Origin of the sequence: Propionicimonas sp. (genome assembly GCF_034927565.1) — a bacterium.
Classification (GTDB): Bacteria; Actinomycetota; Actinomycetes; order Propionibacteriales; family Propionibacteriaceae; genus Propionicimonas.
Window position 1 is genome coordinate 1 of the sequence record NZ_JAYFPT010000005.1, and the last position, 57671, is coordinate 57671.

The following is a 57671-nucleotide window of genomic DNA, read 5'->3' on the forward strand; positions in this document are numbered from 1 at the left end:
GTGGTGGGTGGGCACCTGTCACACCTGCCCACCCACCACGACGAGGGAGAGTTCGTGACCCGCGCTGCGGCTGAGGCCCCGGGGTCACGGCTCGAGCCGGCGGCCCCGGCCCGACGACGCTGGAAGCTGTCCTGGAGCGGCACCGGGCTGGCGCTGCTGCTGGTCGCCGGGGTGGCCGTGAACCAGTATCCGGCGGTGGCCAGCTGGGTCGCGCAGTACCACCAGTCGCAGCTGATCAGCGATGTTGCCAGCGCCGAGGTCCATCAGTCCGCCCAGCACCTGGAGACCGAGCTCGACCGGGCCAGGGCCTACAACGAACAGTTGGTGGGCGGAGCGCTGGTCGCGGCAAACGATCGGCTGCCGACCTCGGACGCCGGCCCGGTGGGCGGTTACGACTACAACGCGCTGCTCGACGCCACACCCGACAAGGTGATGGGCAGACTGCGGATCCCCGCGATCGACGTCGACTTGCCGATCTACCACGGCACCGATGACGTCACCCTGACCAAGGGGGTCGGCCACCTGGAGGGTACGTCCCTGCCGGTCGGCGGGACCTCCCAGCACACCGTCCTCACCGCCCACCGTGGCCTGCCTCAGGCCACCCTCTTCGACGACCTGGACAAGGTGGTGGTCGGGGACACCTTCACCATCGAGCTGTTCGGCGAGGTGCTCACCTACCGGGTGGTCACGACCCAGGTCGTCCAACCCGACCAGAACCAGGCACTCAACCCGGTCTACGGCCGGGACCTGGCCACCCTGGTCACCTGCACTCCGCTGGGCATCAACTCCCACCGCATCCTGGTCACCGGGGAGCGGGTCCTGCCCACGCCCGTCCAGGACCTGCAGGCAGCCGGCCAACCGCCCGATATCCCGGGCTTTCCCTGGTGGACGGTCGTCATCGCCGGCGCGCTGACAGCGGCGGCGCTGATCGTGCGGCGCACCGGCTATCCGCCCGCGCGTCGTCCGAACCGGGCGCTGCGAGGCGACACCGGGGCGACCAGCTGAGACCGAATCGCGCCACCGGGCCGCGAGCAGCCCGACCGGCAGATCGCCGGAAGGTCAGTGCGCGTCGCTGGAGGGTACTGTCGGTTCGCCGGGTTAGGGTGGGTACCCGCTGACTTCCCCCAGCGCCCACAACTCGTCGTCTTGTCTGGAGGCGTGGAACTGTCGTGTCGGCCGGTTTCGCTCATCTGCACTGCCACTCCGAGTACTCGATGCTGGACGGCGCCGCGCGCCTGAAGGACCTGGTCTCCAGCTGCGAGCAGATGGACATGCCGGCGCTGGCAATCACCGACCACGGCAACCTGTTCGGCGCCTACGAGTTCTACAAGACCGCGAAGAACTCCGCGGTGAAGCCGATCATCGGGCTGGAGGCCTACCTCACCCCGAAGACCCACCGCAGCGAACGCAAACGGGTCCAGTTCGGCGACGGCACCGGTGACGACGTGGCCTCCAAGGGCGCCTACACCCACATGACGATGTGGGCGGCCGACAACGACGGCATGCACAACCTCTTCCGGCTGAGCTCGCGCAGCTCGCTGGAGGGCTTCTTCTACAAGCCGCGGGCCGACCGCGAACTGCTCAGCCAGTATGCGAGGGGCCTGATCGCGACCACCGGCTGCCCGTCCGGCGAGGTGCAGACCTACCTGCGGCTGGGGCAGTACGACCAGGCGGTGGAGTCGGCTGCGGAGTTCCGCGACATCTTCGGTGCCGGCAACTTCTACGTCGAACTGATGGACCACGGCCTCGAGATCGAGACCCGGGTGCGCGACGACCTGCTGCGGCTGTCCAAGCAGTTGAACCTGCCGCTGGTGGCCAGCAACGACCTGCACTACGTCCACGCCAGCGACGCCGAGGACCACGACACCCTGCTGTGCGTCTCGGCCGGTGCCAACAAGGACACTCCCGGCCGGTTCAAGTTCGACGGCAACGGCTACTACCTGAAGTCTCCCGACGAGATGCGTCAGCTGTTCTCGAACCTGCCCGAGGCCTGCGACAACACCCTCGAGATCGCCGAGCGGTGCACGATCAGCTTCGACGAGGGCGTCGGCACCTATATGCCGCGCTTCCCGGTGCCGCAGGGCGAGACCGAGTCGTCCTGGTTCGTCAAGGAGGTCTCCCGCGGGCTGAACGACCGGTTCCGCGGCAGTGTCCCCGACTACGCCGTCCGGCAGGCCGAGTACGAGCAGAAAGTCATCATCGACAAGGGCTACGCCGGCTACTTCCTGGTGGTGGCCGACTTCATCAACTGGGCCAAGCGCAATGGCATCCGGGTCGGCCCGGGCCGTGGCTCCGGCGCCGGTTCAATGTGCGCCTACGCGATGCGGATCACCGACCTCGACCCGGTGCCGCACGGCCTGATCTTCGAGCGCTTCCTCAATCCCGAGCGTCCGTCGATGCCCGACTTCGACGTGGACTTCGACGAGCGCCGGCGCGGCGAGGTGATCCGCTACGTCACCGAGAAGTACGGCGACGACCGGGTCTGCCAGATCGTCACCTACGGCACCATCAAGGCCAAGCAGGCGATCAAGGACGCCGGGCGGGTGCTGGGCATGCCGTTCAGCCTGGGCGAGCGGCTGACCAAGGCCTACACCCCGCCGGTGCAGGGCAAGGACGTCTCGCTGGCCGACGTGTTCAACCCCGAGCACGAGCGCTACGCCGAGGGCGGGGAGTTCCGCGAGCTCTACCAGGCCGAGCCCGAGGTCAAGCTCGTTGTCGACACCGCCCGTGGCATCGAGGGCCTGAAGCGGCAGTGGGGCGTCCACGCGGCTGGCGTGATCATGTCGAGCGCGCCGTTGATGGACGTCATCCCGGTGATGAAGCGGGAGCAGGACGGCCAGATCATCACCCAATTCGACTACCCGAGCTGCGAGAGCCTCGGCCTGGTCAAGATGGACTTCCTCGGCCTGCGGAACCTGACCATCCTGGACGACGCGGTCCGCAACGTGAAGATCAACCGGGACATCGACCTGGACCTGGACGAGTTGCGTCGCGACATGTCCGACCGGCCGACCTACGAGCTGCTGGCCTCCGGCGACACCCTCGGCGTCTTCCAGCTGGACGGCGGCGGGCTGCGCTCGCTGCTGAAGCTGATGCGCCCGGACAACTTCGAGGACATCTCGGCGACCATCGCGCTCTACCGCCCCGGACCGATGGGCGCCGACTCGCACACCAACTACGCGCTGCGCAAGACCGGCCGGCAGGAAGTCGAGCCGATCCACCCCGAACTCGCCGAGCCGCTGGCCGACATCCTCGACACCACCTACGGCCTGATCGTCTACCAGGAGCAGATCCAGCAGATCGCACAGCGGGTGGCCGGCTACAGCCTGGGCCAGGCGGACCTGCTGCGCCGGGCGATGGGCAAGAAGAAGAAGGAGATCCTCGACAAGGAGTTCAAGCCGTTCAGCGAGGGGATGAAGGCCAATGGCTACTCCGACGGCGCGATCAACACACTGTGGGAGATCATGGTCCCGTTCGCCGCCTACGCCTTCAACAAGGCGCACTCGGCGGCCTACGGCGTGGTCTCCTACTGGACTGCCTACCTGAAGGCGAACTATCCGGCCGAGTTCATGGCCGCCCTGCTGGAGTCGGTCAAGAGCGACAAGGACAAGACCGCGCTCTACCTGGGCGAGTGCCGCCGGATGGGCATCCGCGTGCTGCCGCCGGACGTGAACGAGTCCGAGGGGATGTTCACCCCGGTGGGTGAGGACGTCCGCTACGGCCTGGCCGCGATCCGCAATGTCGGCGACAACGTGGTGAAGGGCATCGCCGAGGCCCGGCAGGCCAAGGGCGCGTTCACCGACTTCAACGACTTCCTCGACAAGGTGCCGCTGGTGGTCTGCAACAAGCGGGTGATCGAGTCGCTGGTCAAGGCCGGCGCCTTCGACTCCCTGGGCCACACCCGCCGCGGGCTGATGGAGTGCTTCGAGCAGAAGGTCGACGAGGTGATCGACCTCAAACGAAACCAGGCCAACGGCCAGGACGACCTTTTCGCCGGGCTGTTCGCCGACGAGCCGACCGGGGCGGCAATGTCGGCAAGCCCGGTACCCCTGCTGCCGGAGTGGGACAAGCGGGTGAGGCTCGGCTTCGAGCGGGAGATGCTCGGCCTGTATGTCTCCGATCACCCGCTCAACGGCCTGGAGCACATCCTGGAAGCCAACCGCGACCTGTCGATCGGAGCGCTGCGCGCCGAGGACGGTCCGCGTGAGGGCGTGGTGGTGATCGCCGGCATGATCACCCAGGTGGTCCGCAAACAGACCAAGGCAGGCGATCTGTGGGCGATCGTGAGCGTGGAGGACATGGAGTCCTCGATCGAGGTCCTGCTCTTCCCGAAGGTCTACCAACTGGTGGCGACCTCGCTGGCCAGCGACACCGTCGTCCGGATCAAGGGACGGCTGCGGAGCCGGGACGACGGCGTCGAACTGCAGGGCAACGAACTGGGCTTCCCCGACATCAACGATGGCCCCTCTGGGCCGTTGCTGATCTCGCTGCCGGCCGTCCGCTGCACCCCGGCGGTCGTGGAGCAGCTGCGCGGCGTCCTGCGGGCGCATCCTGGCGGTACCGAGGTGCGGGTGAGGTTGATCAGCCAGTCCAACGGTTCGAAGACCTGGCGGCTGGACGACACGCTGCGGGTGGCGCCGTCGCGTCCGCTGATGGCCGACCTCAAGGCGCTGCTGGGGCCGTCGTGCGTGAACGTGTAGCGTTCGGTTCGTGAGCACCACCCTGACCGAGGACGAGTTCGGCGAACTCCAGGAGCCGCGGACGCCGGTCTCCGAGGTGCTGCCGTGGATCGGCATGCTCGCGATGCTCGCGGTGGTGGCGGGCGCGCTGGCTGCGGTCTTCTGGTCGCGGGTGGTGGTGCTGCCCAGCTACACCATCCTGCGCAACGGCCGGGCCGTGGTCACCGAACGGGCGCTGACCGAGTTTGTCGCCGCGGACGCCTGGTTCGTGATCTGCGGGGCGGTGGTGGGAATCGGGCTCGGCATCGTGGCCTGGAAATGGTTCAAACCGCTGGGCTGGCCAGCGGCACTCCTGGCCGCCGGCGCCGGGCTGTTGTCCGGCCTGGTCTGCTGGAAGCTCGGTGAAGTGCTCGGCCCGGGCGACTTCAGCGAACGGATCGCGCAAGCCAGTCCCGGCGACCTGGTACCGATCAGCCTCACCCTGCGGAGTTGGTCGGCTCCGGCGGTGTGGGCCTTCGCGGCGGTCACGCCGGTGCTGCTGGCGGCCTCGCTGGGCCCCGACGACGCCGGTGAACCGGTGCGCCGGGGCAGCGCCCGGCCGGAGGAGGAGCAGCCGGAGAACGTCGATGAGCGCGGCGTGATGTCCACTGTCGGCGAGGAGGACCTGGCACGGTGAGCCGGGCGGAGCCCACCGCCGAGGTGGAACGCAAGTTCGTCCCGGTCGGGGAGCAGCCGCTGCCCGACCTGACCGGGCTGGCACAGCTTGGCCGGACGACAGCGTTCGACCTGGTCGCGACCTACTACGACACGATCGACTTCGACCTCACCGTGGCCCACCAGGTGGTGCGCCGGCGGCTGGGCGGTGACGACGAGGGCTGGCACGTGAAGCTGGCGGGTACCGACTCCGAGCACCGTCGCGAGTACCACGCCCCGCTCGGCCTCACCCGGCCACCGGCGGCGCTGCGCGAGTTGGTGGCCGGCACGCTGGGCGAACAGGCACTCCTGCCCGTCGCCGAACTGCGCACCCACCGGGTGCAGAGCGAGTTGCGCGACAGCGCGGGCGGGCTGCTCGCCTACCTGTGCGACGACCGGGTGCTGGCGACCGCCGGTGAACACCGCCAGGCCTGGCGGGAGGCCGAGGTCGAACTGGCTGGCGGCAGCTTCGATTTCCTGGAGGCGGTGACCACAGCGTTCGAGAGCGCCGGCGTCCCGTGGTCGGCCGAGGCCGCCAAGATCGGGCAGGCGCTCGGTCCAGCGCTGGCCGACCACGAACGTCAGGCTCAGGGCGTTGCCGGTGCGGGACGGGTGGTGCTGGCGTACCTGGCCGTCCAGATCGGGGTGTTGCAGGAGCGCGAGGCAGCTGTGCTGGCCGACCTCCCCGACGCCGTGCACCGGAGCCGGGTGGCCACCCGGCGGCTACGCAGCAGCCTGCGGACCTTCGCGCCACTGTTCACCGGCGATGCCGCCGCCCGGCTACGTGCCGAGTTGGGCTGGCACGCCGCCGAGCTGGGTGCGCCGCGCGACGCAGAGGTGCTCCGCGACGGACTGCTGGCCACGATGGACGAACTGGGGCTGGATCCCCAGGCCCCCGAACGGCAGCTGCTGACCGAGCGGCTGGGCGAGGAACACGCCCTGGCCCACGCCGAACTCGCCCGCACCATGGCATCGGCTCGCTACGACGCCCTTCACGAAGCAATGATGGCCTTCCTGGCCGCGCCGCCGTTCGCAGCGGTCGCCGCCGAACCCGCGGTCGCCGAACTGCACGGCCTGCTCGACCGGGCGCGCGGCCGGGTCGCCAGGCTGCATGCCGACGCGCTGGCCGCACCCGACGACCTGACCCGCTGGCACGAGGTACGCAAGGCCGCCAAGGCGGTGCGCTACGGCGCCGAAGCGCTGGTCGGAGTGCTGGGTGAGCGTGCACAGGCCCATGCCGCGCTCTGGGAGGCGGTCACCGACGCCCTGGGGCAGGTGCAGGACAGCGTGGTGGCCCGCGCGACCGTGACCCGCCTGGCTGCCGAACCGGCCGTCCAGGGCGGGGAAGCGGGTGCCTTCACGTCCCTGCTCGCCCACCACGCCGAACGCGGACGGCTGCACCTGGCCCGTGGTCGCCAAGCGCTGGAAGAGGCGCTGGCGGCATCGCTGTGATCGCCCCGCTAGCCAGCGATGTCGGCGAAGCTGGCCCGGGTGAGCCGGGCGAGCTCGGCGGGGGAGAGTTCGACCTGGAGGCCTCGGCGTCCGGCCGAGACGAAGACGGTGTCGAACAGCTGGGCGGTCTCCTCGATGATCGTCGGCAGCGCCGTCTTCTGGCCCAGCGGTGAGATACCGCCGACGATGTAGCCCGAACTGCGGGCCGCCACACCCGGATCGGCCAACTGGACCTTCTTCACGCCGAGCGCGGCGGCCATCGCCTTCAGGTCGAGGTGGGCGGCCACCGGGACCACGGCGACGGCGAGCTCGGGTCGTGGCCCGGTTGAGGAGTCGACCACCAGGGTCTTGAAGATCCGCAGCGGGTCGACGCCGAGGGCGGCGGCTGCTTCCTCGCCGAAGTGACGGTTGCCCGGGTCGTGGGCATAGGGGTGCACGGTGTAGGCGACCCCGGCGGCGTCGAGCGCAGCGGTGGCGGGAGTGGCGGACATCAGGAGGCCACCGTCCTCACACGACCAGGCTGACCAACCAGGTCAGGATCGGGGCGACCAGCAACGCGGGCAGCATGTCACCGATCCGGATCTGCTTGATGTCGGCCAGCCGGAAGCCCAGGCCCAGCAGGATCACGCCGCCGGCGACGGTCAGCGCATCGATCTGCCCGGCCGACATGAACTCGCCCAGACCGAAGCCGACGAGGGTGAGCGTGCCCTGGATGAGCGCCAGCGGAATCGCGGACGCCAGCACCCCCACGCCCATGCTGGAGGCGAAGGCGACCGACGCGAAGCCGTCCATCGTGCCCTTCACGATCAACTGCTCGGCTCCCTTGCCAAGACCGTCCGAGATCGACCCCAGGATGGTCAGTGGGCCCACGCAGAAGATCAGGGTGGTGGACACCATCGCCTCGATGAAGGTAGAGCGTTCGGAGTTCTTCGCGATCTTGCCACGCAGCCAGTCGGCGGCACCGTCGAGCCTATCCTCCAGCCGGATGCCCGCTCCGATCAGGCCGCCGAGCAGCAGGGAACCCAGCACCACCAGTACCCGCGAGCCGGCGCCGACCTCCGCGGCGAAGGCATCGGACATGCCTTGTGCGATCGACAGTCCGCCGATCACCAACGAGACCAGACCCAGACTCTGGGTGACCACCATCCGGGTGCGTTCCGGGAGCCGATGCCCGATCGCCAGCCCGAGCAGGGAACCGAGCACCACGGTGACGACGTTGAAGACCGTGCCGGCGCCGATGAACATGCGGCACAGTCAACCACGCCGGCCGGGTCGGCTTCGACGCGTGGACAGCCGTCGGGCGGCGGTCGCCTAGAATCCCCCTGTGCTGAGAACCCTCGATCTGCGCGGCCACGCCGTGGACTCCTCCGTCAGCCTGCCCCGAGCAGCATTCGACGTTGAGGCGGCCACCGAACGGGTGCGTCCGATCGTCCAGGCGGTCGCCGAGCGGGGCGAGGCCGCGCTGGCCGAGTTCTCCGAGCGTTTCGACAAGGTGGTACCGGCCAGCTTCCGGGTGCCGGCCGAGGAACTGGCCACGGCGGAGGCCGCGCTCGAACCCGGGCTGCGGGCCGCCCTGGTGGAGGCGATCCGGCGGCGTCAGATCGTCGCCGGCAACGAACTGGACGCCACCGAGGTGCGGGTCGAGATCGAGCCCGGTGCGGTGGTCTACCAGCGCTCGGTGCCGGTGCGCCGGGTCGGCCTCTACGTGCCGGGCGGCCTGGCGCCGCTGGCCTCCAGCGTGCTGATGAACGTGGTACCTGCCCAGGTGGCCGGGGTCTCTTCGATCGCGGTCAGTTCACCACCGCAGGCCGAGTTCGGCGGTCTGCCGCATCCGACCATTCTCGCGGTCTGCTCCTTGCTGGGCGTGGCCGAGGTCTACGCGGTCGGCGGGGCCCAGGCGATCGCCATGTTCGCTCACGGGGTGCCGGGGCTCTGCGAACCGGTCGACCTGGTCACCGGGCCGGGCAACATCTACGTCGTGGCCGCCAAGCGGCTGCTGCGCGGCCGGGTCGGCATCGACTCCGAGGCCGGGCCCACCGAGATCGCCGTTCTGGCCGATGCCGGGGCGAACCCGCAGTTCGTCGCAGCTGACCTGATCTCCCAGGCCGAGCACGACCCGCTGGCGGCCTCGGTGCTGGTCACCGACTCGCCCGAACTCGCCGCCGCGGTCCAGACGGCCGTCGCGGTGCAGGTCGAGGCCACGCGGCACGCCGAACGGGTGCGGACGGCGCTGTCCGGCGAGCAGTCAGCGATCGTGCTGGTCGACGATCTCGACGCCGGTCTGGCAGTCGTGAACGCCTATGCCGCCGAACACCTGGAGATCCAGACCGCGAACGCAGCGGCGGTGGCGGCCCGGGTGCGCAATGCCGGCGCGGTCTTCGTCGGTCCCTGGTCGCCGGTCTCCCTGGGCGACTACGCCGCCGGCAGCACCCACGTGCTACCCACCGCCGGAGCCGCCCGACACTCGTCCGGGCTGAACGTGAAGACCTTCCTGCGCGCCGTCCACGTGATCGACTACAGCCGCGAGGCACTGCTCGAACTGGCCGGACGGGTGGAGACCTTCGCCGGTGCGGAGGATCTGCCGGCGCACGGCGCGGCGATCACCGTCCGGCGAGGAGCAGACGCATGAGGCCCGACCCGTCCCTGGCCGACCTGCCGCTGCGTCCGGAACTGGTGGGGGAGGAGCCCTACGGAGCTCCGCAACTGCCGGACGTGGTGCTGCTCAACACCAACGAGAACCCCTACCCGCCCAGCGAGGCGATCATCGCCGACATGGCCAGGGCTGTCGCGCAGGCGGCCGCAGGAGTGAACCGCTACCCGGACCGCGAGGCGGTGGTGCTGCGCACCGCGCTGGCGGCCTACCTCGGCCACGGCCTGGACGCCTCCCGGGTCTGGGCAGCGAACGGCTCGAACGAGGTGATGACCCATGTCCTGGGCGCCTTCGCCGGGCCCGGACGCACCGTCCTCACCTTCTCGCCCACCTATTCGATGTACCCCGAGTACGCCCGCAACACCCACTCCGGCTACGTCGTGGTGCCCCGCCGTCCGGACTACGCGATCGATCCGGCCGAGGCGCTGGCGGCGATCGCCGAGCACCAGCCGTCGGTGGTGATCATCACCACCCCCAACAACCCCACCGGCACCACCACTGCGCTGGAGGTCACCCGTGAGATCGTCGCCGGCACCGACGCGATCGTCGTGGTGGACGAGGCCTATCAGGAGTTCTCGCGCACCCCGGAGCAGACCGCGCTCACTCTGCTGGGCGAGTTCGGCAACCTGGTCGTGGCCCGGACGATGAGCAAGGCCTTCGCCCTGGCCGGCGGACGGGTGGGCTACCTTGCCGCGGCCCCGGCGATCGTCGACGCCTGCCGGATCGTGCGGCTGCCCTATCACCTGTCGGCGCAGACCCAGGCGCTGGCCCTGGTGGCGCTGGCGCACGCGCCCGAGATGCTCGCCCAGGTCGATCTGCTGCGGCAGGTGCGCAACGACCTGCTGCGCCGACTGCCTGAACTCGGGGTCGAGGTCGTGGCCTCGGATGCCAACTTCTGTTTGTTCGGCCGGTTCGCCGACCGGCATGATGTCTGGCAGCGGATCCTGGCCCGCGGCGTGCTGGTGCGCGAGGTCGGCCCGCCCGGCTGGCTACGGGTGTCGGTGGGCACACCGGAGCAGACCGAACAGTTCTACGACGCCCTGGCAGGGGCCCTGGAGGGGATCCGATGACCCGAGCAGCAGTCCGGGAACGGGCCACGAGTGAGTCGACGGTGCGGGTTGCGCTCGACCTGGACGGCACCGGGCGCTCGCAGATCAGCACCGGCGTGGGGTTCTACGACCACATGCTCACCGCCCTGGCCAAGCACTCCCTGATCGACCTGGACATCACCACCACCGGTGACCTGCACATCGACGGCCACCACAGCGTGGAGGACACCGCGATCGTGCTGGGCCAGGCCTTCGCCGAGGCCCTGGGCGACAAGGCAGGCATTCGCCGCTACGCCGACGCCACCGTGCCGCTGGACGAGGCCCTTGCGCACTGCGTGGTCGACCTGGCCGGTCGGCCCTACGTGGTGCACTGCGGCGAACCCGAGGGACAGCAGTACGTTGCCATCGGCGGCTCCGGGGTGCCCTATATGGGCTCAATGACCCGGCACGTGCTGGAGTCCTTCGCGCTGAACGCCGGTATCTGCCTGCACATGCGGGTGCTCGCCGGCCGGGACCCGCACCACCTGGTCGAGGCCCAGTTCAAGGCGCTGGCCCGGGCGCTGCGCGACGCGCTGGTGATCGACCCGCGGATCGTGGGCGAGATCCCGTCCACCAAGGGCGCCCTGTGACGCTGGTCGCCGTCCTCGACTACGGTTCCGGCAATGTCCACTCGGCCACCCGGGCGGTTGCCGCGGCGGGCGCGGAGGTCGTGCTGACCGCCGACCCAGAGCTCTGCCGTCGGGCCGACGGGCTGGTGGTGCCCGGTGTGGGCGCCTTCGCGGCCTGCATGGACGCTCTGGTGGCGATCGACGGGCCGGCGATCATCGGTGCGCGGCTGGACGCCGGTCGGCCGGTGCTGGGGATCTGCGTCGGTCACCAGGTGCTCTTCGACCGCGGGATCGAGCACGGCCGGAGGGCCGACGGGCTCGGACTGCTGCCCGGGGTGGTGGAGAAGCTGGACGCGCTGCCGCTGCCCCACATGGGCTGGAACACGGTCACCCCGCCGTCCGGCAGCCGGCTGTTCGCCGGCATCGCCAAGGAGCGGTTCTACTTCGTGCACTCCTACGGGGTGCACTCCCTGGCCGGTCCGCTGCCGGGGGCGGCACTGACCTGGGCCGAGCACGGCGGCGACAGGTTCATCGCGGCGGTGGAGGACGGGCCGCTGTGGAGCACCCAGTTCCACCCCGAGAAGTCCGGGACGGCCGGCGCCCGGCTGCTGCGCAACTGGATCGACACGCTCACCGAAGGAGACCGATGAACCGCCTGGAACTCTTGCCCGCCGTCGACGTGCAGGGCGGCCAGGCGGTGCAACTGGTACAGGGCATCGCCGGCACCGAGAAAACCTTCGGCGACCCGGCCGCCGCCGCCCGGCGCTGGCAGCAGGCCGGCGCGGAGTGGATCCATCTGGTCGACCTCGACGCCGCCTTCGGACGAGGCTCGAACGCCGACCTGCTGGCCGGGATCATCGCTGGACTGGAGGTGAAGGTCGAACTGTCCGGTGGGATCCGGGACGACGCCTCCCTGGAGCGGGCGCTGTCGACCGGCTGCCGCCGGGTGAATATCGGGACGGCCGCGCTGGAGAACCCGGACTGGTGCGACCGGATCATCGGAGAATTCACAGACCGGATCGCGATCGGTCTGGACGTCCGGGGCACCCGCCTGGCGGCCCGCGGCTGGACCCGCGAGGGTGGCGAACTGTTCGAGACCCTGGAACGGCTGGACCGGGCTGGCTGCCAGCGCTACGTGGTCACCGACGTCACCAGCGACGGGATGTTGTCCGGGCCGAACCTGCAGCTGCTCGCCGAGGTGTGCGCGCGAACTGACGCGGCCGTGGTGGCCAGCGGGGGCATCTCCACCCTCGACGACCTGCGGGCGCTGCGGCAACTGGTGGGCTCGGGGGTCGAGGGCGCGATCATCGGAACGGCGCTGTACGTCGGCAACTTCACCCTCACCGAAGCCCTCGCCGTGGCTTCGGGGGAGCAGTGAACGACCGCCCGGCGCCCGCGCCGTCAGCCCGATCGGGGACGGCAGCGACGCCCCGGCGCCGGGGTGGCCGGCTGGTCGCGGTGCTGCTGGCGACCGCCGTACTCCTGCCCTCGCCGGCGGCGCCGGCGATCGACGCGGCCGAGGTTGCCGCCGCGGAACCGCTGGTGACCCTCGCTCCGGCAACGGGCGTCGACCCCACGGCTGCCGCGTCGCCGAAGGCTGCGCCAGCGGCGTCCCCGAAGACGACGATCACCGCCGATCTGCCCGCCTCGATCACGATCAGCCGGTACGGCACCCGCACCAAGGCGAAGCTGAAGGTCACGGCGACGGGCAAGAAGCTGCGTTACACCTGGCAGGTGAGCAAGCCCGGCAGCCGGCACTGGAAGAAGGTCAAGAAGGGCACGTCGGCCACCCTCACCGTCACCACGAAATGGCGCGCCGGGACGAAGTTCCGGGTGGTGGTGACCGGGACGAAGGGCAAGGCCGTCTCCCGGACCACCACGCTGAAGGTGCTGCAGCCGAGCCTGACCCCCGCCGCCGACGCGCAGGCGAAGTTCGGCCTGACCGGGCTGCGCCAGGGCGTCGACCTGTCCGCCTATCAGGCAGGGGCCAGCATCCCGACCATCGCCGCCTGGGCCGGCAACGGGGGCGTCATGCTGTTGCGCACCGCCAGCGGCGCCCGTCCGGTGCGTACCGACTACGTCAGCCTGTGCACCGGTGCCAAGGGAAACACCGGCCGGGTGCCGGTGGTCGAGGACTGCGCCTACCGCGGCTTCGCGAAGGCCGCCAGGGCGAAACGGCTGCGGATCGGTCACTACTGGTTCAACGGCTGGATCGACAGCACCGACCCGACTGCCAACCAGGTGTTCGCCAACGGCTACACGGTCGTCGACTCGGCCCGCGACTTCGTGGCCTGGCTGATCGCCGACGGCGGCTACACCAAGACCAGCACCGATCCGCTGGTGCTGGACATCGAGAACGGCCGGGCCTGGACCAGCAAGTCCGGCGGCAAGAAGTACACCGCCAGCCTGCGGGCCTGGAACCCGCAGGAGGCCACGGCCTTCCTCCAGACGGTGCGGCAGTTGCTGACCGGCCAGGGGTACCAGGCGAACCTGTACGTCTATATGAGCGCCAACGCCGCCTCACGGCGGGCCGCGGACGGCAGCTACGTGTGGGCGCCGCTGGCCGGTTCCGTCCGGCTCTGGGTGGCGTCCTGGGGAACCGACAACGGCCGGGTGCCGGACAAACTGCCGGCCACCGGGCCCTGGCAGACCTGGTCGATCTGGCAGTACAGCTCGAACCTGCGGATCCCCGGCAGCCGGGCCGGGGCCCTGGACGCCGACCTGGTCCGTCCCCACGCCTGGACACCGCTCGAACTGCCCCAGCCCTCGACCGGCCCCGGCGGCTGGCTGACCACCGAGGTGGGGCTGGGTCGGGGGATCGGCTGAGCCGGCCGCAACCAGGTCAGCGGTGGTTGCCGACCACACCCTGCCGGCAGCAGGGGTTGCCGGTCACGGCACCCGGGCGGTCCACTCCGGATTGCCGAACTTGGTGCGCACCAACTCGGCGGCCTGACCGAGTTCGTCGGCGGTGAGTTCGCCATCGACCACCTGGTAGCGGGAGCGGAAGACGTCCAGGAAGGTCGCCATGACCTGTTCCCGGGGCAGGTGGGTCTGGGAACGCACCGGGTCGACCCGCTTGTTGGCCGACTTCGTCCCCTTGTCGGAGAGCTTTTCCCGGCCGATCCGCAGCACCTGCATCATCTTGTCGGCGTCGATGTCGTAGGCCATGGTGACGTGGTGCAGCACCGAGCCGCCGACGAACCGCTTCTGCGCGGCGCCGGCGATCTTGCCAGCCGGGGAGGCGATGTCGTTCAGCCCGGCGTAGGTCGCCTGCACCCCGACGGCAGCCAGGGCGTCGATCACCCACTGGTCGAGGAAGGCGTAGGACGCCTCGTAGCTCATCCCGTCCACCAGCGAGGCGGGCACCACCAGTGAGAAGGTGATGCAGTTGCCGGCCTCCATGAACATCGCACCGCCGCCGGAGACCCGGCGGATCACCGAGACCCCGTACCGTTCGGCGGCCTCGGCGTCCACCTCGTTGCGCAGCGACTGGAAGGAGCCGATCACGACCGCCGGGTCCTGCCACTCCCAGAACCGGAAGGTCGGCCCACGGCGGCCCTCGGCCAGTTCACGGCCCAGCACCTCGTCCAGGGCGGCGTGCATCGCCGGCGGCAGCGGGCCGGGATCGAGATAGGTGAACGCGTGGTCGCCCCAGCCGGAGGACAGACCGAGCGCCCGGCGCACCGCGGTGCCGACCGCGCGGGAGTCGAAGCCGACCATGGCAACGTTGGGTGGCAGGGCGGTGTCGATGGTGCGGGCCAGATCGGCGACACCGGACGCCACCGGCAGTCCGACCAGGGCGGCATCGATCAGGTCCAGCGCCTCGTCCGGATCGAGGAAGAAGTCGCCGCTCACGCTCACCCGGGCAAGCCGCTCGTCGGCCACCTCGAGATCGACCGCCACCAGCTTCCCGCCGGGCACCTTGTACTCGCCATGCAGTTGTCCAGAAGTCACGTGGCGAGACTACGCGATCGGCCGGTTCGGCTCCGACGGCGCCACTGCCGTAAAGTAGGGGCCGACTTTTCCACCACGACCGGAACGGACGTCAATGAGCGGGCACTCCAAGTGGGCCACCACCAAGCACAAGAAGGCAGCCATCGATGCCAAGCGCGGCAAGCTGTTCGCCAAGCTGATCAAGAACATCGAAGTGGCAGCCCGGGTTGGCGGCGGTGACCCCGGCGGGAACCCCACCCTCTACGACGCCATCCAGAAGGCGAAGAAGAACTCGGTCCCCAACGACAACATCGATCGCGCGGTCAAGCGCGGCAGCGGCGTCGGCGGGGACGCGGTCGACTACCTGGAGATCACCTACGAGGCCTACGGCCCGGCCGGGGTGGCGATCCTGATCGAGTGCCTCACTGACAACCGCAACCGTTCCGCCTCGGATGTGAAGGTGGCGGTCACCCGCACCGGCGGCACGATGGCCGATGTCGGTTCGGTCTCGCGGATCTTCGACCGCAAGGGCGTCGTCGAGGTGGCCAGGGCCCAAGGCGGCCGCACCCTGACCGAGGACGATCTGCTCGAAGCCACCCTGGACGCCGATCCGGAGGATGTCCTTGACGAGGGCGAACTCCTCAAGGTGATCAGCGACCCGAGCGCGCTGGTTGAGGTTCGCAAGGCCGTCCAGGCCGCCGGGCTGGACTACGAGTCCGCCGAGGTGCAGTTCCTGCCGCAGTACACCCAGGAGGTGGCCACCAAGGAGGCTGCCGAGAAGCTGTTCAAGCTGCTGGACGCGATCGAGGATCTGGACGACGTGCAGAACGTCTACACCAACGAGGACGTCCCCGAGGACATCCTGGAGCAGTTGGAGGACTGAACTCGTCTCGCCCTCGGGACGACTGCGGAAAGCGGTGCGGTCGGCGTGCCTGCTCGCAGCGGCACTGGTCGCTGCGTAGTATCCGAACAGTTGTTCGGTCGAATGAGGTGGCGATGCGTGTCCTTGGGGTGGATCCCGGTCTGACCCGCTGTGGTGTGGGCGTGATCGAGGGCGAACCCGGACGCCCGCCGCGGCTGGTGGCGGTGGGGGTGGTCACGACTCCGTCCGATCTGGATCATGCCCTCAGGCTGCTGCGGATCGAGGAGGGCCTGAATGCCTGGGTGGGGGAGTACGCCCCCGACACCATCGCGGTGGAACGGGTGTTCGCCGACGCCAACGTCTTGTCGGTGATGGGCACTGCCCAGGCGGCCGGGCTGGCGATGGTGGCCGGCGCCCGCCGCGGGATCAGCGTCCATCTGCACACGCCCACCGAGGTGAAGGCGGCCATCACCGGCTCGGGACGGGCCGACAAGGCCCAGGTGGGCGCGATGATCACCCGCATTCTCAAACTGGACGCGCCACCGAAGCCGGCCGATGCCGCCGATGCGGTGGCGCTGGCGATCTGCCACCTGTGGCGTGGCGCCGGCCAGAGCCGGATCGACGCCGCCCTGGCGAAGGCGAAGCGGGGATCGGCATGATCGCGCAACTGCGGGGCACCGCCGTGGCGGTGGGTGCGACCTGGGTGGTGGTGGAGGTCGCGGGCTTCGGCGTGAAGGTGCTGTGCCCGCCGGCCACCGCCGCAGCCCAGCGGGTCGGCGCACAGAGCACGCTCTCCACTTCGCTGGTGGTGCGGGAGGATTCGCTCACCCTCTATGGCTTCGCCAGTTCCGACGAGCGCGACTGCTTCGAGTTGGTCCAGACCGCCAGCGGGATCGGCCCGAAGATCGCCCTGGCGGTAGTGGCCACGCTCGGTGCCGACGACCTGCGGGCGGCGGTGGCCGGTGGGAACGTCGCGGCGCTGACCCGGGTCCCGGGCATCGGGGCGAAGGGCGCCCAGCGGCTGATCCTCGAACTGAAGGACAAGGTCGGGCAGCTGAGCCTGGCCGGGCAGGCCAGTGGGGTTCCTGGCGGCTGGCGGGAGCAGGTGAAGACCGGGCTGGAGGGGCTGGGCTGGTCCAGCCGGGACGCCGACGCGGCCTGTGACCGGGTGGCCGCGCTGGCCGAGACCGAGACCTCGGTGGCGGTCCTGATGCGGGCCGCGCTGCGAACCCTGGCAAAGTGAGCGCCGTGAGCCTTCCCGAACGCGACACCGACCCGCTCGACCCCTACCCGCAACTCGGCGAGCAGGCTGCCGAGTCGGCGCTGCGGCCGGGCAGCCTGGCCGAGTTCCGGGGCCAGCCGCGGGTCAGCGACCAACTCGGCCTGGTGCTGGACGCCGCCCGTCACCGTGGCACCGTCCCCGAGCACGTCCTGCTGTCCGGGCCGCCGGGCCTGGGCAAGACCACCCTCGCCATGATCATCGCCGCCGAGATGGGGGTGCCGCTGCGGGTCACCTCCGGCCCGGCCATCCAGCACGCCGGCGATCTGGCGGCGATTCTGTCCGGGCTCACCGAGGGCGAGGTGTTCTTCCTCGACGAGATCCACCGGATGTCCCGCCCGGCAGAAGAAATGCTCTACCTGGCGATGGAGGACTTCCGGGTGGACGTGGTGGTGGGCAAGGGCCCCGGCGCCACCGCGATCCCGCTGGAGATCCCGCCGTTCACCCTAGTCGGCGCCACCACCCGGGCCGGGCTGCTGCCGGGCCCGCTGCGCGACCGGTTCGGGTTCACCGCGCAGCTGGACTTCTACGACACCGAGGCGCTGGAGCAGATCCTGCGGCGCTCGGCAGACCTGCTCGGCATCGAACTGGGCGCTGCCGCCGCGCAGGAGATCGCCTCCCGTTCCCGCGGCACGCCCCGGATCGCCAACCGACTGCTGCGCCGGGTGCGCGACTACGCCCAGGTGCGCTCCGACGGGCGGCTGACCCCGCAGGTGGCAGCTGCGGCGCTCGAACTCTACGAGGTCGACCCGCTCGGCCTGGACCGGCTCGACCGAGCGGTGCTGGACGCCCTCTGCAGCCGGTTCGGCGGCGGTCCGGTGGGGATCACCACGTTGGCGATGGCGGTCGCCGAGGAGGTCGAGACCGTTGAGGAGGTGGCCGAACCGTTCCTGGTGCGCCAGGGCTTCCTGGTGCGGACGCCACGCGGCCGGATGGCCACCCCGCGTGCCTGGTCGCACCTCGGCCTCACCCGGCCGGGCAACCTTCCGGACCTGTTCTCGGAGGGGGATTAGCCGCCATCGGGCCGCCGAATGCGGTTTTCGCAGGATGCGGCGCTAGGCTACTGCGGCGGCGGTGTCGACCGCACCGGGCAATGTCGTGATGTGAGGAATCGAAGATGGAAACCATCCTGATGGTCGTCCTGATGGGCGCCGCTGTCTACTTCCTGATGATCCGGCCGCAGCAGAAGCGGTCCAAGGAGCAGAAGGAGAAGATGGCCTCCCTGGCCCCAGGCGCGCGCGTCATGACGGTGTCCGGCATCGTCGGCACGATCAAGCACCTCGGCGAGAAGCAGGCCATCCTGGAACTCTCCCCGGGCGTGGAGATGACCGTTGTCAAGCAGGCGATCTCCACCCAGGCCGTGGAGGACGAGTTCGAGTACGCCGACGAGGGCGACGAACCGGCGGCCGACTCCGACGAACTGGCAGCGCTGGAACCGGCAGCGCTGGAGCCGGACGGCGTCATCGACTCCTCCGGTGAACTCACCTTCGACCCGACCAGGCCGGCCGATCCGGAGCCGATCGCCTCGGTGCTCGACGCCACCCCGGCCGACGGTCTCGACACCGGTCTGGACACGTCGCTGGCCGACGACGAGAGCCCGAAGTCCCAGAACTGACCCTTTCCCAACCGTTCCACCACCCAAGGCAATCGTGGCTACCACCAGCAAGCACCACACCCATCCCGTCCGTACCCTGGTCGTCTTCGGGGTGGTGATCGTCGCCCTCTACACGATCATGGGCTTCTCCGGCGTCTTCACCCCGAAGCTCGGCCTCGACCTGCGTGGCGGCACCACCGTCACCCTGACCGCCTCCAATGTCTCCGGCAGCGGCTCGGTCGACCCTGCCAGCCTGGAGTTGGCCCGGACGATCATCGGCCAGCGGGTGGACGCGATGGGCGTCGGCGAGACCGAGGTGACCACCTCCGGCGATCGCCAGATCATGGTGTCGGTGCCGAACGTCCAGGCCGAGAAGCTGGTGGACATGGTGGGCACCACCGCCCAGCTGAACTTCCGCAAGGTGTTCGACGTGGCGGTGTCAGGCCAGTCTGCGGGCGCGGAGACGCCGGATGACGAAGAGGTGTCGCCAGAGCCGACCGCCTCGCCGTCCGCAACCAACAAGCGGCCGCTGCCACAGCTGCCCACTCCGGTGCCCAGCCCCCGTCCGACGGCACCGGCCGAACCCGCCAAGACCCTCGACGAGTTGCTGACCTACGCCCCGGACGAGCGGGACACCAGCGAGTTCCAGTCCTACTCCTGCGACCAGACCTCGCCGACCCCGGACGTGGCCGACCAGCCGTTGATCACCTGTGACGAGGAAGGTGTCTACAAGTACCTGCTGGGACCGGCGCTGATCAGCGGCGAGCAGGTCGCGAAGGCGTTCCCGTCGGTGCCGCAGAGCTCGGTCTCGTGGGTGGTGGCGCTGGAGTTCAACGAGCAGGGCGCGAAGGACTTCGAGACCGTGACCCAGCACCTGTCGACCCAGACCGAACCGCAGAACCAGTTCGCGATCACGCTGGACTCCAAGGTGAAATCGGCCCCCAGGGTCGAGAACCCGATCGCCGGCGGACGGGCGGAGATCTCCGGGTCGTTCACCCAGGCCTCGGCTCAGGATCTGGCCACCGTGCTGTCCTATGGCGCGCTGCCGCTGTCCTTCAGCGTCGATTCGGTGGACAACGTGTCAGCCAAGCTCGGCGGCGAACAGCTGCGCGGCGGCCTGATCGCCGGTGCCATCGGCCTGGCACTGGTGGTGCTGTACAGCCTGATCTACTACCGCGGCCTGGCGGTCGTGGTGGTGGCCTCGCTGGCGATCGCCGGTGCGATCACCTGGGTGCTGCTGGTGCTGCTCGGCCAGGGCATGGGCTACGCGCTCAACCTTCCCGGCATCGCCGGCGCGATCGTCGCGATCGGGGTGACGGCGGACTCGTTCATCATCTTCTTCGAACGAATACGCGATGAGGTCCGTGAGGGCCGAAGTCTGAAGACCGCCATCGAGACCGGCTGGATCCGGTGCCGCAAGACCATCCTGGTCGCCGACTCGGTGTCGCTGCTGAGCGCCATCGTGCTGTTCTTCCTGGCGATCGGTGCGGTCAAGGGCTTCGCGTTCACCCTCGGCCTGACCACCATGATCGACATCGCGATCGTGTTCTGGTTCACCAAGCCGATGATGACGCTGCTGGGCAGGACCAAGTTCTTCGGCGGCGGGCACCGGTTCTCCGGGTTCGAGGCCGAGCACCTGGGGGTCACCAATCCGCCGTTGCACAACGGCAAGAACCGTCCGGTCGGCGTGGGAGGGGTGGCCTGATGGCGCACAACGGCTTCGCGCACCGGCTCTACACCGGCGAGATCTCCTACGACTTCATCGGCAAGCGGAAGATCTGGTACCTGGCCACCGCCGTGGTGCTCTCGGTCTCGATCCTGGCGATCCTGGTCCGTGGACTGAACTTCGGCATCGAGTTCAGCGGCGGTGCCGACTTCCAGGCGCCGATCCCGGTCGCCTCCGACACCGTTGACAAGGTCACCAACGCCGTCCAGGCGCTCGACCTGCCCGACAACGACGAGCTCACCGTCACCACCATCGGCGACGGCACCGTCCGGGTCCAGACCCGCGCGCTGTCCACCGACGAGGTGGCCCAGGTCAAGCAGGCGATCGCCGATGTCGCCGGTACCAGCATCGACGAGGTGGGTTACAGCCTGATCGGCGCCTCCTGGGGCCAGCAGATCACCCAGCAGGCGATCATCGCGCTAGCGGTCTTCCTCGGCCTGGTGATGCTGCTGATCTGGGGCTACTTCCGCGACTTCAAGATGTCTGTCGCCGCGATCCTGGCACTGCTGCACGACCTGGTCGTGACAGTCGGTGTCTATGCCATCGTCGGCTTCTCCATCACCCCGGCCACCATGATCGGCGTGCTGACCATCCTGGGCTACTCGCTGTACGACACGGTGGTGGTGTTCGACAAGATCCGGGAGAACGTGGCCGACCTGGAGCACAGCCGGCACACCTACTCCCAGCAAGCGAACCTGGCCGTCAACCAGGTGCTGATCCGGTCGCTGAACACCACGATCATCGGCGTGCTGCCGGTGGCCGCACTGCTGGTCACCGGTGCGTTCGTGCTGGGCACCGGTCCGCTGAAGGACCTCGGCCTGGCGCTGTTCGTCGGCATGATCGCCGGCGCATACTCGTCGATCTTCATCGCCAGCCCGCTGCTGGCCGACATGCGCGAGGCCGAGCCGGCCATGAAGGAGCACCGGGCACGCCTGGAGCGCCGGGCCGCGCGGAACCGGGACCGCCACGTCGACGAGGTCGCCACCGAACCGGCGACCAGGAGTGTGACCGTCGCGCTGGACGAGACCGAGCCGGTGGCGGACGTGGCCACGCTGGGCCTGGTCTCCGCCGACGCGGTGAAGGACCAACGCGTGCAACCGGTACGACAGTCCCGGAGCAACCGCAAGAAGTAGCCGGCCGAGGTTTCACACACAGACAGGGCGGCCATGAACCCCAACCAGACGCTGATCTCCAGCCTGATCCGCGATGTCGCAGACTTCCCGAAGCCGGGAGTGGTCTTCAAGGACATCACGCCGCTGCTCGCGGACGCCGCCGGCTATCGCGCGGCCATCGACGAACTGGCGGCGAGCGCGCCACCCGGGATCGACGTGGTGGTCGGGATGGAGGCCAGGGGATTCATCTTCGCCGGCCCGGTCGCGCTGGCACTCGGCGCCGGTTTCGTCCCGGTGCGCAAGCCGGGAAAGCTGCCCGGCGATGTCTACACCGAGTCCTTCGCCCTGGAGTACGGCGAGGCAGCGCTCTCGGTGCACACCGACGCCGTCCTGCCCGGTGCCCGCGTCCTGGTGATCGATGACGTCCTGGCCACTGGCGGCACCATTGGTGCGACCGCCCGGCTGATCCAGAAACTCGGCGCGGAATTGGTGCAGGTGTCGGTCCTGATGGAGCTCAGCTTCCTGGGCGGGCGGCAGCACCTGGCGAACCTGGGCATCACCGACACCGCAGCCGTCCTGACGGTCTGATGGCCAGGCACAGGCTGCGATTCGCTCCCGCCGGCATCCCGTGGGCGAGTCAGGCGACGGTTCGGCTGCCCGCCCGGGCGACCAGCCCCACCCGTGCGCTCGGTCAGCGTCTGCTGGTCGCGCTGGGCCTGTTGCTGGTGATCGCCCTGCTGGTCTGGTTCGACCGCGACTCCTACGCCGACAACGTCAACAGTGACGGCGTCTCGTTCATCGACGCGCTGTACTACGCGACGGTGACCATGACCACCACCGGGTACGGCGACATCACGCCGGTCACCGACCACGCACGGCTGCTCAACACGATCATCGTGACCCCGATCCGCATCGCCTTCCTGGTGCTGCTGGTCGGCACCACCGTCGAGGTGCTCGCCAACGAAGGGAGGAGGGGCCTGATGGACTCTCAGTGGCGCAAGACCCTGCGCAACCACACCGTGGTGATCGGCTACGGGACGATGGGCGCCAGCGCGGTCGCGACGCTGCAGCGCAACGGTGTGCCGGCCGAGCGGATCGTCGTGATCGACTCCAGCCCGCAGGCGGTGGCGGCCGCGAACCGGCACGGGCTGGCCGCCTTTGAGGGGGACGCGACCGCGCGTGAACTGCTGCACCGGGCCGAACTCGCCAAGGCCCGTGAGGTGATCATCACCGTCAACCGCGACGACACCACGATCCTGGCCACCCTCAACGTCCGGCAGCTGAACCGCACCGCCCATCTGGTGGCGGCCGTCCGCAATGCGCAGAACGTGGCACTGGTGCGGCAGTCGGGGGCCGACCAGGTGGTCACCTCCTCGGACTCGGTCGGCCGCGTGGTGGGGCTGTCGTCGATGAGCCCTCACCTGGGGACCGTGATCGAGGACCTGCTGACCATCGGCGAGGGCCTGGAGGTCGGCCAGCGCCTGGTGACCCACGAGGAGGACGGCAAGGACGCCTCCGAACTCGAAGGGGAACGGGTGATCGCGGTGATCCGGAACAAGACCCTGCGGCGGTTCTACGAAGGCTCCGCCGGCACCCTGCACACCGGGGACGAGGTGGTGGTTGTCCGCCGGGCCACCCAGAAGCCGCAGCAGCGCCGGCCGGAGTAGCCAGCCGCCCGCCGGGGTGGAGAACCTCGTTGGCGGTGCCAGGCAATACACTGGCGGCTACGGCGAAAGAGAGGATCGGCGTGGCTGAGAGCGTCCATGGGCCCTACGGGGCTTCTGACGGGCTGCCCGGCGGTCCCCAGTCGATCCTGACCCCGCTGCCGGCGTCCGCCGAAGCTCCCCGGATGCGGATGCGGCAGATCCTGTCGCGGCTGGGCGCGCCGAAGACCCAGCAGACCCCCGTCCTGGATCCGCTGCTCCGGGTGGTGCGGGCCCACGACCCGAAGGCCGACACCGCGCTGATCGAGCGCGCCTACCGGATCGCCGAGCACTACCACACCGGCCAGCAGCGCAAGAGCGGCGACGCGTACATCACCCATCCGCTGGCGGTCGCGACCATCCTCGCCGAGCTCGGGATGAACGAGCCCACGATCTGCGCGGCCCTGTTGCACGACACGGTCGAGGACACCTCCTACACGGTCGGCCAGCTCACCGCCGACTTCGGCCCGGAGATCGCCGCCATGGTCGACGGGGTCACCAAGCTGGACAAGATCCAGTACGGCGAGTCGGCCAAGGCCGAGACCATCCGCAAGATGGTGCTGGCGATGAGCAAGGACATCCGGGTGCTGGTGATCAAGCTCGCCGACCGGCTGCACAATATGCGGACGCTGGGGTATCTGCGGCAGGACAAGCAGGCGGCGATCGCCCGCGAGACCCTGGAGATCTTCGCCCCGCTGGCCCACCGGCTGGGCATGAACGCGGTCAAGTGGGAGTTGGAGGATCTGTCCTTCGCCACCTTGGAGCCGAAGATCTACGACGAGATCGTGAAGCTGGTGGCCGCCCGGGCCCCGCTGCGCGAGGAGTACCTGCGGATGGTCACCGAGCAGGTGCGGACGGATCTGACCGAGGCCGGGATCAAGGCGACGGTCTACGGCCGGCCGAAGCACTACTACTCGATCTACCAGAAGATGGTGGTGCGCGGGAAGGACTTCGCCGACATCTACGACCTGGTGGGCCTGCGCATCCTGGTCGACACCCAGCGCGAGTGCTACGCGGCCCTCGGCGTCATGCATGCCCGTTGGAGTCCCCTGCCGGGGCGCTTCAAGGACTACATCGCGATGCCGAAGTTCAACCTCTACCAGTCGCTGCACACCACCGTGCTGGGCCCGGGAGGCAAGCCGGTCGAGTTCCAGATCCGTACCCACGCGATGCACCGGCAGGCGGAGTACGGTGTCGCCGCGCACTGGAAGTACAAGGAGGGCAAGGTCTCCGGCTCCGAGCTCGACTGGGTGCAGCAGATCAGCCAGTGGCAGCGCGAGACCGAGGATCCGGCCGAGTTCCTCGACACCCTGCGCTACGAGATCGCGACCGACGAGGTGTTCGTCTTCACCCCCAAGGGTGATGTGATGCACCTGCCCAAGGGCGCCACCCCGATCGACTTCGCCTATGCCGTGCACACCGAGGTGGGGCATCGTTGCATCGGTGCCCGGGTGAACGGCCGGTTGGTACCGCTGGAGTCCGAACTGGCCAGCGGCGACGTGGTGGAGGTACTCACCTCCAAGGCGGTTGGCGCCGGCCCCAGCCGGGACTGGCTGAGCTTCGTCAAGAGCCCGCGGGCGCGCGGCAAGATCCGGCAGTACTTCATGCGGGAGCGGCGGGAGGAGTCGATCGAGACCGGCAAGGACCTGCTGACCAAGCAGGTTCGCCGGGCCGGGCTGCCGATCCAGCGAATGCTGACCGTCGAGCACATGACCTCACTGGCCGAGCATTTCCGGGTGCCGGACGTGAGCTCGCTGTACGCCGGGATCGGCGAGGGGACGATCAGTGCCCAGTCGGTGGTGCAGCGGCTGGTCGCCGGCGAGGGCGTTGCCGAGATCGAGGAGCTGACCACCGAGGAGGTGCCGCTGGTCAGCGGGCGGCGGCGTGCCTCACGGCACAGCGGCAGCGAGGCCGGCGTGGTGGTGCAGGGCGATCCGACGGTCTGGGTGAAGCTGGCCAAGTGCTGTATGCCGGTCCCCGGTGACCCGATCCTCGGCTTCATCACCCGGGAGAACGGGGTCTCCGTCCACCGCGCCGACTGCACCAACGCGGCAGACCTGCGGACCAAGCCCGAACGGCTCGTCGAGGTGTCCTGGGCGCCGACGGCGGACTCCTCGTTCCTGGTAGCGCTCCACGTCGAGGGGCTCGACCGCACCGGCGTACTGTCCGAGGTCACCCGGGTGATCAGCGAGCACCACATCTCGATGCTGTCGGCGAACATGACCACCTCGAAGGACCGTACCTTCCGGTTCCGGCTGACCTTCGAGACCACCGATCCCAAGCACCTCGACCACCTGATCGGGGCGATCCGGAAGGTGCCAGGGGTCTACGACGTCTACCGGCTGAAGAGCTGACCGGCCCAGGCCGGGTCCGGCCGGAGCTTCGTCCGACCGCTCAGCGGTGGAAGTCGGCCAGCGTCTCGCGCGCCTGGTCGAGCCAGACCTGGTAGGTGTTGATCGAGTCGCGCGCCTTGCTGGCGGCAGCCTCGTCGCCACGCGCCTCGGCCTTGGCCACCTTCTGGGTGAGCTTGGCGATCTCGGTCTCCAGCATGGCGACTGTGTCCTCGGCGCGGGCACGCGCCTCCGGGTCGGTGCGCCGCCACTCCTCCTCCTCGGCGGTGCGGACTGCGGTCTCCAGCGCCCGGACCCGGTTGTCCAGGCTGCGGATCTGCTCGCGCGGCACCCGTCCGAGCGCGTTGAACTTCTCCAGGAAGGTACGGAAGGCGGCCTTGGCCTCCGCCAGGTCGCTCACTGGCACGATCGAGGCCTCAGCCTGGGCCAGCAGGGCCTCCTTCGCCTCCAGGTTGGCCTTGTACTCGGCGTCCTGCTCGGACAGCACCGACTGGCGGGCGTTGAAGAAGTCGTCCTGGATGCCGCGGAACTCGGCCCACAGCGCGTCGTCAACCTCGCGCGGTGCCGGCCCGGCCGCCTTCCAGCGTGCCATCAGGTCACGAAACGCTCCGGTAGTGGGGCCCCAGTCGGTCGAGGTCGCCAGCGCACGGGCCTCGGCGATGATCCCCTCCTTGAGCTGGCGGGCCTCGTCGCGGCGGGCTGCCTGTTCGGCGAACTGGGCCTTGCGGCGCCGGGTGTAGGTGGTGCGGGCAGCCGAGAACCGGTGCCACAGCGCGTCGTCGGAGGCGCGGTCGAGCCGGGGGAGCGCCTTCCACTCGTCCAGCAGGGCGCGGAAGCGGTTCACCCCGCCCCGCCAGTCGGTTCCCTGGGCGAGGGTCTCAGCTTCGGCGACCATCTGCTCCTTGGCGGCGCGAGCCGCCTCCTGGGCTTTCGCGCGCTCCGCCTTGCGCAGTTCGGCCTGCTCGTCCAGGACGGGGGAGAGGTCCTCCAGCCGGGCCAGCAGCGCAGCCAGATCGCCGACCGCGTTGGCGTCGGTGACCGCCGTCCGCACCGCCTTGACGCTGTTGCGCGCTTCCTCGGGCGACAGTGCCCCTGACCTCACACGGGCGGCGAGCAGGTTGACCTCGACTTCCAGCGCCTCGTAGCGACGGACGTAGAAGGCCAGCGCCTCGGCCGGGTCGACATCGGGAATCTGACCGACGCTTCGCTCGCCGTCCGCGGTGCGCACATAGACAGTGCCATCGGGATCGACGCGGCCGAAGTCCGCCGGACCTGCGGTGGAGTTCATGGGGGCTATCTTGCCCGATCCGGGCGACAATGGTGCAACCTCGGCCGTGCCGGGGAGCAGATAGGCTGAATCCTGTGTTCCTCGCCTCCTTCGCCAGCGGCCTCTGGCAGGCCAACTGCTACCTGGCGGCGACCGCTGCCGGGAAGGACTGCGTGATCGTCGATGCGGGCATGGAGGCGGCCGACCAGGTGCGCGCCACCGTGACGCAGTACGGACTCACCCCGGCGGCGGTGCTGGCCACCCATGGACATCTCGACCACGTCGCCTCCGCGGCGCTGCTGGCCGACGAGTACGGCGTCCCGCTGTGGCTGCACGAAGCCGACCGGTTCATGCTCACCGACCCGGTGGCCGGCATCGGCGAGGACAGCCGGGCGCTGGTCGAGGAACTCTACCCGGAACCCTTCCACGAGCCGGCCGAGTTGCGACTGCTCACCGACGGTGCGGAACTGGAGGTGGCCGGGTTGAACTTCCGGGCCAGCCACGCGCCCGGGCACAGCCCGGGTTGCACGCTGCTCTCAGTGCCCTACCCGGGCGATGACCAGATCAGCCAGGTGGTGTTCAGCGGGGATGTGCTGTTCGCTGGCGCGATCGGCCGGACCGACCTGCCGGGCGGAGACCCCGAGGTGATGCGCCAGACGCTGCGCGGCCCCGTCCTCGACCTGCCCGACGACACCGCTCTGCTGCCGGGCCACGGCCCGCAGTCAGTGATGGCCCGCGAACGGGCCACGAACCCGTACCTGCAACCCGCCTTTCTGAGGAACTGATGGCCCGTCCCAAACCCCTGTCCGGTTTTCCCGAGTTCCTGCCCGCGGCCCGCATCGTCGAGCAACGCGTGCTGGCGAGCCTGGCCGACACCTTCGAGTTGCACGGTTTCGCGTCCATCGAGACCCGCGCGCTGGAGACCATGGAGCAGCTCACCCGCAAGGGCGAGATCGACAAGGAGGTCTACGTCGTCCGCCGGCTGCACGCCGAGGCCGGCGCGGCCGACGAACTCGGGCTGCACTTCGACCTGACGGTCCCGTTCGCTCGCTACGTGCTGGAGAACGCCGGTCACCTGGCCTTCCCGTTCCGCCGCTACCAGATCCAGAAGGTGTGGCGGGGCGAGCGGCCGCAGGAGGGCCGCTACCGCGAGTTCTGCCAGGCCGATATCGACGTGGTGGGCCAGGACACCCTGGCCGCGCACCACGACGTGGAAGTCGCCCGGGTGATCCTGGAGGCGCTCGAGCGGTTGCATGTCGAGGTCGGGCTGCCGCCGGTGCTGATGCGGGTGAACAACCGCCGGCTGGCTGAGGGTTTCTACCGCGGCCTGGGCATCGAGGATCACTTGGCGGTGCTGCAGCGGGTGGACAAGCTGGACAAGATCGGGGCCGCCGCCGTGCACGAGCTGCTCACCGCTGACCTGGGGTTGAGCAATGCCGCGGCCGATTCCTGCCTGGCACTGGCGACGATCTCGACGGCTGACGAGTCGTTCGTCGCTGGCGTGCGGGCGCTTGGTGTCCGCCACGACCTGCTGGACGAGGGGCTGGAACAGCTCGCCGAGGTGGTCCGGGCCGGACAGGCTGCCGTCCCCGGCCGGATCGTGGCCGACCTGAAGATCGCACGCGGGCTGGACTACTACACCGGCACCGTCTACGAGACCGAACTGTCCGGCTTCGAGCACCTCGGCTCGATCTGTTCGGGTGGGCGCTACGACTCGCTGGCCTCCGACGGCCGCACCACCTACCCCGGCGTCGGGCTGTCGATCGGGGTCACCCGGATCCTGGTGCCGCTGCTGGCCAAGGGGACGCTGACCGCGTCCCGGGTGGTACCCAGTTGCGTCCTGGTGGCGGTGGACGCGGAGGAGACCCGGGCCGAGGCGGACGTGATCGCGACCCGGCTGCGGGCCCGCGGGATCGCCTGCGAGGTGGCGCCCAGGGCGGACAAGTTCGGCAAGCAGATCCGCTATGCCGACCGGCGGGGCATCCCCTTCGTCTGGTTCTCGGGCAACGAGGTGAAGGACATCCGCTCCGGGGAGCAGCTGCCGGCCGACCCGGATGCCTGGCTGCCCCCGGCAGAGGACCTGCGTCCGGTGGTCTGCAGCACCACCGGCCAGGCCTGACTCCCGCCGAGCCCGGCGACCTACCCCGCAGCACCCACACCAGGACCGCAGAATCCGGGTGATCCGGCCCACTCGCGTGGATAGTGCACGCGAGTGGGCTCTGCTACCCGGATTCTGCTCCGGATGGCCTGCGCGGATCCGCCCGGACGGCGGTGCGGCACCGCCGTCCGGGTGAGGTCTAGAATCGTGCGGACGCGCCCGCACCGTCTATGCGGGGCTGAGAAGGGAAGAACATGCTGCGCACGCACGCGGCCGGCACCATGAGTGCCGAGCACGTCGGACAGACCGTCACCCTCGCCGGCTGGGTGGCCAAACGCCGCGACCACGGCGGGGTCGCCTTCATCGACCTGCGGGACGCCTCGGGCATCTGCCAGGTGGTGGTACGCGACGAGTACCTGGTCTCGGCGGGCATCCACGATCTGCGCAACGAGTTCTGCATCCTCCTGACTGGCGTGGTGGACGCCCGGACTCCGGAGAACGTGAACCCGAACATTCCCACCGGCGAGGTCGAGGTCGCGATTCGCACCCTCGAGGTGCTGAACCCGGCCGCGCCGCTGCCCTTCCAGATCGACGAGCGGACCAATGTCGGCGAGGATGCCCGGCTGAAGTACCGCTACCTCGATCTGCGCCGGCCCCGGCAGCACGACGCGCTGGTGCTGCGCTCGAAGGTCACCCAGGTGATCCACCAGGTGATGGCCGAGAACGACTTCTACGACATCGAGACCCCGACGCTGACCCGCTCGACGCCGGAAGGCGCCCGCGACTTCCTGGTGCCGGCCCGACTGCACCCCGGCAAGTGGTACGCCCTGCCGCAGAGCCCGCAGCTGTTCAAGCAGTTGCTGATGGTGGCGGGTATGGAGCGCTACTACCAGATCGCCCGCTGCTACCGCGACGAGGACTTCCGCGCCGACCGGCAGCCGGAGTTCACCCAGCTGGACATCGAGATGAGCTTCGTCGACCAGGACGACGTGATCGCGCTGGCCGAACAGGTGATGGCCGCCTGCTGGAAGCTGATCGGTGTGGAGATGGCGCTGCCGCTGCGCCGGATGACCTGGCACGACGCGATGGACAACTACGGCTCGGACAAGCCCGACCTTCGCTTCGATCTGAAGATCCGCGAGCTGACCTCCTTCTTCGCCGAAACCCCGTTCCGGGTCTTCCAGGCGCCCTATGTCGGCGGCGTGGTGATGCCCGGTGGGGCCTCGCTGCCGCGGCGGCAGTTCGATGCCTGGCAGGAATGGGCCAAGCAGCGCGGCGCCCGCGGGCTGGCCTACATCACGGTGGGGGAGGACGGTGAACTGGGCGGGCCGGTCGCCAAGAACATCTCTGACACCGAACGCGCCGGGATCGCCGCCGCGATGGATGCCCACCCCGGTGACGCGATCTTCTTCGCCGCCGGTGCCCGGGAGACCTCGCAGGAACTGCTGGGCGCCGCCCGGCTGGAGATCGGGCGCCGGGTCGGCCTGATCGACGAGACCGCCTGGTCATTCCTGTGGGTGGTGGACGCCCCGATGTTCAAGTCGTCCGCCGATGCGGTGGCCGCCGGGGACGTGGCAGTCGGCGCGGGCCGCTGGACGGCCGTCCACCACGCCTTCACCTCACCCAAGCCGGAATCCATGGACACCTTCGACACCGACCCCGGCTCGGCGCTCTCCTACGGCTACGACTTCGTCTGCAATGGCAACGAGGTGGGTGGCGGCTCGATCCGTATCCATTCCCGCGACGTGCAGCAGCGGGTGTTCTCCGTGATGGGGCTGAGCGAGCAGGAGGCGCAGGAGAAGTTCGGCTTCCTGCTGGACGCCTTCAACTACGGCGCCCCGCCGCACGGCGGTGTGGCATTCGGCCTGGACCGGCTGGTGATGCTGCTCGGCGGTTTCGACACCATCCGGGACGTGATCGCCTTTCCGAAGTCCGGCGGCGGGTTCGATCCGCTCACCGAGGCTCCGGCCAGCATCACCGCCCAGCAGCGCAAGGAGGCCGGCGTGGACGCCAAGCCGGTCGAGAGAGCCGAGAAGGCTGCGCCCACCGCCTGAGGACGCGCCAACGCCCCGGAGCTACCTCCGGGGCGTTGCTGTTCGGGCACGCTGTGGCCCAGCGTCCGTGGACGGAGCTTCAGTCACAGCGTGCGGGTAGTGGGGTGGGGCTGCGGCCGCCCTGGCGGGGCGGCGTGGTGCGGAGCGTCAGCGCAGGTCGTCGGCGTTCGGGGTGCCGGGGTCGGCGGCCAGCAGGCCGTAGATCCGGCGCCGGGCGTCGGCGATGATGTCGGCCGCGGTGGTCAGCTGCTCGGCGGTACCGGTGCGGGCCAGCTCCTTGGCTGCACCACCCAGCCCACCGAACTCCGCCCACAGCGCTTTCATCGCCTCGGGCGAATGGCCGGCGAAGCGGGCGTTGACCGCCTCCCAGGGCGCCTCGATACCGTCGGCAGCCTGGCCTCCGGCCTCGGTGAGGCGGTAGGCCTTCTGGCCGTCGTTGTCGAAGGCCTCGATCAGGCCCTCGTCCTCCAGTTGGGCCAGCGCGGGGTAGACCGCGCCGGGGCTAGGACGCCACAGGCCCTCGGTGCGCTCGGCAAGCTCCTGCATGATCTGATACCCGTTCAGCGGCCGTTCCTGCAGCAGGGCGAGGATCGACTCGCGGACCTGGCCGCGCCGTCCCCGTCCGCCGCGACCGCGCGGGCCGTGCTCGGGACCGAAACCGCCGGGGCCGAACGGCGGGCGCCCGAACGGATCGGGACCGAAGCCCATCGGACCGCCGGGGCCGAAGCCGCCGCGACCGCGGCCACGATGGTGGTCGTGGTGGCCCTCACCGTGAGGACCGCGATGTTCCATGTCGTCTGGAATGTTGAAGTTCATGATGTCTCCTAAAAGCTATCGACGTTGTGTCAACGATATATCAATAGAGCATCGAAAGCAAGCGGGGTAACGTTCCACCCGTGGAAGAGGATCTGTTCGGCATGGTGAGTGGCGCTCCCGAACCGCTGCGCCAGGGTTCGCTCGGGGCTGCTGACCATGCCCAGCTGCCGCTGGCCGTACGGATGCGCCCGCGCAGCCTGGACGAGATCGTCGGCCAGCAGCACCTGCTCGGGCCGGGGTCGCCGCTGCGCCGGCTGGCCGAGGGCGACACCATGTCGGTGTTCCTGTGGGGACCGCCCGGGGTGGGCAAGACAACCATCGCCGCCGTCGTCTCACACAGCACCGACCGACGCTTCGTCGAACTCTCGGCGGTGACGGCGGGGGTGAAGGAGGTCCGCACCGAACTTGACACCGCCCGGCGCGAACTGGCCCGAGGCCGCAGCACGGTGCTCTTCGTGGACGAGGTGCACCGCTTCAACCCGGCCCAGCAGGACGTCCTGCTGCCGGCGGTCGAGAACCGGCTGGTCACACTGATCGCGGCCACCACCGAGAACCCGTCCTTCTCGGTGATCTCGCCCCTGCTGTCCCGCTCCCTGCTGCTGACCCTGAAGCCCCTGAGCTCCGAAGACATCTCCGAACTGGTCTCCCGCGCGCTGGTCGACGAGCGGGGCCTGGCCGGGGAGTACACCCTCAGCGACGATGCCCGCACCACCCTGCTGCGGCTGTGCGGCGGGGACGCCCGGCGGGCACTCACCTACCTCGAAGAGGCTGCCGCCGGCGCGCGGGCGCACCGCACGTCCGCGATCGACGCCGACATCCTCGAGGCGGCGGTCGACCGGGCCGCCGTCCGCTACGACCGAAACGGCGACCAGCACTACGACGTGATCAGCGCGTTCATCAAGAGCGTGCGCGGTTCGGACGTGCAGGCCGCGCTGCACTACCTGGCCCGGATGATCGAGGCCGGCGAGGATCCCCGGTTCATCGCCCGCCGGCTGATCATCCTGGCCAGCGAGGACATCGGGCTGGCAGCGCCCTCGGTGCTGCAGACCGCCGTCGCCGCTGCCGAGGCCGTCGCGCTGATCGGCATGCCCGAGGCCCGCATCACGCTGGCACACGCCACCATCGCGGCAGCGCTGGCGCCGAAGTCGAATGCCGTGATCACCGCACTGGAAGCTGCCCAGGCCGATGTCCGTGCCGGAAAGATCGGCACCGTCCCACCGCACCTGCGGGACGCGCACTATGCGGGCGCCACGAGCCTGGGCCACGGCAAGGGCTACCGCTACGCTCACGACTACGAGCACGGGGTGGCGGCGCAGCAGTACCTGCCCGACGACCTGGTCGGCGTCCGTTACTACCAGCCCACCGACCACGGCAACGAGGCGGCGATGGTCGAGCGACTCCAACTCCTGGAGAAATTACTGAGCCCCGACCAGAAGAACGACCGGAATGAAGTCGGCCGGTGAGGGCGTTGGCCTCCAGGTGACGACAGTTCTGCGACCCTGGGCGGCGCTGTGGTCGTTGGTGATCGGGTTCTTCATGATCCTGGTCGACACGACCATCGTGTCCGTCGCGAATCCGGCGATCATGCGCGGGCTCAACGCCGACATCAGTGCGGTGCTCTGGGTGACCAGCGCCTACTTGCTGGCTTATGCGGTCCCGCTGCTGGTGACCGGCCGGCTGGGTGACCGCTTCGGCCCCCGCCGGATCTTCCTGGCCGGTCTGGTGGTGTTCACCAGCGCCTCCGCCTGGTGCGGCCTGTCCAGTTCGATCACCATGCTGGTGATCGCTCGTGCGGTCCAGGGCCTGGGCGCAGCCATGATCACCCCCCAGACGATGGCGGTGATCACCCGGATCTTCCCCCGTGAACGTCGGGGTGCGGCGATGAGTGTCTGGGGCGCCACCGCTGCGGTGGCCACCCTGGTCGGGCCGATCCTGGGCGGCTTCCTGGTGGACGCCCTGGGCTGGGAGTGGATCTTCTTTGTCAACGTCCCGGTCGGTGTGGTCGGCTTCGTCCTCGCGCTGCGGCACGTACCGCGGCTGGAAACCCACCCGCACCGCTTCGACATCCTCGGTGTGGTGCTGAGCGCGGTGGGTCTGTTCCTGCTGGTGTTCGGCATCCAGGAAGGGGAGACCTACCACTGGGGCACGATCGCCGGCCCGCTCACCGTGTGGACGTTGATCATCGCCGGAGTGCTGGTCCTGGGCCTGTTCCTGCTGCAGCAGGCCAGGACGAGCAACGAGCCCCTGCTGCCGCTGCGGCTGTTCGCCGTCCGCAATTTCTCGCTGGCCAACGCTGCGATCGCGATGGTCGGTGTCTCGGTGACCAGTTCGTCACTGCCGCTGGTCTTCTACTACCAGCTGGTCCTGGGCTTCTCTCCCACCCGGGCGGCGCTGCAACTGGTGCCGATGGCGGTGATCTCCGGCGGTCTCGCGCCGCTGGTCGGACGGCTGGTCGACCGTGTCCAGCGCGGCGTGCTGGCCACCGTCGGATTGTCGTTGATGGCGATCTCCTTGCTCTGGTACTCGGTGTGGCTCACCCCGGATGCCGACCTGTGGTGGCGGCTGCTGCTGCCGAGCGCCCTGATGGGGGTGGCGAGTGCCTTCACCTGGTCGCCGATCTCCACCACTGCCACCCACGACCTGGCGCCGCGCGATGCCGGTGCGGGTTCCGGGGTCTACAACACCGTCCGGCAGGTCGGCTCGGTGCTGGGCAGCGCCGCGATCGCCGCGACCATCGCCGCGCGGTTGGCGGCCAACCTTCCCGGCGCCGGCAGCAGCGCCAGCAGTATCGGCGCCGGATCGCTGCCACCGTTCCTGCACGCCGGCTTCAGCCTCTCGATGTCCCAGGCCCTGCTGGTGCCGGCAGCCGCGGCGGTGGTCGGTGCTGTGGTGAGCGCCTTCTTCCGTTCGCGTGCGCAGGCGCCCACCGACCGGGACGGTCCGGGCCGGGCGCAGGAAGCCGCCACACCGGCACTGCCCGACCCGGTGCAATAGGCTGCACTCGTTAGTCGTCGCCGAGACCTGCGAGGAAGACCATGTCCGTTGGGGAGGTCGCCGGGCTGATCGCCGCTGTCGCTGCTGTCGCCCTGGTCGTGTTCTGCGCTGTACCACTGTTGAAGCTGGGACGGGTGCTGGAGGAGCTGCGGCTCGCCGTCCGTGACCTGGGGCACAACTCGGTGCCCATCCTGCAGGAGCTGAAGGGGACGGTCGCTGCCACCAATGAGGAACTCGGCAAGCTCAGCCTGGTGACCGAGGACGTCGCGAAGGTCAGCGCCAACGCGACCGTGGTGACGCAGAACGCCGCCCAGCTCACCACCCTGTTCACCTCCACCCTCGGCGGGCCGCTGATCAAGACCGCCGCCTTCACCTACGGGGTGCGGCAGGCGGTGACCGGCAAGCGATCCGGCAACGGCACCAGCAAGCGCAAGGCCAAGCGATGAAGCGGCTGTTCTGGTTCGCGGTCGGTGTCGGCGCGGCTGCCTTCGTCGTGGTGAAGGGCAAGGAGCTCTACCAGCGCTACACCCCCAAGGGCATCGCCGAACAGGTGGAGAAGACCCGTAGCGAGGTGGGCTCGTGGATCGGCGACTTCTTGTCCACCATGGGTGAGGCGATGGACTCCCGCGAGGACGAACTGCGTGAGGCGCTCGGCCTCGAGGAGTGACTCGGGTGCCCGGCAGCAACGGCCGGGGTCGGTGACAGGGTAGATTGGCCTGTCGTGACGTTCCTGAACACCGCCGATGTCCGCCAGCGCTTCCTCGACTTCTTCGCCACCCGCGAGCACGTCATCGTGCCGTCGGCGCCGCTGGTCTACAACGACCCCACGCTGTTGTTCGTCAACGCCGGCATGGTGCCGTTCAAGCCCTACTTCACCGGCGCCGAGCAGGCCCCGTACCGGCGCGCGGTGAGCGTCCAGAAGTGCGTCCGCACCCTCGACATCGAGGAGGTCGGCAAGACCACCCGGCACGGCACCTTCTTCCAGATGCTCGGTAACTTCTCCTTCGGTGACTACTTCAAGGAAGGCGCGATCCGGTTCGCGTGGGACCTGGTCACCGGTTCCCAGGACGACGGCGGTTTCGGCTTCGACCCGGAGAAGATCTGGGTCACCGTCTACCTCGACGACGATGAGGCCAACGCACTGTGGCAGCAGGTGGGAGTGCCGCCGCAGCGGATCCAGCGCCGTGGGCTGAAGGACAACTACTGGCATATGGGCATCCCGGGCCCGGGTGGCCCGTGCTCGGAGATCTACGTCGACCGCGGGCCGGAGTTCGGCTCCGACGGCGGCCCCGAGGCCGACGAGGACCGCTTCCTGGAGATCTGGAACCTGGTCTTCCAGACCGAGGTGCTGTCCGACGTCCGTTCCAAGACCGACTTCGACGTCTCCGGACCGCTGCCCAGCAAGAACATCGACACCGGAGCCGGGCTGGAGCGGATCGCCTACCTGTTGCAGGGCGTCGACAACATGTACGAGATCGACGAGGTCCGCCCCGTCCTGGACAAGGCCTGCGAACTCTCCGGCAGGACCTACGGCGCCGACCATCTCGACGACATCCGGATGCGCGTGGTGGCCGATCACATCCGCTCCTCGCTGATGTTGATGACCGACGGGGTCACCCCTGGCAACGAGGCCCGCGGCTACGTGCTGCGCCGGCTGTTGCGGCGCTCGATCCGCTCGATGCGGCTGCTGGGCGTGCTCGATCCGGTGCTCCCGGAGCTGCTCCCGGTCAGTCGCGACCGGATGTCGGCCTCCTATCCGGAGATTGGCCAGGAGTGGGCGCGCGTGAGCCAGATCGCCTACGCCGAGGAGGAGGCCTTCCGGCGCACCCTGGCCGCGGGCACCCAGATCTTCGACCTGGCCGCCACCGAGGCGAAGAATGCCGGCGCCACCACACTGTCCGGCGACAGCGCGTTCAAGCTGCACGACACCTACGGCTTCCCGATCGATCTCACCCTGGAGATGGCCGAGGAACAGGGACTGGCAGTCGATCGGGAGGGCTTTGCCCGGCTGATGCAGGAGCAGAAGGACCGCGCCAAGGCCGACGCGAAGGCGAAGAAGGGTGGTGCGCTGGCCTCCGAGGCGTATGCCACGTTGCGTGGCCTGGGCGAGGTGCCGTTCCTGGGCTACACCGACCTGACCAGCGATGCGACCGTGCGCGGCATCGTCGCGGACGGCCAGCTGGTGCAGACCGCAGGACCGGGCGAGATCGTCGAGGTGGTCCTCGACCAGACCCCGTTCTACGCCGAGGCCGGTGGCCAGGACGCCGACACCGGCCTGATCACCGGCGACGGCCTCAGCCTGGAGGTGCTGGACGTCCAGCGCCCGGTGGGTGGTCTGGTCGTGCACCAGGTGCGGGTGGACGACGGCGAACTGGCCGCCGGAGCGCGCGTGGTGGCCGCGGTGGACGCGGCGGCGCGCTATCGCGCCTGCCAGGCGCACACCGCCACGCACATCGTGAACGCCGCGCTGCGGCAGTTGCTCGGCCCGTCCACCCACCAGGCCGGCTCCTACAACAAGCCCGGCTACCTGCGGTTCGACTTCAACGCTGCCGCCGGCCTGTCGACCGGCCTCCAGCAGGAGCTGGAGGGGGTCGCCAACGAGGCGATCCGCGCCGACTACGAGGTCACCGACCGGGAACTGCCGCTGGCCGACGCCAAGGCGCTGGGGGCGCAGGCGATGTTCGGCGAGAAGTACGGCGACATCGTCCGGATGGTCGAGTTGGCCGGTCCGTGGTCGCGCGAACTGTGCGGCGGCACCCACGTGGCGCGCACCTCACAGATCGGCCTGCTCAGCCTGCTGGGCGAGTCCTCGGTGGGCTCGGGCATTCGGCGGGTCGAGGCGTTCGTGAACGCCGACGCCTTCGACCACCTGGCCGCCGAACGCGCCCTGGTCGCCACCCTGGCCGACCTGCTCAAGGTGCAGCCCGATCAGCTGACCGACCGGGTCGGCAAGCTGATCAGCCAGGTGAAGGCGGTGGAGAAGGAGCTGGCCGACCTGCGGGGCCAGCAGTTGCTGGAACGCGTGCCGCAACTGGTCGCCGGTGCCGAACAGCTGGGGGAGTACCGGCTGGTTGCCGATCAGCTTCCCGGCATCGCCGCGGACGAGCTGCGCACCCTGGCCACACAGGTGCGTGCCGCCTTCGGCGTCCAGGCCGGTGTGGTGGCGCTGGTCGGCGGGGACGCCAAGCCCGCGCTGATCGTGGCGACCACCTCCGCTGCCCGCGACCTCGGGGCGAGGGCAGGTGCCCTGGTCGGTGTGGCGGCGCCCGCGCTGGGCGGACGTGGCGGCGGTCGTGACGACCTGGCGCAGGGCGGCGGCTCGAACCCCGAGGGTTCTCAGGCTGCACTCGACGCCATCCGCACGGCGCTGCGAGGCTGAGCGGCGTGCGGTCCGGCGTCCGGCTTGCGCTCGACTGGGGCAAGGCCCGGATCGGGGTCGCGGCCTGCGACCGTGACGGCATCCTGGCCTATCCGGTGGAGACCGTCCCGGCCGGGGACCAGGCACTACGCCGGATCGGTGAGCTGGTCGCGGAGTACGAGCCGATCGAACTCGTCCTCGGCCTGCCCCGGACGCTGGCCGGAACGGAGTCCTTCGCCGCCGACGCCCTCCGCCAGACCGCGGCGCTGCTGACCGCCGCGGTGCCCACCGTCCCGGTCCGGCTGGTCGACGAGCGGCTGAGCACCAGAACCGCCTCGGCCCGACTCAGCAGCGCCGGCCGCAACACGCGCCGGCAGCGTTCGGTGATCGATCAGGCGGCGGCCGTGGCAATCTTGGAGGGAGCGCTCGACCACGAGCGCGCCACCGGAACCCCCCCAGGAGAGGTGCTATGAGCCCCCGCCGCGCGATCGAACCCACCGAGTCCGAACGTCCCGGCTTCGTCGCACGCCACAAGGGCGGCATCGCCGTCCTGGTGGCGCTGCTGGTGCTGGTCGGTGCTGCGGGCGGGGTGTTCGTCGCCGGACGCGGTGCCCTGGACGGCTTCTTCGCCGTGCCCGACTACCCCGGACCGGGCGGCGACCAGGTGCAGGTGTCGATCCCGCGTGGTGCGACCCTGACCGAGATGGGCGAGATTCTCGCCGAGGCGGACGTAGTCGCCTCGGCGTCGGCGTTCACCCGGGCGGCAGCCCAGGAGCCGGACGCGCGTTCGATCCAGCCCGGCACCTATCTGCTGCGCACCCAGCTCCCGGCAGCCACTGCCGTGAAGCTGTTGCTGGACGACACCAACCTGACCAGATCCACCTTCACGCTGCGGGAGGGAGCCACCGCCAGCGAGCAGCTCGCCGTCATGGCCGAGAAGACCGGGCTGGACCTGGCCGACTTCGAAGCGGTGGTGGCCGATGTCGACAGTCTCGGCCTGCCGGACTGGGGGGAGGACTCGGTAGAGGGCTTCCTGTTCCCCGACACCTATGCCTGGGGTGAGGACGACGACGCCGCTTCGGTCGTGGCGCTCGCCACCGACGAGTTCTCGAAGGTCGCCGACAGCCTCGACTTCGAAGCCGGCGCCCACAAGCTCGGGGTCACGCCGCTGGAGGCGCTCACCGTCGCCAGCATCGTCGAGAAGGAGGTCTTCCGCGAGCAGGACCGTCCCAAGGTAGCCCGGGTGATCTACAACCGGCTCGACCAGGGGATGAAGCTGCAGCTGGACTCGACAGTGGCCTATCTGGCGGGGGTGAAGGGCACGGTCTGGACCACCGAGGAGCAGCGGGACTCCGACTCGCCGTACAACACCTACAAGCACAAGGGGCTGCCCCCCGGACCGATCTCGTCGCCGTCAAAGGCGTCGCTCGAAGCCGCGCTCAGTCCGGCCAAGGGGGACTGGCTGTTCTTCGTGCCGGTCAACCTCGACACCGGGGAGACGAAGTTCACCTCGTCCTACGCTGAACACCAGAAGGCGGTCGCCGAGTTGCACGCCTGGTGCGCGGCATCCGACGCCAATCGCAAGAAGTGTGCCTGAGCTCGGTTAGGGTACCGGGGTAGACGATGAGGAGGGCTGCTGGGCGATGAGGCGACTCACCGATGGGCTGAGGGATTCCCGGACCGGCCGGATCAGCAGTGGCGAGATCTGGTCCCGGGTGCGCAGTGCCTTCGCTGTGCTGCTGAGCGTGGGCGTGCTCGCCGGTGGCGGCATCTTCGTCTACCAGCAGGGGCACGCGGCCTGGGAGCAGTACCAGGACTCCCAGCAGGACGACTACGAGGGCGCCGGCGAACAGCCGATCGAGGTCGAGATCCCCAGCGGGACCGCGCTGTCGGAGATCTCCGAGATCCTGGTCAGGGCGGAGGTCGTCAAGACCGCGAAGGCCTTCGATCGCGAGGTGAAGGCCAACGCGAACTCGAAGAAGATCCAGTCCGGCCGCTACACCCTCAAGACCCACATGGCGGCCAAGCTCGCGCTGGAGTGGCTGCTGGATCCATCCCACGTGGTGCGGGAGTGGATGACCCTCACCGAGGGACAGTGGCTGAAGACCCAGGTCAAACAGATGGCCAAGGCCACCGAACTGCCCGCGAAGCAGTTCGAGAAGGCCCTGAAGGATCTGGACAAGATCGGTCTGCCGAAGTGGGCCCTCAGCCGGGCGAAGACCGCCGAGGGCTTCCTGTTCCCCGACTCCTACGAGCTGCCGACCAAGCCCAAGGCGATCGCCGTGATCAAACTGACCACCAAGCGGTTCAACAGCGTCGCCAAGCAGGTCGACCTGGAGGGTCGAGCCAAGGCGCTGAGCAAGTCCGAGAAGCTCAAGCTGAGCGCCTACGACCTGGTGGTGGTGGCGAGCATCATCGAACGCGAGGTGTTCCTGCCCGAGGACCGTCCGAAGGTGGCCCGGGTGATTTACAACCGGCTGAAGGCCGGCCAGCCGCTCGGGATGTCCTCCACGGTGGCCTACGCTGTCGGACGTGAGGGCGACCTCGACCTGAGCACCGAGCAGACCAAGGTCAACTCGCCCTACAACACCTACAAGAACAAGGGCCTGCCGCCGGGGCCGATCTCCAGCCCCGGCAAGGCTGCGCTGGAGGCCGCCGCCCACCCCGCCAAGGGCAACTGGCGCTGGTTCGTGACAGTCAACCCGGCCACCGGTGAGACGGTGTTCAGCGACAACGAGTCCGACTGGAGCAAGGCGGTCGACAAGTACAAGGCGTGGTGTGACCAGAGCGACGCCAACTACAAGGTCTGCTACGGGAAGGACCGCTGAGGCGTGCTGCGTTATCTGACGGCCGGGGAATCCCATGGCCGGGCCCTGGTGGCCACCATCGAGGGGATTCCCGCCCATGTGGCGCTGACGTCCGACGTGATTGCCGCCGCCCTGGCCAGGCGCCGGCTGGGCCAGGGACGCGGCGCGCGGATGAAGTTCGAGGCCGACGAGGTGACGGTGCTGGCCGGCGTACGGCACGGCGAGACCCTCGGATCACCGATCGCGATCATGATCGGGAACAGCGAGTGGCCGAAGTGGGAGCAGGTGATGGCGCCCGACCCGGTCGCTGCCGAGGTGCTGGACGGCCTGGCCCGCAACGCCGCGCTCACCCGGCCCCGTCCGGGCCATGCCGACCTGCCAGGGATGCAGAAGTACGACTGGGCCGAGGCCCGGCCGATCCTGGAGCGGGCGTCGGCCCGCGAGACGGCAGCACGGGTGGCGCTGGGCAGGGTGGCTGCGAGCTTCCTGGAACAGGCCCTCGGCATCCGCGTGCTCAGCCACGTGGTGGCGATCGGCCGGGCGCAGAGCACTGCCACAGACCTGCCACGGCCGGAGGATCTCCCGGCGATCGATGCCGATCCGGTACGCTGCCACGACCTGGCCGCCAGCGTGGCCATGCAGACCGAGATCGAGCAGGCCCGCACTGACGGCGACACCCTCGGCGGCGTGGTCGAGGTGCTGGCCTACGGCCTGCCGCCGGGGCTCGGCTCCCACACCCAGGGCGACCGCCGGCTGGACGCCAAACTGGCCGGTGCGCTGATGGGCATCCAGGCGATCAAGGGGGTCGAGGTCGGCGACGGCTTCGACCTGGCCCGTACCCGGGGGTCGCTCGCCCACGACGAACTCGTACCCGGTGACGGCCGGGTGAGCCGGTTGTCGAACCGCTCCGGCGGTACCGAGGGCGGGATGAGCAATGGGGAACTGCTCCGCGTCCGGGCCGCGATGAAGCCGATCGCCACCATTCCGCGCGCCCTGCGGACCATCGATACCCGCACCGGCGAGGCGGCCGCCGCCCACCACCAGCGTTCCGATGTCTGCGCGGTGCCGGCGGCCGGGGTCGTGGCCGAGGCCATGGTGGCGCTCGTGCTGGCCGAGGTGGTGCTGGAGAAGTTCGGCGGCGACTCGCTGGCCGAGACCCGCCGCAATGCCCGCGCCTACCTTGACGGACTGGCCGAGAAGCATCTGTGGTGACCCTCGATCGGCTGGTCCTGGTGGGCGCTCCGGCAGCCGGCAAGACCACTGTCGGCAGGCTGGTGGCCGAGCGCCTGGGAACCGGCTTCGCCGACACCGACGAACAGGTCGCCGCCGACCTCGGGCTGAGCCTGCCGGAGGCCTACGCGTCGCTGTCGGAGGCGGAACTCGCTCGCGCCCAGACGAGGGCGAGCCTGCCGGCGCTGCGCCAGCCCGGGGTGATCAGTCTGGGCAGTGCGGCGGTCGAGGCCGACCAGGTGCGGACGGCGCTGCAGGGTCTTCCGGTCGTCTGGTTGCGGGTGTCAGTGCCGCAGGCCACCCGCCGGCTCGGCATGTCCGCGCTGGGGATGGAGACCCTCACGGTGATGCGCAAACAACTGGACGCGCTGCTGCAGGCACGAGAACACTGGTATGAAAGGGTCGCCGCAGTGCAGGTGGACACGGACCGGTTGAGCGTGGCCGAGGTTGCGGACCGGGTCATCGAGGTGTGGAGGGGGCTGCCATGAACAGCTGGGAACCGATCGACGTGTTCACCGCCCAGCCCTACCAGGTGCTGATCTCTCCCGGCGTGTCGTCGCTGCTGCCACAATTCCTCGACGGGGTCGACCGAGTGGCGGTGATCCATGCCTGTGGGCTGGAACCCCAGGTGGCCAGCCTGGTGGCCGACCTCGGCCAGCAGGTGCTGTCGATCCCGGTCCCGCAGGCGGAGCTGGCCAAGACCCCCGCTGTGCTGCAGCAGTGCTGGGAACTGCTGGCCGAGGCAGGCTTCACCCGGTCCGATGCAATTGTCGGCTTCGGTGGCGGCGCCACCACCGATCTGGCCGGCTTCGTGGCAGCGACCTGGTTGCGCGGGGTGCGCTACATCGCGATGCCGACCACCGTGCTGGCCATGGTGGATGCGGCGGTCGGCGGCAAGACCGGGATCAACCTGAGTGCCGGCAAGAACCTCGTCGGCGCGTTCTATGAGCCGTTCACCGTGCTCGGCGACCTCGACTTCCTCCAGACCCTGCCGCCCGAGGAGCTCAACTCCGGGTTCGCCGAGGTGCTCAAGTGCGGCTTCATCGCCGATCCGCTGATTCTGGACAGCTTCGAAGAGGACCCGGCCGACGCGCTGCAGCCGTCCGAACGGCAGGCCCGGCTGATTCGGCGTGCGGTGGCGGTGAAGGCGTCAGTGGTCTCGGCCGATCTGCGCGAGCAGACCTCCAGCGAGTCCAATGTCGGGCGGGAGGCGCTCAACTACGGCCACACCCTCGGGCACGCCATCGAGCGGCGGGAGCATTTCGGCTGGCGGCACGGCTACGCGGTGAGCGTGGGGATGGTCTACGCCGCGGAGCTGTCCCACCGGCTGGGCATGATCGATGCCGAGCTGGTCGAGCGGCACCGCGACGTGCTGGCCGAGGCCGGTCTCCCGGTGAGCTACCAGGACGGTGCCTGGCCCGACCTGCGGCAGGCGATCAGTCTGGACAAGAAGGCCCGCGGGCACACCGTCCGGTTCGTCGTGCTGGAGTCGCTGGGCAGCCCGTACGTGGTGGCAGGCCCCGACGAACAGGTGATGGAAGAGACCTACCGCTGCGTCGCGCGCGAGCAGTTCGGGTCGGTTTGAGTGGCCGGCAGCCGGCACCGTAGACTGTCCGGCTGCGAGAATCGGACGAAGCGAAGGGCTTGACGCGTGGTTTCCACCAACGATCTGAAGAACGGCATGGTGCTCGATCTGGACGGCCAGTTGTGGTCGGTCATCTGGTTCCAGCACCACAAGCCCGGCAAGGGCAACACGGTGGTGCGCACCAAGCTGAAGCACGTGCTCACCGGCAAGGTCGTCGACCGCACGTTCAACTCCGACACCAAGGTGGACACCGCCCAGGTCGACCGGCGCGAGTTCCAGTACCTCTACAACGACGGCGAGTCCTACGTCTTCATGGACACCTCCACCTACGACCAGATCAATCTTGCCGAGGACGTGGTCGGGGACGGCAAGAACTACCTGCTGGAGAACGCGAACGTCACCATCGCGATCCACGACGGCACACCGCTGTACATCGACCTGCCCGCCTCGGTGGAGTTGGTGGTCACCTACACCGAGCCCGGCCTGCAGGGCGACCGCTCCACCGGTGGCACCAAGCCGGCCACCGTCGAGACCGGCCTGCAGATCCAGGTGCCGCTGTTCATCACCACCGGCGAGACCGTCAAGGTCGACACCCGCGACGGCAGCTACCTGGGTCGCGTCTAGTGCCCACCCCGACCGCCAAGCGCGGTTCGGCGCGCACCAAGGCCCGCAAGCGTGCCCTCGACATCCTCTTCGAGGCCGATCTGCGCGGTGTCGATCCGCTCACCGTGCTGGCCGACCAGGTGGCCCTTGCAGACCCACCCGTGCGGCCCTTCAGCAGCGAGCTGGTGGAGGGTGTGTCGACCAACCGGGTCGCGATCGACCAGCTGATCGCCGGGGCCCTGGCCGACGGCTGGACGCTGGAGCGGATGCCGCGGGTGGACCGGAACCTGGCCAGGATCGCGGTCTACGAGATCGTCCACACCGAGGTCTCCGACCAGGTGGCGGTCGCCGAGTGCGTGGCGCTGGCGCAGGAGCTGTCCACCGACGATTCGGCGACCTTCCTGAACGGCATGCTGCGCACGGTGGCTGCCGGCCGGGGGTAGGGCTTGGGAGTGATCGGCACGCTGCGCGGGATCGGCGACGAGTTCGTCGGTCTGCTGGGACGCACGTCGGTCACCTGGTGGCGGTTCGCGCCGGCCGTCGTGGGCTTCATGCTGCTGGGCTGGGTGGGCTACTACGGCTCGGTGCTGTTCGCCACCGAGTTCGCCTTCGTCTCACCGTGGCTGGTGATCCTCGGCCTGGCGATCGGTGCGGTGGTCCAGCTGGCGATGATCGTCCTGACCCTGCGCTGGGTGATGGAGCGCTCGGGGATCCAGCTGGACGCCGTCCACCAGACCTCGTTGACTTCCCCGGTACCGCCGGTGCGCCTGCTGGCGCAGACCATCCTGCCCTTCCTGGCGATCTATGCCGCCTTCGGCTTCGTCGACGACTTCGCCCGCAACATGGTGCTGGCGCTGACCGGCCGCTACGGCCTGGGCAGTTCGGAGTTCCTCAGCGCGCTGGATCCGACCAGGTCCACCCAGTCGTTGGGGACGGTGCTGGCGATCGTGGTGGGGCTGTACCTGCTGCGCCGCGGCCTGGACTGGTTGGCGGACCGCAGCGAACGCAGCTGGATCGGGTTGGTCGGCGCGGTGGCCGAAGCCAGTTGGGTGCTGCTGGCGCTGCTGAGCCTGTTCCGACTGGCTGAGGCCGCCCGGCTGTGGCTGTACGGCCGGCAGCTGGGGGCTTGGTGGGACGCCGCCGGGAATGCCCTGTTCGGCTGGATCCACCTCGACGGCCTCTGGCTGGCGGCCTGGGAGTTCCTGGCCGCCCAGGCCTGGCCCGCGCTCTGGGACGTGATCACCCAGCCGCTGGCCTGGCTGGCGCTGGCGGTGGTGGTGGCCGGCATCAAGGTCGCCACCTCGGCAGAGCTGATCGAGCAGACCCGGGGGCACGGTGGCACCGTGGCCACCATCGCCAACGGGTTCTTTGCCGGCGACCTGGACGACAAGTTCGTCCCGCTGTGGCATGCCGTCCGGTTCCTGGCCGGCGCCGGGCTGCCGCTGCTGGGCGGCTACGTCCTGGCATTCACCGCGATCGACTGGGCCGGAGCGCTGCTGCAGTCCGGGCTGGACCAGCTGATCGGGCCGCAGTACGGCAAGGCGGCGCTCCGGGTGATGCCGTTCTACGACCTGCTGTCGCAGGTGCTGGTGCTCGGACTGCGGCTGGCGCTGCTCGGCGCGACGGTCGCCCGGGTGGGGGAGCTGATCACCACCGGTGGTGCTGGCGCCCGGCCGCGGCCCCGACTGCGCGAAGCGCTGCTGGGCTTCGTCGTGTGCCTGGCTTTGGCCCTGTCCAGTCTGGCCGCCACCCCGGACTCCGGCGTGAAGGTGGTCCGCGGCCAGGTCGGCACCGAGCTCACCCTGTTCAGCGCGGGCACCACGGTGGGCGAGCCGCGGGCCGGGTACCAGCTGGTGGATCAGTCCGGCAACCAGAACCCGACTGACCTGGTGTTCGTGGTGGTACCGGTGACCATGTTCGAGGAGCGCGGCGGCTCCTTCCTCTACGCCACCCTGCACGCCGGAGACCGGAGCTACGAGCCCTGGACGGGCCCGACCACGATGCTGACCCCGCCCGGGTTCGCCACCGACTACGACCTGGTCTTCGAAGTCGCACCCGAGCACCTCGGCGACCCCCTGATGCTGGAGGTGTGGCCGAGCGGCCTGCTGCAATTGGGGCAGTTGCGCGCCGAAGTGGCGCTGCCAGCACCCTCCCCGGGACCTGAGGTCAGCTACTCCGGACTGCCGAAGCAGTGGGTGCCATGAGCTGGCTGCGGGAACGGCTGCGACGACCGGTGGCGCTGCTCGCCGGCGCGGTGCTGATCGCGGTCGCCTTCTCCGCATTGTGGCTCGCCCGGGTGACGGTGCCGTACACCAAGGATCCCGAGCCGACCCCGCAGGACCAGACAGCGCACACGCCGGGGGCCGGCTTCACGCTGCGCGGGATGACCACCGTGGAGGTGGTACCGCAGGTCAGTGGTGCGGACTCGCCGGTGCCCGGCGCCGCCTTCGTGGCGGTGGTGTTCGACTACGCCGGCGAGCCGGGCGTCGACGTGGCCTGCGAGGTTCACCTGCTCGGCGCGGATCGCACCTGGACCAGGGACACCCAGAGCTGGGTCAAGGACTGGGGCTACCAGTCCTTCTGCGAGGGCTCCTCCGGCACCGTGCTGAAGTTCTTCCAGATCCCCGCCACCGCCGTACCGGAGGTCCATGGCATCCGGATCTGGGGCAACGGCGGCGACATCATCCTGGCCGGCGAGGTGAAGGTTCAGTAGTCGCTGTCTGGCAGCCGGGTCAGCGGCACGGTCACCTGGACGGGGAGGGCGTAGGCGTCGGTATTCCAGGACGGCGTCTCGCTCAGCCCCAGGATGATGTTGGCGGCGTACTCCTGCGGGCTGACGCCGACCATGAAGGTGTCGCTCGGCTCAAACTCGTCGAACCGGAAGGTGGCCGTCAGCCTCAGCCAGTGGTCGTTCGGGGGGACCGTCCGGCGCGGATTGTAAACCGACCCGGGAGCCGCCGGGCCGAGCCCCGCCTGCCAGTCCACCGCCACCTCCGGGTCGGCGCCGGGCTGGATCCCCCTGAGGTTGCCGTGTTTGCCGGTGAGCGGGCCGAGGGTCTCCTGGTGCGGATTCCGGACGGAACCGGTGACCACCACCCGCCACGGGCTGTCAGAACTCTTGGTGAAGTGCTGGGCAGTGGCCGCATCGAACCGGAACACCAGGTTGCCGGCGTCGATCTCATCCCCGGGCGCCGCCTCGAGCCAACGAACCTGGCGGCGTTCGAAGCCGCCCAGGGCGGCCAGCAGCCCGACCAGCACGGCGGCGACCAGGGCGATCACCAGCCAGGCGCGCAGCACGGGTCGGCCGGGCGCAGCGGTATCGGACACGCCTGGCAGTGTAGCCAGGTGGCGACCGCGAACGCCGACGAGAGTGCCCGGCGGGCTTTGGTAGAGTCCTGCGGGGTCGGTCTGGGCGATCCCTGCGAACTGCGAAGGGAACCCTATGCCAAGCAGCCTGTATGCGCGCCCGCTCGTCGACGCCCTACTGGTTCTGGAGGACGGACGATCCTTCCACGGCATTTCCTTCGGCGCCCACGGTGAGGCATTCGGCGAGGCGGTCTTCTCCACCGCAATGTCGGGCTACCAGGAGACCCTCACCGATCCGAGCTACCACCACCAGGTGGTGATCGCCACCTCGCCACATATCGGCAACACCGGCTGGAACGACGAGGACGACGAGTCCCGCCGGATCTGGGTGGCAGGCTATGTGGTCCGCGACCTCTCCCGGGTGCGCTCGAACTGGCGCTCCAACCGTTCCCTGGACGAGGAGCTGCGCGCCCAGGGAGTAGTCGGGATCGCCGAGGTGGACACCCGGGCGCTCACCCGCCACCTGCGCGACTGCGGGGCGATGCGGGTCGGCATCTCCACCGAGGAGCTCGACCCCGAACGGCTGCTCGCCCGGGTACGTCAGGCTCCACCGATGGTGGGCGCCAACCTGGTCGCCGACGTCACCACCCCCGAACCGACAGTGCTTGCGGCAGTGGGGGAACGGCGGTTCACCGTCGCGGCGGTGGACCTGGGGATCAAGGACATGTCGCCGCACCGGATGGCCGAACGTGGCATCGAGGTACACCTGCTGCCGGCCGGCAGCAGCATCGAACAGCTCCGGGCGCTCGAACCGGACGGGGTGTTCTTCTCCAACGGACCCGGCGACCCGGCCGCTGCCGATGCCGAGGTGGAGCTGCTGCAACAGGTGCTGGACGCCGGGCTGCCCTACTTCGGCATCTGCTTCGGCAACCAGATCTTCGGCCGGGCCCTGGGGTTCGGCACCTACAAGCTGAAATACGGCCATCGCGGGATCAACCAGCCGGTGATGGACCTGACCACCCGCAAGGTGGAGATCACCGCCCAGAATCACGGCTTTGCGGTGGACGCGCCGCTGGCCGGGTCCACGTCCACCAGGTGGGGCCAGGCTCGGGTGTCCCACGTCTGCCTGAACGATGACGTGGTGGAGGGGCTCGAACTCCGCTCCCCGGACGGTGAGCTGCTGAGTTTCTCGGTCCAGTACCACCCCGAGGCGGCGGCCGGCCCGCACGACTCGGCCTACCTGTTCGACCGGTTCATCGACGTGATGACCGCCCGCCGCCAGCGGAAGGAGGCCTGATGCCGCGCCGTACCGACATCTCGTCCATCCTGGTCATCGGCTCCGGCCCGATCGTGATCGGCCAGGCCTGCGAGTTCGACTACTCCGGGACGCAGGCCTGCCGGGTGCTGCGCGAGGAGGGCTTCCGAGTGGTCCTGGTGAACTCCAACCCGGCCACGATCATGACCGACCCCGAGTTCGCCGATGCCACCTACATCGAGCCGATCACCCCGGAGTACGTCGAGAAGGTGATCGCCGCCGAGCGTCCGGACGCCCTGCTGGCCACCCTCGGCGGGCAGACCGCGCTGAACACCGCCGTCGCCCTGCACGACTCCGGAGTGCTCGCGAGGTACGGCGTGGAACTGATCGGCGCCTCGATCGACGCCATCCAGTCCGGCGAGGACCGGGAGAAGTTCAAGGAGATCGTGCTCTCCCTCGACGTCCCGGGAGTGGACGCCGGCGTGGCCCGCTCGGCCATCTGCCACACCATGGACGAGGTGCTGGCCGCGGTCGACGACCTCGGCTACCCGGTGGTGGTGCGCCCGTCCTTCACCATGGGCGGGGTCGGCTCGGGCTTCGCCCACGACGAGACCGAGCTGCGCCGGATCGCCGGGACCGGCCTGGCGGCCTCCCCGGTCACCGAGGTGCTGATCGAGGAGTCCATCCTGGGCTGGAAGGAGTACGAGCTGGAGGTGATGCGCGACCGCGCGGACAATGTCGTGATCGTGTGCTCGATCGAGAACCTCGACCCGATGGGCGTCCACACCGGGGACTCGATCACCGTCGCGCCCGCGATGACCCTCACCGACCGCGAGTACCAGGCGATGCGCGACGTCGGCATCGCCGTGATTCGCGCGGTCGGGGTGGACACCGGCGGCTGCAATATCCAGTTCGCGATCAACCCCATCGACGGCCGGATGATCGTGATCGAGATGAACCCGCGGGTCTCCCGCTCGTCCGCGCTGGCCTCCAAGGCGACCGGCTTCCCGATCGCCAAGATCGCTGCCAAGGTGGCGGTCGGCTACACCCTGGACGAGATCCCCAACGACATCACCGAGCAGACCCCGGCCTGCTTCGAGCCCACCCTTGACTACGTGGTGGTGAAGGCGCCGCGGTTCGCCTTCGAGAAGTTCCCGACCGCTGACTCCACCCTCACCACCCACATGAAGAGCGTGGGTGAGGCGATGGCGATCGGCCGCAACTTCACCGAGGCCCTTGGCAAGGCGCTGCGCTCACTGGAGGACGCCCGCGCCGGCTTCGACTTCACCGCACCCATCACCCGGACGCTGGACGAGCTGCTGGACTCGATGGCCCGCCCGCACGACGGCCGGCTGAAGGATGTGATGGACGCCTTCCGGCTCGGTGCCGACGTCGAGCAGGTGCAGCAGGCGACCAGGATCGACCCCTGGTTCGTGGACCAGCTCTTGCTGATCCACGACGTCGCCGAGCAGGTGCGCGACGCCGTCGAGCTCACCCCGCAGTTGCTGCGTACCGCCAAGCGGCATGGCCTGTCGGACAACCAGATCGCCCGGCTGCGCAACCTCTCCCCGGACGTGGTTCGCGGGGTGCGCTGGGCGCTGGGGATCCGTCCGGTCTACAAGACGGTGGACACCTGCGCGGCCGAGTTCGAGGCCCGGACGCCCTACCACTACTCCAGCTATGACGAGGAGAACGAGGTCGAACCGCGGACCAAGCCCGCGGTGCTGATCCTGGGCAGCGGCCCGAACCGGATCGGGCAGGGGATCGAGTTCGACTACTCCTGCGTGCACGCCACGCTTGCGCTGCGCGAGGCCGGCTACGAGACCGTGATGGTCAACTGCAATCCCGAGACGGTCTCCACCGACTACGACACCGCGGACCGGCTCTACTTCGAGCCGCTCACCCTGGAGGATGTGCTCGAGGTCTACCACGCCGAGTCCGAGGCCGGCCCGGTGGCAGGGGTGCTGGTGCAACTCGGCGGCCAGACCCCGCTGAAGCTCGCCCAGGCGCTGAAGGACGCCGGTGTGCCGATCGTCGGCACCTCGCCGGAGGCGATCGAATTGGCCGAGGAACGTGGCGCTTTCGGCAAGCTGCTGGACGAGGCCGGTCTGACCGCCCCCGCCTACGGGATGGCGCAGTCGGCCGGAGAGGCGCTGGAGATCGCCCATGCGATCGGCTACCCGGTGCTGGTGCGGCCCAGCTACGTGCTGGGCGGACGTGGCATGGAGATCGTCTATGACGACGACTCACTGGCCGGCTACATCGCCCGGGCGACCGACATCACGCCGGCCCACCCGGTGCTGGTCGACCGCTTCCTGGACGACGCGATCGAGATCGACGTGGACGCGCTCTACGACGGCACCGAGCTCTACCTGGGCGGGGTGATGGAGCACATCGAGGAGGCCGGCATCCACTCCGGTGACTCGGCCTGTTCGCTGCCGCCGATCACCCTGGGCCAGGAGGTGATCGACCTGATCCGCAGCTCGACGGAGAAGATCGCCGCCGGCGTCGGGGTGCGCGGCCTGATCAACATCCAGTACGCGCTGCTGGGCGATGTGCTCTACGTGCTGGAAGCCAATCCGCGGGCGTCTCGGACCGTCCCCTTCGTCTCGAAGGCGACCGCCACCCCGCTGGCGAAAGCGGCCGCCCGGATCTCCCTGGGGGAGAGCATCGCCGAGCTGCGGGCCGACGGCCTGCTGCGCACCGGGATGGACGGCACCGCCGTGCTGGACGCCGCCCCGATCGCGGTGAAGGAGGCGGTGATGCCGTTCAACCGGTTCCGCACCAGCGACGGCAGCTGGGTGGACACCCTGCTCGGCCCGGAGATGAAGTCGACCGGCGAGGTGATGGGGCTCGACAAGAGCTTCGGGGTGGCGTTCGCCAAGAGCCAGGCCGCGTCCTACGGCGATGTCCCAACGGCGGGCACGGTGTTCGTCTCGGTGGCCAACCGGGACAAGCGGCACGCGATCTTCCCGATCAAGAAGCTGGCAGACATGGGTTTCCGGGTGCTCGCCACCGCCGGCACCGCGCAGGTGCTGCGCCGCAACGACGTCGAGGTGACGAGCATCCGCAAGCACTCCCAGGGCCGCGGACCGAACGGCGAGCCGACAGTGGTCGACGCCATTCTGTCCGGCGAGGTCGACCTGGTGTTCAACACCCCGCACGGCCAGAGCCGGGACGGTTCCCCGCGGCGGGACGGCTGGGAGATCCGCTCGGCTGCGATCCTGGCCGACGTGCCCTGCGTGACCACCGTGCAGGGGTTGAGCGCTTGCGTCCAGGGCATCGAGGCGCTGCAGCGCCACGAGGTGGGGGTCCGTTCCCTGCAGGAATGGAGCGCTGGTGTCCGCGCCGAACTGGCCGGTCACTGATGGGACTGCCGGCGGAGCTGCTGGAGGCCGGCTACACCGGGCTGCTGCGTCCGTTGCTGTTCGCCAGCCACGGCGGTGACCCGGAGGCGATCCACGAGCAGGAGATCGACCTGCTGGCGCGGCTCGGTGGCTTCGCGCCGTCACGCGGCCTGCTGCACCTGCTGGCCGGAAGCCAGGGAGTTCCCGCGACCGTCGCCGGGATCCGCTTTCCGAATCGGGTCGGCCTGGCCGCCGGGCTGGACAAGGACGGGCTGGCGGCCAGGGCGTGGACGGCCTTCGGCTTCGGCTTCGCCGAACTGGGGACGGTGACCGCCAGGGCCCAGCCCGGCAACGATCGGCCACGGATCTTCCGTGCCCCCGCCAGCGCCGGGGTGGTCAACCGGATGGGCTTCAACAACCGCGGTGCGGCAGCGCTGGCGGCAACACTGAACGGGGCTGGCATCGCGCGCGGCAATGGCGCGGCCGGAATCCCGCTGGGCATCTCGCTCGGCAAGACCAAGGTGGTCGCCGTCGAGGACGCGGTCGCCGACTATCTGGCCAGCCTGGATGCCCTGGCTGGCTACGCCGACTACCTCGCCATCAACGTCTCCAGCCCGAACACACCGAACCTGCGCAGCCTGCAGGACGCCGGGGCGCTGGCCGGCCTGACCGCTGCCCTGGTGCGCCGTGCGGCCGAACTCGCCGGCTCCGGTCCCGGCCTTGCCCAGCCGGTGCCGATCTTCGTGAAGGTGGCGCCCGACCTGAGCTGGCCGCAACTCGACCAGGTGCTCGCCGTCTGCCAGGACACCGGGATCGCCGGGATCATCGCCACCAACACCACCCTGCGCCGGGACGGGCTCGCTCCGTCCGACCGGCAGCTGGCGGCAGAGGCCGGCGGGCTCTCCGGAGCGCCGCTGACCACCCGCGCGCTGGACGTGGTCGGCTACCTCACCGCCCACACCACCCTGCCGGTGATCGGGGTCGGCGGCATCATGACCGTTGACGACGCCCTGGCGATGTTCGACGCTGGCGCCCGACTGGTTCAGCTTTACACTGGCTTCATCTACCACGGCCCCGGCCTGGTGGCCGGCATCAACGCCGCTGATTCAAGGAGGAACAGAGGGTGACCAGCTATTGGCGCAGACTGCGCGAGATCGTCTCCACCCGCGGTCCGCTGTGTATCGGCGTTGATCCGCACCCGTCGCTGTTGACCGCCTGGGGGTTGACCACCGATGCCGCCGGTGCCGAATGGTTCGGCAGGCACCTGGTCGAGGTGCTGGGCGACAAGGTGGCGGTGTTCAAGCCGCAGTCGGCCTTCTTCGAGGCCTACGGTTCGGCCGGGATCGCTGGCCTGGAACGGGTGCTGGCCGACATTGCGCAGACCGAGGCGCTGAGCATCCTGGACGTGAAACGGGGCGACATCGGCTCCACGATGACCGCCTATGCCGAGGCCTACCTCGCCGACGGCTCCCCGCTGGCCGCCGACGCGATCACGCTGTCGCCCTACCTCGGGTTCGGGTCCCTGACGCCCGCCTTCGAGGCGGCCCACCGCTACGAGCGTGGGGTGTACGTCCTGGCCCGCACCTCCAACCCGGAAGGCGCCGGGGTGCAGTTGGCGCTCACCCACGACGGCGAGGGTTCGGTGGTGCAGTCGATCATCGACGCCGCCACCGAGGCGAACCGCGAGTCCCGGCAGCGGGCGATCGGGCTGGTGGTGGGGGGTACCCACGACACGATCGGCTGTGATCTGTCCGATTTCAACGCGTCCATCCTGGTACCGGGCATCGGTTTCCAGGGCGGGAAGATGGAGGATCTGCCCAGCCTGTTCGGCGATGCTGTCGACCAGGTGGTGGCAGTGGTGGGCCGCGGCGTGATCGCGGCCGGCCCCGATCCGGCGGCACTGCGGGCCAAGGTGGACACCCTTCTGGCCTGACTGGACCGCGCCGCTGGCGAAAAATTCGCCATGAACAGCGCCGAATCCCTGCGAACACCCTTGTACCTCGCTAGATTGTGGGCATTGGCTGCTTTTTCAGAAGCTGGAGAATCTTGTGACCATTCCGCAGCTCACCACAGAGCAACTCGAGGCCGCCCGGGCTGCCGCCACGATGGCGCGTCGGCAGCGGGCCGAGCTGAAGAACAAGGTGCGTGACGGCGAACTCAGCCTCGCGCAGGCGCTCGACGCCGCCTCGCAGGACGACGTCCTGGCACACGTGAAGGTGGTCGACCTGTTGAAGTCGCTGCCGCGCGTGGGCGAGAAGCGTGCCGCGGTCGTGATGGAGAAGCTGGAGATCGCGCCCAACCGGCGGATCCGCGGGCTCGGCCGTCACCAGCTGGCCGGGCTGCGGTCGGAGTTCGGTGAGCGGTGACATCACCGTCATCTCCGGGCCGACCGCTGTCGGCAAGGGGACGGTGGTGGCCGCGCTACGCGCGCGGCACCCCGAGGTGTGGGTATCGGTCTCGGTGACCACTCGCGCGCCCCGGCCCGGCGAGGTCGACGGCGTGCACTACCACTTCATCGACGATGCGCGGTTTGACGAGTTGATCGGCTGTGACGGGCTGCTGGAGTGGGCGCTGGTGCATGGTTCCGCGCGCTACGGCACGCCGTCCGCGCCGGTCGAGCAGGCGGTGACCGAAGGACGCCGGGTGATCCTGGAGATCGAACTGCAGGGCGCCAGGCAGGTACGTGAGAAGCTGCCGGACGCCCGGTTCGTGTTCATCGCGCCGCCCCGGTGGGAGACGCTGCAGGAGCGACTGCTGGCCCGGGGCACCGAGTCTGAGGCCGAGATTGCGCGCCGACTGCGCACCGCAGAGATCGAACTGGCCGCGGCCGGCGAGTTCGACGCGGTGATCGTGAACGACGATTTGGGCACCGCGGTCGATGAGTTGGTAGACTTGCTCGGTCTGTGACAGGGCAGAGCCCTGCGCACCCCGGCCCACTTCCTGGGCCAACCTGCGACCAGAAGGCATAACTTGAGCACCCAGACTCCTGAAGGCATCACCAACCCGCCGATCGACGAACTGCTGACCAAGGTGGATTCGAAGTACCGGCTGGTGCTGTTCGCGGCCAAGCGCGCCCGGCAGATCAACGCCTACTACTCCCAGCTGGGCGAGGGCCTGCTGGAGAACGTCGGCCCGCTGGTCGACATCGGTATCCAGGAGAAGCCGCTGTCGATCGCGCTGCGCGAGATCAACGCCGACGTGCTGGAATGCACCGACATCGACCCCGAGGCCGAGGCCGCCGCACGGGCCGAGGCGGAGGCCGATCCCGACTTCTCGCTGGACCCGTTCGGCACCGACGACCTGGCCTGAGCCGGCGCCATGAGCCGGATCGTGCTCGGGGTGTCGGGCGGTATCGCCGCGTACAAGGCCTGCCTGCTGTTGCGGTCGTTCAGCGAGGCCGGCCATGACGTCACCGTCGTCCCCACCCCGAACGCGCTGGCTTTCATCGGTGAAGCCACCTGGGCGGCACTGTCCGGCAAACCGGTGCACACCGGGGTGTTCGAGGCCGCCCATGAGGTGCCCCATGTCCGGCTGGGACGCCAGGCCGACCTCGTGGTGGTGGCGCCCGCCACTGCCGACCTGCTGGCCAGGGCGGCTGCTGGACGAGCCGATGATCTGCTCTCCAATGTCCTGCTGACCGCCACCTGTCCGATCCTGATGGTGCCGGCGATGCACACCGAGATGTGGTTGAACCCTGCCACCCAGGCCAATGTCGCCACCCTGCGGTCGCGTGGCGTGGCGGTGATGAACCCGGCGTCCGGCCGGCTGACCGGCGCCGATTCCGGTCCAGGACGGCTACCGGAGCCCGCGGACATCGAACAGGTGGCGCTCACCCTGCTCGCCGACCCCCGGTTGGCAGTGGCCATGGCCAGCCAGGACCTGGCCGGCAGGCACGTCCTGATCAGCGCTGGCGGCACCCGGGAGGCGCTGGATCCGGTCCGGTTCGTCGGCAACGCCTCCTCCGGCCGGATGGGGCTGGCCCTGGCCCGCGCGGCGGCGGCCCGTGGTGCACGGGTGACCGTCGTTGCGGCCAACCTGGCCCTGCCGATTCCCGCCGGTGTGGACGCTGTGCCGGTGGTCTCCACCGCCGAGCTTGCCGAGGCCATGCTCGACCACGCAGCCGCGGCCGACATCGTGGTGATGGCTGCCGCGCCGGCAGACTTCACCCCCGCATCGCCGAGTGAGGTGAAGCTGAAGAAGTCCGGCGACCAGGGCCTGAGGGTCGACCTCGTACAGACCACGGACGTGCTCAAGGCGCTCGCCGGTGAGCGCCCGGACGGGCAGGTGATCGTCGGCTTCGCCGCCGAGACCGCTTCTGACCCCGACGAACTGCTCCGGCTCGGGCGGGAGAAGCTGGCCCGCAAGGGCTGCCAGTTGCTCGTCCTGAACGACGTCAGCGGCGGGCGGATCTTCGGTTCGTCGTCGACCGAGGTCACGATCATCTCCGGCGCAGGGGTGGTCGCGCGGCTGGCCGACGACAAGTCGTCAGTGGCCCATGCCATCCTTGATGCTGCTGTTGCAGTTCCTACGAGTGCGAGGTTCTCCCTGTGAGCCGGTTGTTCACCTCCGAGTCCGTCACCGAAGGCCATCCCGACAAGGTTGCGGACTCGGTCTCCGATCACGTCCTGGACGCCCTGCTGCGGGAAGACCACCGCAGCCGGGTGGCGGTGGAGACCCTGGTCACCACCGGCGCGGTGGTGGTCGCCGGCGAGGTGACCACCGGTGGCTACGTTGACATCGCCGAGTTGGCGCGGAAGCGGATCGTCGAGATCGGCTACAACTCCTCGCGGGTGAGCTTCGACGGCAACTCCTGTGGGGTGCTGGTGGCGCTCGGTTCGCAGTCTCCGGACATCGCCCAGGGCGTGAACCGCGCCCTCGAGGCCCGCAGTGACGGGTCGCTGGACAACCTGGACGCCCAGGGCGCCGGCGATCAGGGCCTGATGTTCGGCTATGCCTGCAACGAGACCCCGAACCTGATGCCGTTGCCGATCGACATCGCGCACCGGCTGGCCGAACGGCTGGCCGAGGTACGCCACCGCGGCGAGGTCGACTTCCTGCGCCCGGACGGCAAGACCCAGGTGACCATCGAGTACGAGGGCAGCACCCCGGTGCGGATCGACACCGTGGTGGTCTCCACGCAGCACGCCGAGTCGGCAGACGTGGACGCGCTGGTCACGCCCGCGATCCAGGCGCTGGTGATCGAGCCGGTGCTGGCTCGCTACGACCTGCCACACGACAACCTGTCGGCCTACGTCAACCC

The 57671-nt window shown here is 69.5% G+C and carries 53 protein-coding genes (1 of these 53 running past the window's edge); 47 read left to right on the forward strand and 6 right to left on the reverse strand.

Annotation, left to right across the window (positions count from 1 at the left end):
* From VB080_RS01440 to VB080_RS01455, 4 genes are all read left to right on the forward strand, one after another.
* On the forward strand, positions 1–1005 hold a 1005-nt coding region (locus VB080_RS01440; RefSeq protein ID WP_323416637.1), incomplete at its 5' end, for a class C sortase.
* A gap of 164 nt (positions 1006–1169) precedes the next feature.
* On the forward strand, positions 1170–4700 hold the full coding sequence (gene dnaE, locus VB080_RS01445) for a DNA polymerase III subunit alpha (protein WP_323416638.1): 3531 nt from the start codon (positions 1170–1172) through the stop codon (positions 4698–4700).
* A gap of 10 nt (positions 4701–4710) precedes the next feature.
* Positions 4711–5355: a hypothetical protein gene (locus tag VB080_RS01450; RefSeq protein WP_323416639.1), complete on the forward strand. Its 645-nt coding sequence runs from the start codon at positions 4711–4713 to the stop codon at positions 5353–5355.
* Positions 5352–6824 carry a CYTH and CHAD domain-containing protein gene (locus VB080_RS01455; RefSeq protein ID WP_323416640.1) on the forward strand — a complete coding sequence of 491 codons (1473 nt, stop codon included), beginning with the start codon at positions 5352–5354 and terminating at the stop codon, positions 6822–6824. The genes VB080_RS01450 and VB080_RS01455 overlap by 4 nt, the downstream gene beginning before the upstream one ends.
* An 8-nt stretch (positions 6825–6832) precedes the next feature.
* Here VB080_RS01455 and ybaK read toward each other — a convergent pair whose 3' ends face one another.
* A complete protein-coding gene (gene ybaK / locus VB080_RS01460) occupies positions 6833–7315 on the reverse strand; it encodes a Cys-tRNA(Pro) deacylase (RefSeq protein WP_323416641.1) in 483 nt (160 codons plus the stop codon).
* 16 nt (positions 7316–7331) lie between these two features.
* Entirely contained in the window at positions 7332–8069 is a 738-nt protein-coding gene (locus VB080_RS01465; RefSeq protein WP_323416642.1) for a DUF554 domain-containing protein, read from the reverse strand.
* 79 nt (positions 8070–8148) lie between these two features.
* Between VB080_RS01465 and hisD the strand changes: the two genes are divergently transcribed.
* From hisD to VB080_RS01495, 6 genes are read left to right on the forward strand one after another with little or no spacing between them, the layout of a single operon-like run.
* Positions 8149–9453, forward strand: coding sequence for a histidinol dehydrogenase (hisD, locus tag VB080_RS01470; protein WP_323416643.1), 1305 nt, complete (start codon positions 8149–8151; stop codon positions 9451–9453).
* Positions 9450–10544: a histidinol-phosphate transaminase gene (locus VB080_RS01475; RefSeq protein ID WP_323416644.1), complete on the forward strand. Its 1095-nt coding sequence runs from the start codon at positions 9450–9452 to the stop codon at positions 10542–10544. Before hisD ends, VB080_RS01475 begins: the two co-directional genes overlap by 4 nt.
* Positions 10541–11152, forward strand: coding sequence for an imidazoleglycerol-phosphate dehydratase HisB (gene hisB, locus VB080_RS01480; protein WP_323416645.1), 612 nt, complete (start codon positions 10541–10543; stop codon positions 11150–11152). The genes VB080_RS01475 and hisB overlap by 4 nt, the downstream gene beginning before the upstream one ends.
* The gene (gene hisH, locus VB080_RS01485; protein WP_323416646.1) at positions 11149–11781 is read left to right on the forward strand and encodes an imidazole glycerol phosphate synthase subunit HisH; all 633 of its coding nucleotides are present in this window, start codon (positions 11149–11151) and stop codon (positions 11779–11781) included. Before hisB ends, hisH begins: the two co-directional genes overlap by 4 nt.
* Complete coding sequence (gene priA / locus VB080_RS01490) at positions 11778–12509, forward strand: bifunctional 1-(5-phosphoribosyl)-5-((5-phosphoribosylamino)methylideneamino)imidazole-4-carboxamide isomerase/phosphoribosylanthranilate isomerase PriA (protein ID WP_323416647.1); 732 nt, start codon at positions 11778–11780, stop codon at positions 12507–12509. The genes hisH and priA overlap by 4 nt, the downstream gene beginning before the upstream one ends.
* Positions 12506–13957, forward strand: a complete 1452-nt coding sequence (locus VB080_RS01495) for a GH25 family lysozyme (protein ID WP_323416648.1) — start codon at positions 12506–12508, stop codon at positions 13955–13957. The genes priA and VB080_RS01495 overlap by 4 nt, the downstream gene beginning before the upstream one ends.
* A 63-nt stretch (positions 13958–14020) precedes the next feature.
* Here VB080_RS01495 and VB080_RS01500 read toward each other — a convergent pair whose 3' ends face one another.
* Positions 14021–15085: a biotin/lipoate A/B protein ligase family protein gene (locus VB080_RS01500; RefSeq protein ID WP_323416649.1), complete on the reverse strand. Its 1065-nt coding sequence runs from the start codon at positions 15083–15085 to the stop codon at positions 14021–14023.
* A gap of 94 nt (positions 15086–15179) precedes the next feature.
* Here VB080_RS01500 and VB080_RS01505 point away from each other — a divergent pair, with 94 nt between their 5' ends.
* From VB080_RS01505 to VB080_RS01550, 10 genes are all read left to right on the forward strand, one after another.
* Positions 15180–15947, forward strand: a complete 768-nt coding sequence (locus VB080_RS01505) for a YebC/PmpR family DNA-binding transcriptional regulator (protein WP_323416650.1) — start codon at positions 15180–15182, stop codon at positions 15945–15947.
* 113 nt (positions 15948–16060) lie between these two features.
* Entirely contained in the window at positions 16061–16585 is a 525-nt protein-coding gene (gene ruvC / locus VB080_RS01510; protein WP_323416651.1) for a crossover junction endodeoxyribonuclease RuvC, read from the forward strand.
* Positions 16582–17169, forward strand: coding sequence for a Holliday junction branch migration protein RuvA (gene ruvA / locus VB080_RS01515; protein WP_323416652.1), 588 nt, complete (start codon positions 16582–16584; stop codon positions 17167–17169). Before ruvC ends, ruvA begins: the two co-directional genes overlap by 4 nt.
* 5 nt (positions 17170–17174) lie before the next feature.
* Positions 17175–18218: a Holliday junction branch migration DNA helicase RuvB gene (ruvB, locus tag VB080_RS01520; protein ID WP_323416690.1), complete on the forward strand. Its 1044-nt coding sequence runs from the start codon at positions 17175–17177 to the stop codon at positions 18216–18218.
* Between the two features lie 104 nt (positions 18219–18322).
* A complete protein-coding gene (yajC, locus tag VB080_RS01525) occupies positions 18323–18820 on the forward strand; it encodes a preprotein translocase subunit YajC (RefSeq protein WP_323416653.1) in 498 nt (165 codons plus the stop codon).
* A gap of 118 nt (positions 18821–18938) precedes the next feature.
* Positions 18939–20504, forward strand: coding sequence for a protein translocase subunit SecD (gene secD, locus VB080_RS01530; protein ID WP_416339577.1), 1566 nt, complete (start codon positions 18939–18941; stop codon positions 20502–20504).
* Positions 20504–21658 (forward strand): protein translocase subunit SecF, encoded by a 1155-nt coding sequence (gene secF / locus VB080_RS01535; RefSeq protein ID WP_323416655.1) that lies wholly within the window; start codon positions 20504–20506, stop codon positions 21656–21658. The genes secD and secF overlap by 1 nt, the downstream gene beginning before the upstream one ends.
* A 33-nt stretch (positions 21659–21691) precedes the next feature.
* On the forward strand, positions 21692–22225 hold the full coding sequence (locus VB080_RS01540) for an adenine phosphoribosyltransferase (protein WP_323416656.1): 534 nt from the start codon (positions 21692–21694) through the stop codon (positions 22223–22225).
* On the forward strand, positions 22225–23304 hold the full coding sequence (locus tag VB080_RS01545; RefSeq protein ID WP_323416657.1) for a potassium channel family protein: 1080 nt from the start codon (positions 22225–22227) through the stop codon (positions 23302–23304). Before VB080_RS01540 ends, VB080_RS01545 begins: the two co-directional genes overlap by 1 nt.
* Positions 23305–23384: 80 nt before the next feature.
* A complete protein-coding gene (locus VB080_RS01550; RefSeq protein ID WP_416339576.1) occupies positions 23385–25694 on the forward strand; it encodes a RelA/SpoT family protein in 2310 nt (769 codons plus the stop codon).
* Between the two features lie 40 nt (positions 25695–25734).
* Here the strand turns inward: VB080_RS01550 and VB080_RS01555 are convergent, their stop codons facing one another.
* A complete protein-coding gene (locus tag VB080_RS01555) occupies positions 25735–26979 on the reverse strand; it encodes a DUF349 domain-containing protein (RefSeq protein ID WP_323416658.1) in 1245 nt (414 codons plus the stop codon).
* A gap of 74 nt (positions 26980–27053) precedes the next feature.
* Here VB080_RS01555 and VB080_RS01560 point away from each other — a divergent pair, with 74 nt between their 5' ends.
* The 3 genes from VB080_RS01560 to aspS all read left to right on the forward strand — a co-directional run bounded on the left by VB080_RS01560 (position 27054) and on the right by aspS (position 31110).
* On the forward strand, positions 27054–27743 hold the full coding sequence (locus VB080_RS01560) for an MBL fold metallo-hydrolase (RefSeq protein WP_323416659.1): 690 nt from the start codon (positions 27054–27056) through the stop codon (positions 27741–27743).
* A complete protein-coding gene (gene hisS, locus VB080_RS01565) occupies positions 27743–29077 on the forward strand; it encodes a histidine--tRNA ligase (RefSeq protein ID WP_323416660.1) in 1335 nt (444 codons plus the stop codon). Before VB080_RS01560 ends, hisS begins: the two co-directional genes overlap by 1 nt.
* Before the next feature lie 233 nt (positions 29078–29310).
* Positions 29311–31110: an aspartate--tRNA ligase gene (aspS, locus tag VB080_RS01570; protein WP_323416661.1), complete on the forward strand. Its 1800-nt coding sequence runs from the start codon at positions 29311–29313 to the stop codon at positions 31108–31110.
* 147 nt (positions 31111–31257) lie between these two features.
* Here aspS and VB080_RS01575 read toward each other — a convergent pair whose 3' ends face one another.
* Positions 31258–31926: a PadR family transcriptional regulator gene (locus VB080_RS01575; protein WP_323416662.1), complete on the reverse strand. Its 669-nt coding sequence runs from the start codon at positions 31924–31926 to the stop codon at positions 31258–31260.
* A 101-nt stretch (positions 31927–32027) separates the two neighbouring features.
* On the opposite strand from VB080_RS01575, the gene VB080_RS01580 reads away from it, so the two are divergent.
* The 15 genes from VB080_RS01580 to VB080_RS01650 all read left to right on the forward strand — a co-directional run bounded on the left by VB080_RS01580 (position 32028) and on the right by VB080_RS01650 (position 47216).
* Positions 32028–33389 carry a replication-associated recombination protein A gene (locus tag VB080_RS01580; protein ID WP_416339578.1) on the forward strand — a complete coding sequence of 454 codons (1362 nt, stop codon included), beginning with the start codon at positions 32028–32030 and terminating at the stop codon, positions 33387–33389.
* Entirely contained in the window at positions 33373–34920 is a 1548-nt protein-coding gene (locus VB080_RS01585) for a DHA2 family efflux MFS transporter permease subunit (protein WP_323416664.1), read from the forward strand. Before VB080_RS01580 ends, VB080_RS01585 begins: the two co-directional genes overlap by 17 nt.
* 41 nt (positions 34921–34961) lie before the next feature.
* On the forward strand, positions 34962–35366 hold the full coding sequence (locus VB080_RS01590) for a DUF948 domain-containing protein (RefSeq protein WP_323416665.1): 405 nt from the start codon (positions 34962–34964) through the stop codon (positions 35364–35366).
* Positions 35363–35587: a hypothetical protein gene (locus tag VB080_RS01595; RefSeq protein ID WP_323416666.1), complete on the forward strand. Its 225-nt coding sequence runs from the start codon at positions 35363–35365 to the stop codon at positions 35585–35587. The genes VB080_RS01590 and VB080_RS01595 overlap by 4 nt, the downstream gene beginning before the upstream one ends.
* Before the next feature lie 63 nt (positions 35588–35650).
* Positions 35651–38299: an alanine--tRNA ligase gene (gene alaS, locus VB080_RS01600; protein ID WP_323416692.1), complete on the forward strand. Its 2649-nt coding sequence runs from the start codon at positions 35651–35653 to the stop codon at positions 38297–38299.
* Entirely contained in the window at positions 38296–38751 is a 456-nt protein-coding gene (ruvX, locus tag VB080_RS01605) for a Holliday junction resolvase RuvX (protein WP_323416693.1), read from the forward strand. Before alaS ends, ruvX begins: the two co-directional genes overlap by 4 nt.
* A complete protein-coding gene (gene mltG, locus VB080_RS01610) occupies positions 38748–39875 on the forward strand; it encodes an endolytic transglycosylase MltG (protein ID WP_323416667.1) in 1128 nt (375 codons plus the stop codon). Before ruvX ends, mltG (VB080_RS01610) begins: the two co-directional genes overlap by 4 nt.
* A 46-nt stretch (positions 39876–39921) precedes the next feature.
* Positions 39922–41106 carry an endolytic transglycosylase MltG gene (gene mltG / locus VB080_RS01615; RefSeq protein WP_323416668.1) on the forward strand — a complete coding sequence of 395 codons (1185 nt, stop codon included), beginning with the start codon at positions 39922–39924 and terminating at the stop codon, positions 41104–41106.
* A gap of 3 nt (positions 41107–41109) precedes the next feature.
* A complete protein-coding gene (aroC, locus tag VB080_RS01620; RefSeq protein ID WP_323416669.1) occupies positions 41110–42297 on the forward strand; it encodes a chorismate synthase in 1188 nt (395 codons plus the stop codon).
* The gene (locus VB080_RS01625; RefSeq protein WP_323416670.1) at positions 42294–42803 is read left to right on the forward strand and encodes a shikimate kinase; all 510 of its coding nucleotides are present in this window, start codon (positions 42294–42296) and stop codon (positions 42801–42803) included. The genes aroC and VB080_RS01625 overlap by 4 nt, the downstream gene beginning before the upstream one ends.
* Positions 42800–43900, forward strand: coding sequence for a 3-dehydroquinate synthase (gene aroB / locus VB080_RS01630; RefSeq protein ID WP_323416671.1), 1101 nt, complete (start codon positions 42800–42802; stop codon positions 43898–43900). Before VB080_RS01625 ends, aroB begins: the two co-directional genes overlap by 4 nt.
* A 66-nt stretch (positions 43901–43966) precedes the next feature.
* Positions 43967–44524, forward strand: a complete 558-nt coding sequence (efp, locus tag VB080_RS01635; RefSeq protein WP_323416672.1) for an elongation factor P — start codon at positions 43967–43969, stop codon at positions 44522–44524.
* Positions 44524–44946 carry a transcription antitermination factor NusB gene (gene nusB / locus VB080_RS01640; protein WP_323416673.1) on the forward strand — a complete coding sequence of 141 codons (423 nt, stop codon included), beginning with the start codon at positions 44524–44526 and terminating at the stop codon, positions 44944–44946. Before efp ends, nusB begins: the two co-directional genes overlap by 1 nt.
* Before the next feature lie 3 nt (positions 44947–44949).
* Positions 44950–46707 (forward strand): hypothetical protein, encoded by a 1758-nt coding sequence (locus tag VB080_RS01645; protein WP_323416674.1) that lies wholly within the window; start codon positions 44950–44952, stop codon positions 46705–46707.
* Entirely contained in the window at positions 46704–47216 is a 513-nt protein-coding gene (locus VB080_RS01650; protein ID WP_323416675.1) for a hypothetical protein, read from the forward strand. The genes VB080_RS01645 and VB080_RS01650 overlap by 4 nt, the downstream gene beginning before the upstream one ends.
* Here VB080_RS01650 and VB080_RS01655 read toward each other — a convergent pair.
* Positions 47210–47830, reverse strand: a complete 621-nt coding sequence (locus VB080_RS01655; RefSeq protein ID WP_323416676.1) for a hypothetical protein — start codon at positions 47828–47830, stop codon at positions 47210–47212. The genes VB080_RS01650 and VB080_RS01655 overlap by 7 nt on opposite strands.
* A gap of 115 nt (positions 47831–47945) precedes the next feature.
* On the opposite strand from VB080_RS01655, the gene carA reads away from it, so the two are divergent.
* The 9 genes from carA to metK all read left to right on the forward strand — a co-directional run.
* Positions 47946–49106, forward strand: coding sequence for a glutamine-hydrolyzing carbamoyl-phosphate synthase small subunit (gene carA, locus VB080_RS01660; protein WP_323416677.1), 1161 nt, complete (start codon positions 47946–47948; stop codon positions 49104–49106).
* Entirely contained in the window at positions 49106–52432 is a 3327-nt protein-coding gene (gene carB, locus VB080_RS01665) for a carbamoyl-phosphate synthase large subunit (RefSeq protein WP_323416678.1), read from the forward strand. Before carA ends, carB begins: the two co-directional genes overlap by 1 nt.
* Entirely contained in the window at positions 52432–53538 is a 1107-nt protein-coding gene (locus VB080_RS01670; RefSeq protein WP_323416679.1) for a quinone-dependent dihydroorotate dehydrogenase, read from the forward strand. Before carB ends, VB080_RS01670 begins: the two co-directional genes overlap by 1 nt.
* A complete protein-coding gene (gene pyrF, locus VB080_RS01675; protein ID WP_323416680.1) occupies positions 53535–54344 on the forward strand; it encodes an orotidine-5'-phosphate decarboxylase in 810 nt (269 codons plus the stop codon). Before VB080_RS01670 ends, pyrF begins: the two co-directional genes overlap by 4 nt.
* A gap of 103 nt (positions 54345–54447) precedes the next feature.
* Entirely contained in the window at positions 54448–54777 is a 330-nt protein-coding gene (gene mihF / locus VB080_RS01680; protein WP_323416694.1) for an integration host factor, actinobacterial type, read from the forward strand.
* Positions 54767–55318 carry a guanylate kinase gene (gmk, locus tag VB080_RS01685; protein ID WP_323416681.1) on the forward strand — a complete coding sequence of 184 codons (552 nt, stop codon included), beginning with the start codon at positions 54767–54769 and terminating at the stop codon, positions 55316–55318. Before mihF ends, gmk begins: the two co-directional genes overlap by 11 nt.
* 63 nt (positions 55319–55381) lie before the next feature.
* Positions 55382–55720 (forward strand): DNA-directed RNA polymerase subunit omega, encoded by a 339-nt coding sequence (gene rpoZ, locus VB080_RS01690; protein WP_323416682.1) that lies wholly within the window; start codon positions 55382–55384, stop codon positions 55718–55720.
* Between the two features lie 9 nt (positions 55721–55729).
* Positions 55730–56962, forward strand: a complete 1233-nt coding sequence (gene coaBC, locus VB080_RS01695; protein WP_323416683.1) for a bifunctional phosphopantothenoylcysteine decarboxylase/phosphopantothenate--cysteine ligase CoaBC — start codon at positions 55730–55732, stop codon at positions 56960–56962.
* Positions 56959–57671 carry the 5' portion of a methionine adenosyltransferase gene (metK, locus tag VB080_RS01700; RefSeq protein WP_323416684.1) on the forward strand. Its footprint extends 478 nt past the window's final position, so 713 of the gene's 1191 nt are visible here — the first part of the coding sequence; its start codon is at positions 56959–56961; its stop codon lies off the right edge, out of view. Before coaBC ends, metK begins: the two co-directional genes overlap by 4 nt.

Bases quoted from the DNA above. Each gene is read 5' to 3' on its own strand.
- priA (WP_323416647.1), top strand. From the start codon at position 11,778: ATGAACCGCCTGGAACTCTTGCCCGCCGTCGACGTGCAGGGCGGCCAG.
- ruvC (WP_323416651.1), top strand. From the start codon at position 16,061: ATGCGTGTCCTTGGGGTGGATCCCGGTCTGACCCGCTGTGGTGTGGGC.
- aroB (WP_323416671.1), top strand. From the start codon at position 42,800: ATGAACAGCTGGGAACCGATCGACGTGTTCACCGCCCAGCCCTACCAG.
- VB080_RS01540 (WP_323416656.1), top strand. From the start codon at position 21,692: ATGAACCCCAACCAGACGCTGATCTCCAGCCTGATCCGCGATGTCGCA.
- mltG (WP_323416667.1), top strand. From the start codon at position 38,748: ATGAGCCCCCGCCGCGCGATCGAACCCACCGAGTCCGAACGTCCCGGC.
- VB080_RS01580 (WP_416339578.1), top strand. From the start codon at position 32,028: ATGGTGAGTGGCGCTCCCGAACCGCTGCGCCAGGGTTCGCTCGGGGCT.
- carA (WP_323416677.1), top strand. From the start codon at position 47,946: ATGCCAAGCAGCCTGTATGCGCGCCCGCTCGTCGACGCCCTACTGGTT.
- carB (WP_323416678.1), top strand. From the start codon at position 49,106: ATGCCGCGCCGTACCGACATCTCGTCCATCCTGGTCATCGGCTCCGGC.
- mltG (WP_323416668.1), top strand. From the start codon at position 39,922: ATGAGGCGACTCACCGATGGGCTGAGGGATTCCCGGACCGGCCGGATC.
- VB080_RS01595 (WP_323416666.1), top strand. From the start codon at position 35,363: ATGAAGCGGCTGTTCTGGTTCGCGGTCGGTGTCGGCGCGGCTGCCTTC.
- VB080_RS01465 (WP_323416642.1), bottom strand. From the start codon at position 8,069: ATGTTCATCGGCGCCGGCACGGTCTTCAACGTCGTCACCGTGGTGCTC.
- aspS (WP_323416661.1), top strand. From the start codon at position 29,311: ATGCTGCGCACGCACGCGGCCGGCACCATGAGTGCCGAGCACGTCGGA.
- VB080_RS01650 (WP_323416675.1), top strand. From the start codon at position 46,704: ATGAGCTGGCTGCGGGAACGGCTGCGACGACCGGTGGCGCTGCTCGCC.
- hisB (WP_323416645.1), top strand. From the start codon at position 10,541: ATGACCCGAGCAGCAGTCCGGGAACGGGCCACGAGTGAGTCGACGGTG.
- secD (WP_416339577.1), top strand. From the start codon at position 18,939: ATGGGCTTCTCCGGCGTCTTCACCCCGAAGCTCGGCCTCGACCTGCGT.
- yajC (WP_323416653.1), top strand. From the start codon at position 18,323: ATGGAAACCATCCTGATGGTCGTCCTGATGGGCGCCGCTGTCTACTTC.
- VB080_RS01555 (WP_323416658.1), bottom strand. From the start codon at position 26,979: ATGAACTCCACCGCAGGTCCGGCGGACTTCGGCCGCGTCGATCCCGAT.
- hisS (WP_323416660.1), top strand. From the start codon at position 27,743: ATGGCCCGTCCCAAACCCCTGTCCGGTTTTCCCGAGTTCCTGCCCGCG.
- secF (WP_323416655.1), top strand. From the start codon at position 20,504: ATGGCGCACAACGGCTTCGCGCACCGGCTCTACACCGGCGAGATCTCC.
- VB080_RS01475 (WP_323416644.1), top strand. From the start codon at position 9,450: ATGAGGCCCGACCCGTCCCTGGCCGACCTGCCGCTGCGTCCGGAACTG.
- VB080_RS01545 (WP_323416657.1), top strand. From the start codon at position 22,225: ATGGCCAGGCACAGGCTGCGATTCGCTCCCGCCGGCATCCCGTGGGCG.
- coaBC (WP_323416683.1), top strand. From the start codon at position 55,730: ATGAGCCGGATCGTGCTCGGGGTGTCGGGCGGTATCGCCGCGTACAAG.
- VB080_RS01575 (WP_323416662.1), bottom strand. From the start codon at position 31,926: ATGAACTTCAACATTCCAGACGACATGGAACATCGCGGTCCTCACGGT.
- ruvA (WP_323416652.1), top strand. From the start codon at position 16,582: ATGATCGCGCAACTGCGGGGCACCGCCGTGGCGGTGGGTGCGACCTGG.
- VB080_RS01585 (WP_323416664.1), top strand. From the start codon at position 33,373: ATGAAGTCGGCCGGTGAGGGCGTTGGCCTCCAGGTGACGACAGTTCTG.
- ybaK (WP_323416641.1), bottom strand. From the start codon at position 7,315: ATGTCCGCCACTCCCGCCACCGCTGCGCTCGACGCCGCCGGGGTCGCC.
- VB080_RS01670 (WP_323416679.1), top strand. From the start codon at position 52,432: ATGGGACTGCCGGCGGAGCTGCTGGAGGCCGGCTACACCGGGCTGCTG.
- VB080_RS01505 (WP_323416650.1), top strand. From the start codon at position 15,180: ATGAGCGGGCACTCCAAGTGGGCCACCACCAAGCACAAGAAGGCAGCC.
- VB080_RS01590 (WP_323416665.1), top strand. From the start codon at position 34,962: ATGTCCGTTGGGGAGGTCGCCGGGCTGATCGCCGCTGTCGCTGCTGTC.